General features: G+C 62.9%; 46 protein-coding genes and 2 pseudogenes. 6 read left to right on the forward strand and 42 right to left on the reverse strand.

Annotated features, from left to right (window positions below; genetic code table 11):
- Nucleotides 1-547: 547 nt before the first annotated feature.
- From PMI12_RS27150 to PMI12_RS27210, 13 genes are all read right to left on the reverse strand, one after another.
- On the reverse strand, nucleotides 548-967 hold the full coding sequence (locus PMI12_RS27150; protein ID WP_143696830.1) for a hypothetical protein: 420 nt from the start codon (nucleotides 965-967) through the stop codon (nucleotides 548-550).
- A 318-nt stretch (nucleotides 968-1285) separates the two neighbouring features.
- Nucleotides 1286-2470, reverse strand: coding sequence for a pyridoxal phosphate-dependent aminotransferase (locus PMI12_RS27155; protein WP_007839168.1), 1185 nt, complete (start codon nucleotides 2468-2470; stop codon nucleotides 1286-1288).
- A 70-nt stretch (nucleotides 2471-2540) separates the two neighbouring features.
- Entirely contained in the window at nucleotides 2541-3398 is an 858-nt protein-coding gene (locus tag PMI12_RS27160) for a 3-hydroxybutyryl-CoA dehydrogenase (RefSeq protein ID WP_007839169.1), read from the reverse strand.
- A gap of 89 nt (nucleotides 3399-3487) precedes the next feature.
- On the reverse strand, nucleotides 3488-3775 hold the full coding sequence (locus tag PMI12_RS27165; protein WP_007839170.1) for an alpha/beta fold hydrolase: 288 nt from the start codon (nucleotides 3773-3775) through the stop codon (nucleotides 3488-3490).
- Nucleotides 3776-3885: 110 nt separating this feature from the next.
- Nucleotides 3886-5070, reverse strand: coding sequence for an acetyl-CoA C-acyltransferase family protein (locus tag PMI12_RS27170; RefSeq protein ID WP_007839171.1), 1185 nt, complete (start codon nucleotides 5068-5070; stop codon nucleotides 3886-3888).
- Between the two features lie 391 nt (nucleotides 5071-5461).
- Nucleotides 5462-7156, reverse strand: a complete 1695-nt coding sequence (locus PMI12_RS27175) for an AMP-binding protein (protein WP_007839172.1) — start codon at nucleotides 7154-7156, stop codon at nucleotides 5462-5464.
- 230 nt (nucleotides 7157-7386) lie between these two features.
- Nucleotides 7387-8769 carry an MFS transporter gene (locus PMI12_RS27180; protein ID WP_007839173.1) on the reverse strand — a complete coding sequence of 461 codons (1383 nt, stop codon included), beginning with the start codon at nucleotides 8767-8769 and terminating at the stop codon, nucleotides 7387-7389.
- 158 nt (nucleotides 8770-8927) lie between these two features.
- Entirely contained in the window at nucleotides 8928-9704 is a 777-nt protein-coding gene (locus tag PMI12_RS27185) for an enoyl-CoA hydratase/isomerase family protein (protein ID WP_007839174.1), read from the reverse strand.
- Between the two features lie 45 nt (nucleotides 9705-9749).
- On the reverse strand, nucleotides 9750-10583 hold the full coding sequence (locus tag PMI12_RS27190) for an amidohydrolase family protein (RefSeq protein WP_007839175.1): 834 nt from the start codon (nucleotides 10581-10583) through the stop codon (nucleotides 9750-9752).
- 15 nt (nucleotides 10584-10598) lie between these two features.
- Nucleotides 10599-11321 (reverse strand): NAD(P)H-dependent oxidoreductase, encoded by a 723-nt coding sequence (locus PMI12_RS27195; RefSeq protein WP_007839176.1) that lies wholly within the window; start codon nucleotides 11319-11321, stop codon nucleotides 10599-10601.
- Nucleotides 11318-12046: an enoyl-CoA hydratase-related protein gene (locus tag PMI12_RS27200; protein ID WP_042674581.1), complete on the reverse strand. Its 729-nt coding sequence runs from the start codon at nucleotides 12044-12046 to the stop codon at nucleotides 11318-11320. Before PMI12_RS27200 ends, PMI12_RS27195 begins: the two co-directional genes overlap by 4 nt.
- A gap of 2 nt (nucleotides 12047-12048) precedes the next feature.
- A complete protein-coding gene (locus tag PMI12_RS27205) occupies nucleotides 12049-15591 on the reverse strand; it encodes an indolepyruvate ferredoxin oxidoreductase family protein (RefSeq protein WP_007839178.1) in 3543 nt (1180 codons plus the stop codon).
- Between the two features lie 229 nt (nucleotides 15592-15820).
- Nucleotides 15821-16108, reverse strand: a complete 288-nt coding sequence (locus PMI12_RS27210) for a hypothetical protein (protein ID WP_007839180.1) — start codon at nucleotides 16106-16108, stop codon at nucleotides 15821-15823.
- Between the two features lie 114 nt (nucleotides 16109-16222).
- Between PMI12_RS27210 and PMI12_RS27215 the strand changes: the two genes are divergently transcribed.
- Both PMI12_RS27215 and PMI12_RS27220 read left to right on the forward strand, forming a co-directional pair.
- On the forward strand, nucleotides 16223-17215 hold the full coding sequence (locus tag PMI12_RS27215; protein ID WP_007839181.1) for a GlxA family transcriptional regulator: 993 nt from the start codon (nucleotides 16223-16225) through the stop codon (nucleotides 17213-17215).
- A gap of 76 nt (nucleotides 17216-17291) precedes the next feature.
- Nucleotides 17292-17981 carry a Crp/Fnr family transcriptional regulator gene (locus PMI12_RS27220; RefSeq protein WP_237726187.1) on the forward strand — a complete coding sequence of 230 codons (690 nt, stop codon included), beginning with the start codon at nucleotides 17292-17294 and terminating at the stop codon, nucleotides 17979-17981.
- A 42-nt stretch (nucleotides 17982-18023) separates the two neighbouring features.
- On the opposite strand, the gene PMI12_RS27225 is transcribed toward PMI12_RS27220, so the two are convergent.
- From PMI12_RS27225 to PMI12_RS27265, 10 genes are all read right to left on the reverse strand, one after another.
- The gene (locus PMI12_RS27225; protein WP_007839183.1) at nucleotides 18024-18635 is read right to left on the reverse strand and encodes a 2-hydroxychromene-2-carboxylate isomerase; all 612 of its coding nucleotides are present in this window, start codon (nucleotides 18633-18635) and stop codon (nucleotides 18024-18026) included.
- Between the two features lie 2 nt (nucleotides 18636-18637).
- A complete protein-coding gene (locus tag PMI12_RS27230) occupies nucleotides 18638-19321 on the reverse strand; it encodes a glutathione S-transferase N-terminal domain-containing protein (RefSeq protein ID WP_007839184.1) in 684 nt (227 codons plus the stop codon).
- Between the two features lie 394 nt (nucleotides 19322-19715).
- Entirely contained in the window at nucleotides 19716-19847 is a 132-nt protein-coding gene (locus PMI12_RS29645; RefSeq protein WP_337459825.1) for a hypothetical protein, read from the reverse strand.
- Between the two features lie 119 nt (nucleotides 19848-19966).
- Nucleotides 19967-21052 (reverse strand): lactonase family protein, encoded by a 1086-nt coding sequence (locus tag PMI12_RS27235; RefSeq protein ID WP_007839186.1) that lies wholly within the window; start codon nucleotides 21050-21052, stop codon nucleotides 19967-19969.
- An 11-nt stretch (nucleotides 21053-21063) separates the two neighbouring features.
- Nucleotides 21064-21930: a methylglyoxal synthase gene (locus tag PMI12_RS27240; protein ID WP_042674586.1), complete on the reverse strand. Its 867-nt coding sequence runs from the start codon at nucleotides 21928-21930 to the stop codon at nucleotides 21064-21066.
- Nucleotides 21927-22613, reverse strand: a complete 687-nt coding sequence (locus PMI12_RS27245) for a class II aldolase/adducin family protein (RefSeq protein WP_007839188.1) — start codon at nucleotides 22611-22613, stop codon at nucleotides 21927-21929. The genes PMI12_RS27240 and PMI12_RS27245 overlap by 4 nt, the downstream gene beginning before the upstream one ends.
- Entirely contained in the window at nucleotides 22610-23530 is a 921-nt protein-coding gene (locus tag PMI12_RS27250; protein WP_007839189.1) for a GntR family transcriptional regulator, read from the reverse strand. Before PMI12_RS27250 ends, PMI12_RS27245 begins: the two co-directional genes overlap by 4 nt.
- Before the next feature lie 64 nt (nucleotides 23531-23594).
- Nucleotides 23595-24866 carry a 3-oxo-tetronate kinase gene (otnK, locus tag PMI12_RS27255; RefSeq protein ID WP_007839190.1) on the reverse strand — a complete coding sequence of 424 codons (1272 nt, stop codon included), beginning with the start codon at nucleotides 24864-24866 and terminating at the stop codon, nucleotides 23595-23597.
- 18 nt (nucleotides 24867-24884) lie between these two features.
- Nucleotides 24885-25958, reverse strand: a complete 1074-nt coding sequence (locus PMI12_RS27260) for an isocitrate/isopropylmalate dehydrogenase family protein (RefSeq protein WP_007839191.1) — start codon at nucleotides 25956-25958, stop codon at nucleotides 24885-24887.
- Nucleotides 25959-25999: 41 nt separating this feature from the next.
- Entirely contained in the window at nucleotides 26000-26584 is a 585-nt protein-coding gene (locus tag PMI12_RS27265) for an aspartate/glutamate racemase family protein (RefSeq protein WP_007839192.1), read from the reverse strand.
- Nucleotides 26585-26858: 274 nt separating this feature from the next.
- Between PMI12_RS27265 and PMI12_RS27270 the strand changes: the two genes are divergently transcribed.
- The 4 genes and pseudogenes from PMI12_RS27270 to PMI12_RS27285 all read left to right on the forward strand — a co-directional run.
- Nucleotides 26859-27809, forward strand: coding sequence for a Bug family tripartite tricarboxylate transporter substrate binding protein (locus tag PMI12_RS27270; protein WP_237726188.1), 951 nt, complete (start codon nucleotides 26859-26861; stop codon nucleotides 27807-27809).
- 40 nt (nucleotides 27810-27849) lie between these two features.
- Nucleotides 27850-28839 carry a Bug family tripartite tricarboxylate transporter substrate binding protein gene (locus PMI12_RS27275; RefSeq protein ID WP_007839194.1) on the forward strand — a complete coding sequence of 330 codons (990 nt, stop codon included), beginning with the start codon at nucleotides 27850-27852 and terminating at the stop codon, nucleotides 28837-28839.
- 55 nt (nucleotides 28840-28894) lie between these two features.
- Entirely contained in the window at nucleotides 28895-29767 is an 873-nt protein-coding gene (locus PMI12_RS27280; protein WP_157632302.1) for an amidohydrolase family protein, read from the forward strand.
- Nucleotides 29768-29839: 72 nt separating this feature from the next.
- Nucleotides 29840-30025, forward strand: a pseudogene (locus PMI12_RS27285) (hypothetical protein); the annotation flags it as partial.
- Between the two features lie 41 nt (nucleotides 30026-30066).
- Here PMI12_RS27285 and PMI12_RS27290 read toward each other — a convergent pair.
- The 19 genes and pseudogenes from PMI12_RS27290 to PMI12_RS29070 all read right to left on the reverse strand — a co-directional run.
- Entirely contained in the window at nucleotides 30067-31035 is a 969-nt protein-coding gene (locus PMI12_RS27290) for a Bug family tripartite tricarboxylate transporter substrate binding protein (RefSeq protein ID WP_007839197.1), read from the reverse strand.
- A 14-nt stretch (nucleotides 31036-31049) separates the two neighbouring features.
- The gene (locus PMI12_RS27295; RefSeq protein WP_007839198.1) at nucleotides 31050-31823 is read right to left on the reverse strand and encodes a class II aldolase/adducin family protein; all 774 of its coding nucleotides are present in this window, start codon (nucleotides 31821-31823) and stop codon (nucleotides 31050-31052) included.
- On the reverse strand, nucleotides 31820-32605 hold the full coding sequence (locus PMI12_RS27300) for an enoyl-CoA hydratase (RefSeq protein ID WP_007839199.1): 786 nt from the start codon (nucleotides 32603-32605) through the stop codon (nucleotides 31820-31822). The genes PMI12_RS27295 and PMI12_RS27300 overlap by 4 nt, the downstream gene beginning before the upstream one ends.
- Complete coding sequence (locus PMI12_RS27305; RefSeq protein WP_007839200.1) at nucleotides 32602-33807, reverse strand: CaiB/BaiF CoA transferase family protein; 1206 nt, start codon at nucleotides 33805-33807, stop codon at nucleotides 32602-32604. Before PMI12_RS27305 ends, PMI12_RS27300 begins: the two co-directional genes overlap by 4 nt.
- Nucleotides 33801-34256 carry a PaaI family thioesterase gene (locus PMI12_RS27310; RefSeq protein WP_007839201.1) on the reverse strand — a complete coding sequence of 152 codons (456 nt, stop codon included), beginning with the start codon at nucleotides 34254-34256 and terminating at the stop codon, nucleotides 33801-33803. The genes PMI12_RS27305 and PMI12_RS27310 overlap by 7 nt, the downstream gene beginning before the upstream one ends.
- A complete protein-coding gene (locus PMI12_RS27315) occupies nucleotides 34253-36355 on the reverse strand; it encodes a 3-hydroxyacyl-CoA dehydrogenase NAD-binding domain-containing protein (protein ID WP_007839202.1) in 2103 nt (700 codons plus the stop codon). Before PMI12_RS27315 ends, PMI12_RS27310 begins: the two co-directional genes overlap by 4 nt.
- A 20-nt stretch (nucleotides 36356-36375) precedes the next feature.
- Nucleotides 36376-37530, reverse strand: a complete 1155-nt coding sequence (locus PMI12_RS27320; RefSeq protein ID WP_007839203.1) for an acyl-CoA dehydrogenase family protein — start codon at nucleotides 37528-37530, stop codon at nucleotides 36376-36378.
- Nucleotides 37531-37570: 40 nt separating this feature from the next.
- Complete coding sequence (locus PMI12_RS27325; protein ID WP_007839204.1) at nucleotides 37571-39127, reverse strand: acetolactate synthase large subunit; 1557 nt, start codon at nucleotides 39125-39127, stop codon at nucleotides 37571-37573.
- Nucleotides 39128-39173: 46 nt separating this feature from the next.
- On the reverse strand, nucleotides 39174-40361 hold the full coding sequence (locus PMI12_RS27330) for an acyl-CoA dehydrogenase family protein (protein WP_007839205.1): 1188 nt from the start codon (nucleotides 40359-40361) through the stop codon (nucleotides 39174-39176).
- 14 nt (nucleotides 40362-40375) lie between these two features.
- Nucleotides 40376-41017: a 3-oxoacid CoA-transferase subunit B gene (locus tag PMI12_RS27335; protein WP_007839206.1), complete on the reverse strand. Its 642-nt coding sequence runs from the start codon at nucleotides 41015-41017 to the stop codon at nucleotides 40376-40378.
- Nucleotides 41014-41706 (reverse strand): 3-oxoacid CoA-transferase subunit A, encoded by a 693-nt coding sequence (locus PMI12_RS27340; RefSeq protein ID WP_007839207.1) that lies wholly within the window; start codon nucleotides 41704-41706, stop codon nucleotides 41014-41016. Before PMI12_RS27340 ends, PMI12_RS27335 begins: the two co-directional genes overlap by 4 nt.
- 22 nt (nucleotides 41707-41728) lie before the next feature.
- On the reverse strand, nucleotides 41729-42880 hold the full coding sequence (locus PMI12_RS27345) for a thiolase (protein WP_007839208.1): 1152 nt from the start codon (nucleotides 42878-42880) through the stop codon (nucleotides 41729-41731).
- The gene (locus PMI12_RS27350) at nucleotides 42877-43290 is read right to left on the reverse strand and encodes a Zn-ribbon domain-containing OB-fold protein (RefSeq protein WP_007839210.1); all 414 of its coding nucleotides are present in this window, start codon (nucleotides 43288-43290) and stop codon (nucleotides 42877-42879) included. Before PMI12_RS27350 ends, PMI12_RS27345 begins: the two co-directional genes overlap by 4 nt.
- 4 nt (nucleotides 43291-43294) lie before the next feature.
- A complete protein-coding gene (locus tag PMI12_RS27355; protein WP_007839212.1) occupies nucleotides 43295-44287 on the reverse strand; it encodes a Bug family tripartite tricarboxylate transporter substrate binding protein in 993 nt (330 codons plus the stop codon).
- A gap of 187 nt (nucleotides 44288-44474) precedes the next feature.
- Entirely contained in the window at nucleotides 44475-45389 is a 915-nt protein-coding gene (locus PMI12_RS27360; protein ID WP_007839213.1) for a LysR substrate-binding domain-containing protein, read from the reverse strand.
- A gap of 537 nt (nucleotides 45390-45926) precedes the next feature.
- Nucleotides 45927-46103: a hypothetical protein gene (locus PMI12_RS29065; protein ID WP_157632303.1), complete on the reverse strand. Its 177-nt coding sequence runs from the start codon at nucleotides 46101-46103 to the stop codon at nucleotides 45927-45929.
- Nucleotides 46104-46332: 229 nt separating this feature from the next.
- A complete protein-coding gene (locus PMI12_RS27365; protein WP_007839214.1) occupies nucleotides 46333-47967 on the reverse strand; it encodes an AMP-binding protein in 1635 nt (544 codons plus the stop codon).
- Between the two features lie 71 nt (nucleotides 47968-48038).
- Complete coding sequence (locus PMI12_RS27370) at nucleotides 48039-48932, reverse strand: SDR family NAD(P)-dependent oxidoreductase (protein WP_007839215.1); 894 nt, start codon at nucleotides 48930-48932, stop codon at nucleotides 48039-48041.
- A gap of 96 nt (nucleotides 48933-49028) precedes the next feature.
- Nucleotides 49029-49161 (reverse strand): annotated as a pseudogene (locus tag PMI12_RS29070) (3-hydroxyacyl-CoA dehydrogenase); the annotation flags it as partial.

Genomic DNA, 49161 nt, shown 5'->3' on the forward strand with positions numbered 1-49161 from the left:
AAGGTGTGATTGCCGTACGCTTACTGGGTAGTGCCACCAGTCTCCCCTCAAGCGCGCGCCCAGGCCCCGATAGCTCGCAGGCGCCTCGCCTCCTTGCCCAGCGAAAGAATCGGCCTGTCGCGTTGCCAGCGGTTGTGGGCGATCGCTTGCGCAGGTCGCCAATGGTTTTCGCTCTCCCGAATCACGTCACCCGCGAAAGACAGGGACCCCGCCACCAGGATGTGCGCACGCGTGTCGCGAGGATCCAGATCGGCACATGCGTGGAGCATCGCGATAGCCGCAATACAGCGCTGGCACCACGTCGTCGGCCAGCCCCCGGACTGGGCCTCTGCGAACAGATACGCCAAGACGCTTCCCGTCGCGAAGATGTCCTCCAGCACTCGGAATAGCTTGGCATGTTCGGCATACCCATCGCCAGGTACCAACTGCTCAGGCGTCAAGCGAACCGTGTCGAAGCGGACTTCTGAGTGAGCGAGTTCGGGCACAACGGCCTGTTGGCGCGAATGCCCCCGGCTGACACCCATGGCACTGGATGGAAGACGCACCATCACGTACTGTCTGGCCCCTTCTGAGGGCCATCGCTGCTGGCAAGCGCCAACAGAGTCAGGTTTTCGATGCTGGTCAAGGCCCATGACTTCTTCCCGTGCAAGCACGGGATGCGGTCGCAGAATTCCACGCTCGTCGTGACCTCAGTCATCTTCCGGCCAGTCTCGTGGACACAAAGCGCGCCGACGTGTCCGCCCTCTACCGAATCGGGAAAAGCCGATTGCAGCGCTCCCTGGTATCCACTGAAGAACGCCCAGGCATGCCGATCGGCCTTGAGCGCGGCGATCACGCTTGCAACGAACGGATCACGATTCGCAGATGCCGCCTGCATCGTTCGCCAGACTGGCAGCCATTGCGCCAACTCCGGGTACGGCGCACGTTCGCCAATGAAACCCAGCAACGTGGCAAGGAGCGCGCGCATGGGCATCAGTTCCTTGCAGCGCCGAATTCGGCGCCGGCCGCGGCGTGGTATGCAGGTTGCTCGAACAGAGCAGGCTCGTCGGCAAACTGTTGCGGTTCGCCAGGATCGCGATGCATCGAATCGCGCCCTGCTTTGGGGAAGACACAGAAAGGCCGGTCTTCGATACCTGCCCAGATGCATGCACGTATGCATGCAATGACAATCCGAGAATCCTGTTCCGAAGGCACGCTCCGCAAGGTTATCAACATGACCATTCCATAGCTGACGTTGTGAAACAGCAGGACCCGTGTGGCGTGCTCGAAGCTAGTGCCTGTCCTTTCACGGACGCAGAACGGCGAGCCTTGCCGCGGCCTCCCGCAACTGCTCCATCGAGTTGGCCGTCGAAAAGCGCACGAACCTCGCCGACTCGGCTGTTCCGAAATCGCGGCCAGGCGAGATCGCGACGTGGGCTCTCTTCATGGCCTCGAACGCAAAATCCCAGCTGTTCGAAACGTTCCAGGCGTCGAACCACGGCGAGCAATCCGCCCAGGCGTAGAACGCGCCGTCGGGCACCACCGGAACCTTGAACCCGATCTTCTCCAGCTCCGGGATGAACCAGTCGCGGCGCGCCTTGAACTGCGCGCGGCGGCGCTCGTACTCAGCGATGCTGTCGGGTTCGAAGCAAGCCAGCGCGGCGTGCTGGGCGACGGTACTGGGGCAAAGGAAGAAGTTCTGCGCGAGACGCTCGATCACCGGGATCAGAGGTTCTGGAGCCACCACCCAGCCCAGGCGCCACCCGGTCATGCAGAAGTACTTTGAGAAGCTGTTGATGCTGATCACGTTCTCGTCAATGGCCAGGCCGGTTTGACCGAAAGCGTCGTCGTGGCTCAGCCCGAGGTAGATCTCATCGAGCAACGTGACGCCTCCCTTGGCCTGGACACAGGCGTGGATGCGGCGCAGTTCGTCCGGATGGATGGACGTTCCCGTGGGGTTGGACGGCGAGGCGAGCAGCACGCCACGCGTCTTGCTGCCCCAGTGGGCCTCGACCTTTTCCGCGCTCAGCTGATACCGCTCGGCTGCCGTGGTGGGCACCATGACCGGCTGGCCTTCGGCGGCAATCACGAAATGCCGGTTGCACGGATAGCTCGGGTCGGGCATCAGGACTTCATCGCCCGCCTCGATCAAGGCCTGGCAAACGAGTTGCAGCGCCGCCGAGGCACCTGCGGTCACCGCGATCCGGCGTACCGGGATGTTCACGCCGAAACGTTGCTTGTACCAGTCGCTGATGCGCTCGCGCAAGGGCTCCAGCCCGATGGCCGGTGTGTACTGCGTTGTGCCGTCTCGCACAGCGCGCACGGCGGCCTCTTGCACCAGAGGCGGTGCGGTGAAGTCCGGCTCTCCAATGGTCAGGTAGACCATTGGCTTGTCGCCATGAGCGACCTCACGCGCCAACTGCGAGGCAGCCTTGGCCACCTCCATCACGTAGAACGGCTCGATGCGCTCTGCGCGCTTGGAAATTCTCATGGCTCGGCCTCGATCAAAAAGCTCTGAAAAAGGACCGAGACGCTGTACCGCCCCTCAATCCTCCAATCTGTCAACGACTGCTGTAGGTGTAGAAGCCCTGGCCAGTCTTGCGGCCCAGGCGACCAGCATCCACCATCTCCTTGAGCAAGGGCGCAGGCCGGTACTTCGGGTCGCCGAAGCCTTCATGGAACACCTGCATCACGGCCAGCATGGTGTCCAGCCCGATCAGGTCACTCAATGCCAGAGGCCCGATCGGATGATTGCAGCCGAGCTTCATGCCGACATCGATCTCCTCGGCGCTGGCGAGCCCTTCCTGCAGGACGTAGATGGCCTCGTTGATCATCGGACAGAGAATGCGGTTCACCACGAACCCGGGACTGTTCCTGACCGTGATCGCGCTCTTGCCGATCGCCCGTGCAAAGACCAAGGCCTGTTCGTGTGCCAGATCCGAGGTTTGCAATCCGCGAATCAGCTCCAGCAGTTCCATCACGGGAACCGGGTTGAAGAAGTGCATGCCAATGCAACGATCCGGCCGATTCAGGACGGCAGCCAGCTGCGTGATGGAGATGGACGAGGTGTTGGTCGCAATCACCGCCTCGTCGCTGGCCACTGCCTCGATGTCGCGGAGGATGCGCAGCTTGATGTCGAGCCTCTCCGTCGCCGCCTCTACCACCAGGCCGGCGCCGCGCAGATCCTGATAGGAGACCGTCGGACGGATCCTGGCAAGCGCCAGATCCTTGTCCTCCGCGCGCAGCTTTTCTTTCTTCACCAACCGGTCCAGGCTGGCCGTGATGGTCGAGATACCGCGGCCCAGCGCCTCGTCGGAGACGTCGAGCATCGTGACATCGAGTCCGGCAAGTGCGCACACCTGTGCAATGCCGTTGCCCATGGTTCCGGCGCCGATCACGCCAACGTGCTGTCTGTTCATGATGAATTCGGAGGAGTAGGAACCATCAGTGTCCAGTTACTCAGTCCCGGCTGCCATTGGCAAATATGACACATTTCATGCCATATCCGTCACACGAAGCGCGATTCCAGTAAGTCACGGCTCCGGTGGTACAGCTCGATCCGGTTCAGTTCCAACACCATCGAGTGTGTACCGCGCGCAAGCACTTCCAGCCGTTTGTAGGGTGCCTGCTCCAGCTTGGAAAACAATTCCTGCGCCATGTACACCGGCGTATCCACGTCCCATTCGCCCAGCAGCAATTGCGTAGGCACGCGAATCCGCTCGGGCTCATAAGTAGGCCGGCCGGCAGACCACAACTCCATCAAATCGGCAATCACGCCGTTCGGCGCCAGTGCCACCTGGCTTGCATCGCCGGGCTTCCTTTGGATGAAGCGGCATCGAACTCGGTGCCTGGATTTCAGAGAGTTCCCGCCGCGGCAAGACACCGCGTGCGAGAAGTGACAAACGGTCAGACACGTTCGAAGATGGCGGCGATGCCCTGCCCTCCACCGATGCACAGCGTCACCAGCGCATAACGTCCACCAGTGCGGTGCAATTCAGCGATCGCCTTCGTCGTGATGATCGCGCCCGTCGCGCCGACGGGGTGACCCAGCGAGATGCCGGAGCCGTTCGGATTCACCTTGTCCGGATCAAAGCCAAGCTCCTGAATCACCGCGCAGGCCTGCGCCGCGAACGCCTCGTTCGACTCGATCACATCGAGGTCCTGGACTTTCAGGCCCGTGCGCGCCAACACCTTGCGCGTAGCCGGGATGGGGCCGATACCCATATAGGCAGGCTCCACACCCGCATGCGCATAGCCCACCAAGCGGGCCAGCGGCTTGAGGCCCAGCGCATTCACACGGCCTCCCTCCGCCAGCACCACGGCACCCGCGCCATCGTTGATACCCGATGCGTTGCCGGCAGTGACCAGACCGTCCTTCTTGAAAGCGGGCTTCATCGCGGAAAGGGATTCGAGCGTCGTGTCGCCCCGCACGTGCTCGTCGGTATCGAACAGCACCACGCCCTTGCGGGTCTTCACCTCCACCGGAACGATCTGTTCCTTGAAACGGCCCGTCGCAATGGCCGCTGCCGCGCGTTGCTGGCTGAGAACCGCCAGTTCATCCTGCTGCTTGCGCGAGATCTTGAAGCGCGCCGCCACGTTCTCAGCGGTGATACCCATGTGGATCTTCTCCCACGGGTCATGCAGGATGCCGAGCATGTAGTCGACCAGCGTCGCATCGCCCATGCGTGCGCCATAGCGCGCCGAAGTGTCGATGTATGGCCCGCGGCTCATCGACTCCGAGCCTCCTCCGATGGCGATCTCGCAGTCGCCCTGCGCAATGGCCTGCGCAGCCGAGACAATGGCCTGGAGCCCAGATCCGCACAGGCGATTGACGTTGAACGCCGGGGTCTCGATCGAGATGCCCGCATCAATGGCGGCAACGCGGCTGAGATATGCATCCTTCGGATCCGTCGGGATCACATTCCCCATGACGACATGCCCGATGGCGTCGGGCGCAACGCCGCTGCGCTCCAGCGCAGCCTTGACCGCTGTGGTTGCCAGCTGCGTGTTCGGAACATCCTTCAGCGCACCACCGAAGGTGCCGATGGCTGTGCGAGCGGTGGCGATGACGAAGATTTCGCGAGCATTCATATAGGGCCTGCCAGAAGCTGAAGAAATGGTCGAACTCATTGAACCAATGCCCCTGTCTCCAAGCTCCACCCGTAAAGGAAGACTTGCGACTCAAGGCGCTGTGCAGATGCCTAGACAAGGCATGGCACCCGTTTGCACCTACTTTAGAAATTTCAGCGCTCGGCGCACAGTGGCTAAATCGACTATTCTTATGCGTAATCCGCCAATCCGACCCAACAACGGATACGTGCCCCAAACCAACTTCGCGGCCCACAAGCAGACCTGCTCTTGCACGCCGTGACGCCTCGTCACGCCATGAGTCCGTGAAGCAGCAGACTCGAGCTCTGCTCAAACTTGGAACCAAGGAGGCTGCTCTGAACGATGCCGGTGCGGCCCCTCATCTTGGACAGGCTCACGCAGACACCGCCTCGGCGAGATTGAGTTCCTTCTTCATCATCTCCCGCATCACGAACTTCTGAATCTTCCCGGTGACTGTCATCGGAAATCCGTTTACGAAACGGATGTATCGCGGAACCTTGAAGTGCGCGATCTGCCCTTGACAGAACGCTCTCAGGTCCTCCTCGCTGAGCGAGGCGCCATTGCGAAGGACGACCCATGCGCAAAGCTCCTCGCCGTACTTCTGATCCGGGACTCCAATCACCTGCACGTCCTGAATGGCGGGGTGACGGTACAGAAACTCTTCTATCTCGCGCGGGTAGACGTTTTCACCGCCTCGAATCACCATGTCCTTGATGCGACCGGCGATGTTGACGTATCCGTCCTCGTCTATGACGGCCAGGTCACCCGAATGCATCCAGGCGTCTGCATCGATGGCCTCGGCGGTCTTGGCCGCATCTGCCCAATATCCACGCATCACGGAGTAACCGCGCGTGCAAAGCTCGCCCACCTTGCCAGCCGGCAGAATCTCCCCGGAAATAGGGTCTATGACCTTTAACTCCAGGTGAGGAAGCACCTTCCCGATGGTGGAGACGCGCTTCTCCAGGGGCGTGTCGGTCGTGCTCTGACAACTTGCGGGGCTCGTTTCCGTCATGCCGTATGCGATCGTCACCTCGCTCATGTGCATCTCGCTCACGACACGCTTCATCACTTCGATAGGGCACGGCGAACCGGCCATGACCCCTGTGCGTAGCGTTGACAGATCGAACTCCTTGAAGCGTGGATGGTCGAGTTCGGCAATGAACATGGTCGGCACGCCATGAAGCGCCGTACATCGCTCGTCCTGCACGGACTGCAGCACCGACACGGGCTCGAATGCATCGTTCGGATACACGATGGTCGTTCCGTGCGTCAGAGCAGCCAGGTTTCCGACCACCATGCCGAAGCAGTGATACAGCGGCACCGGAATGCACAGGCGATCCTCCGGGGACAACCGCATCGCTTCGCCGATGAAGAATCCGTTGTTCAGTACATTGCGATGGGTAAGGGTCGCCCCCTTTGGGGAGCCCGTCGTGCCGCTCGTGAACTGGATGTTGATCGGATCCGTGTTGCGCAATCGCGCGCCGACGATTTCGACGGCCTGGTCTGCCGGGTCGCCCATCACCAACAGATCCGAAAAGCGCAGAAACCCAGGAGCTGTATCGCGGCCAATCTGGACGACGGTCTTCAACGAGGGCAGCCGTGCTGACTCAAGGCGTCCAAGCACTGCACCGTCCAATTCGGGCGCGAGACTTCTGACCATTTCCAGGTAGTTGGTCGTCTTGAAGGATGGCATCGTGATCAATGCCTTGCATTCGACCTTGTTTAGCGCGTACTCAAGCTCGGACAGCCGATACGCCGGATTGATGTTGACGAGGATGAGCCCAGCTTTGGCAGTTGCGAACTGGGTAACGAGCCATTCGGCGTTGTTGTGGGACCAGATGCCGATCCTGTCGCCCGGCTCCAGGCCGATTCGAAGCAATGCACTCGCCATCCGATTGACTTCGCGCTGCAACTCGACATAGGTATGCCGGATGCCCTGGTGGCAGGAGACCACCGCTTCCTTGTCGGGAAACTTCCCGACCATCTCGTCGAAGAAGGCGCCAATGGTCTGCTCGATCAATGGCCTATCCGCCGCGCCACGCGAATAGCTCGTCGTGAGTTCAGTCATACCAACTTAGTCTCCATTGAAAAGATACGCGCAAGCGTCGCGGAAATACATGCCCGCCTAGGAAATCCGGCCCGCTAAGCAGGGCTAGCGCCGGCCCTGCCTGGCAAAGCGGCCAGCGCCCATGGGCCATTGAGCGAGATCGCGCCGACATCTTCATCGGGTGCGATGGACCTGAGTCAGACCTGCCGCGACGAACCCCCTTGGAATTCACCACCAGCCCGCGCTGGTGGTCAGGGGCTAGCAGCAGCCGCCCGACCGGTGACCGCCTCTGCTTCCCGGGCATCCAACCCCTTCGAGGCGTCAATCGCGTGAGCGGATGCTGACCGGCGATGATCGATCAAGGCCACCGCGATAGCGCCAACAAGCCCCGCCATCGCGATCGAAATGAAGTTCTGCTCGAGCGGCAGCTTCATCGACATCAGCACGCCAATACCGATCGGTGCCGAAATACCGCCGGCACGTCCTACGCTCGATGCAAAGCCGACTCCAGTCGAACGGATTGGCGCCGGATAGAACTGGGCGGCATACGCATGGAGCACGATCCCGGTGCCGAGCGTGGAGGCCCCGACGACCGCGACGATCAGGGACAGCGGTTGCACTCCATGGCCCAGCAGTGTCAGAGATACCACTGACACGGCGAAGAAGATGCACAGAACCCACTTGATCTTCAGCTTATCGCTAAGCCAGCCGCCAAATACAGCTCCGACGATCGCACCGCCGTTGTAGAGCAACAGGAAGTTCAGCGCGGAACCCACACTATGCCCAGCCATCGCCATCAGTTTGACAAGCCAAGTGCTCAGTGCGTACATCATGAACAGCACAGAGAAGAACGCGGCCGCGAACATGACCGTACTGAAGCCGCGGCCATCCCGAAACAGCCTGCCAATCGGCACTCCCTCAGCCTTGTTGTCGATCGGCGCGAGAAAACGCGCACCTGCATCAAGCGGGTGGCTTGGCGCAAGACGAGCAACGATCGCTCGAATGCGCGAATTGTCATTCCGCTTTATCAAGAATGGCAACGATTCAGGCATGTACTTCAGGATGAACGGGATTAGCACGATTGGTGCGCCAGCTGCAAAGAACACCGATTGCCATCCATATTTTTCGAGGAATTGCTTGCCGACCAACGTCGCAAGCACACTACCTACCGCATAGCCACAAAGCATCGCTGTCGCCAGCAAGCCTCGCAACTTCTTGGGCGCAAACTCCGTCACATGCGCAGTCGAACAAGGCAACGCACCACCGATTCCGAGCCCCGCGATGAAGCGCAGCACGCTGAAGGCGATGGGATCGTGCGCCAAACCTGCTGCAGCTGTGAAGACGCTGAAAAGGAGCACCGAGATCGAAAGCGCCCAGCGCCGGCCAATAATGTCGGCGAGCATGCCCATCCCCACCGCACCAAACATCATTCCGAACAGTGCCGAGCTCGCCATGAAGCCAGCCGTTGTCGGATTGACATTCATGTCGCTCATGATGGCCGGGAGTGCGATCCCAGCGACGGCCAGGTCGTAGCCGTCGGCGACGATGATCACTGCACACAGAATGAGGACGACCGCATGAAAGCGGTTGAATCTGGCTTCGTCTACAAGCTTGTGAAGGTCAATAGATTGCATATAGTCTCCTCCAATGAACATGGAGTTTGTAAAGCTTCAAGAACTGTTTTTTGAAAGTTGCTGCCATATGGCAGTTCCCCCGCCAAGCCACGGCAATGCAGGCATCTCTGCTGACACGAGATGCCTACAAGGGGTATAGCGCGCTTCGCGCGCCGGCTCTATTTGCGCTTGTGCATGATCTCTTGCCGGCGTCGGTCCTGAGCCTTTCGGTTTCCAGGGTCGCTCATGCCATTCGACAGCAGGGCATCCAGGGACACGGTGCGCTCGTCGATCTGCTTGTTCGTCGCATCCTGCAGCGCCTTCTTGGACATCGCATAGGCGACGTTGCAGTCGGGAGTGATGCAGCGCGCATAGCGAATGGCCGTGGACAACAGCTGGTCCGGCTCAACCACCTCATGGAAGAACCCCAGTCGCTCGGCCTCTTCCAGACCGTACAACTCGCCCCGCAAGGTGGTCAGCGCACCCACCTTGTCGCCCAAGGCGTACTTGATGATCTCCACATAGGCGGCAGGCATGGGAATGCCGATGGGGACTTCGTTGAGTCCGAACTTCGCGCTCTTGCGGGCCGCGATGCGGAAATCGCAATCCAGGGCAGTGATCAGGCCACCCGCGATGGCATGGCCGTTGATGGCCGCCACCGTGGGCCGGGGGTACCGGAAGATGCGCAGATTGGTTTCGCGGTAGGCCTTGTACCAGTCGCGGATCTTGTCGAGGCTGCCGCTCCCGAAGATCTCGAAGCTGTACTGGAAATCGATACCCGCCGAGAACGCATCGCCCTGGCCCGTCAGGACGACGGGCAGTTCGCTGAACTCGCGTTCGAGGCGATCGAATGCTGCGTGCAGGTCGGCGAAGAACTGGTCGTTCTGGACGTTGACCTTGTTGGTGTTCATGCGCACGACGGCGCACTCATCAATGACTTCGATATCCCATGCCATGTGGCGTCTCCTTTAGTTGAAAAATCGAAACAGCGGCCGGTGGATTCACTCTTCCAGCTTGAACGCGTGACGTGCGTTACCCGCGAGGAACCGGGGGAGCACATCGTCTCCGAGCTCCAGCGCCTGGATGTGCTTCAAGCATTCTGCGGGGGTCAGCATCGGAAAGTTGGTGCCGAACATCACCTTGTTCTTTCCCGGGCCGCGCATGTAGGCCACCAGCTCCGGTGGAAACCGGGAAGCCTTGTAGGCAGAGGTGTCGACGTAGACATTCGGGTGTTTCATCATGAGCGAGATCATCTCGCTCACCCAGGGGAAGCCGATGTGCCCGCCGACGATGCGCAGTTCTGGAAACTCGTGCGCGACGTTGTCCAGGTAGGGGATTGGCCGCCCAGGCTCCGAAGGCCGCATCGGGCCGGCATGGCCCACCTGCAGGCAGAACGTGATGTCGAGCTCGACGCATTCGGCATAGAGGGGGTAGTACCTGCGGTCGTCGGGAGGGAGCCCCCACAGCCAGGGCAGGACCCGCAGGCCCTTGAAGCCGAACTCCTTCACGCATCGGCGCAGTTCCCTCACCGCGTCCATTGGCCTGTTGATGTCGACGGACGCAACGCCGACCACATATCCGCCGTGCGCCTTGACCGCGGCGGCCACTTCGTCGTTCGTGATCATCGGCCCCGCGGGCCCCCACCACGCGCTCGCGATCGTCCGCGAGACACCTTGCTCGCGGAATGTCTTGAGCGCCTCGTCGTGCGAGATGTCCGGGTTGTCCTGCGCCAACGTCCGCCAAGCCGTCGGCCATCGACGCAAAGAATCGAACATAGGGTCCAGCAAGTACGCCTTGTTCGGAAGCTGCATCCATGCATCGATGATTTCGGTCATCTCACTGCTCTTGAGTCAGGTTGATGAAGTCTGCGCCACCTTGGGCCGGAACTGGTCGTCGAAATCATCCAGGCTGGGCATGGGCAGTACCGGCCGGCTGTCGATGTTCTCCACGGCGTGGAAAAGCTTCATGAGCATGCCGGTACGCTCCGTGTTGTCCACGTAGGGGACGTGGTACGCAAAGAACGGCTCATGGACGGAATAGCCTACATACCCCAACGTGCCTTGCAGGAGGTGCTTGAGCATGTCCTTCAGGTCACCATGGATCGAGTCAGGGCCAAACATGTAGTCCCGCCCACCCAGAGACGCTACGACCATCGCGCGTTTGCCGCGCATGCCGCCTTGGTCGTAAACCCGCGTTCCACCGTAAAAGACACCGGACAGGAACACCCGGTCGATCCAACCCTTGAGTTGGGCCGGTACCGAGTACCAGAAGATGGGGAATACCAGCACGAGCAGATCAGCATTGCGCACGGCCTCGACCTCGGCGGCAATCTGCGGGTCGATGGTCTGGTTTTGCCAGGCATGACGCTGCTCTAGTGGGTAGACCAGGTAGTCCTCGCGTGACCTGACACCAAAATCAGCTGCACTGGCCACAGCACTGAAGTTGATGGCCTGCAGATCGGTCACGCTCGTCTGCCAGCCATCTTTCTCCAAGGCCTCCTTGGTCATGTCGCGCATGGCTGCGACGAACGAATTCGGTTCAGGGTGCGCGTAAACGATATGTGCGCGTTTCATTGCGTGCTCTCCATTGCCTTTCGACGGCGGCCGACGGCCGCGTTGATTTCGATCACCTCTTCGTCTATGCGTTGGTGATACTCGCTGCTGGGATGCAGCCAGTCCTTGATGCGCCGAAGAATCGTGGGATCCTTCGAAGCGAGAAGCTTTGCACGCTCCCAGCCTCTTGCATGAATCTCCGCCGCGGGCGAGACCTCTGCGACAAGTCCCCACTCGCATGCCTCGGCGCCCGTGAACTTCTCGCCGCCGAGGAGCAGGCGCTTGGCCCGCGGCAGGCCAACGGCCCGCTGCAACAGCAGCGTGCTGGCCGCCTCCGGAGCAATGCCCAGGTCGACGAAAGGAAGCCGGAAGACCGTGTCGGCACTCGTCACCACCCAGTCGGCATGCAGCAGCCAAGTCACGCCGATCCCGGTGGCGGAGCCATGCACCGCGATCACGACAGGTTTTCTCACGTCGGCGATGGCGTGCAGGAAGGTTGGCACGGCATCCTGCGGCTGCTGAGGCCATTCGTCGAAGGCCTTCAAGTCATGCCCGGCGCAGAACACGTCGCCCGCCCCCGTCACCAGAATGCAGCGCACGTCGTCTCTTTCGTCGGCAGCTCTCAGGGCCTCGGCGATGGCCGCGAACATGGGCATGGTGAGCGCGTTGCGTTTTTCAGGCCGGGCTATGCAGAGGTGCCATACCCCGTCCTGCACACTGCACTGGATGGATTCAATGCTTTCCATACTCACGACGAGGCTCCTTGCAAACGGTGTCCGTGGGTCATCGGCGGAATGTCCTTGCCGGTAATCTCGCCCAGCAAGGCACGCTGGCGTTCACGCGCCTCCTCGATGGCTTTCAATTTCACGTGTCCGAACCCACGGATCTGCTCAGGAATGCGTGCCAGCTCCAGACACTTCTTCGGCTGGGCTGCGATGAAAGGCAGCGTGGCCTGGATCCCCTGCTTGTATTCGTCGATGAGCGCGCGCTCCGTCCTGCGCTCGTGCGTGTACCCGAACGGATCGAACAGCGTGCCCCGCAGGAACTTCAGCTTCGCAAGGACCGTGAACGCCGACGCCATCCAGCCGCCGTACAGCCGCTTGCGCGGCAAGCCGTCCGAGCCGCGCCGGGCGAAGAGTGGCGGCGCCAGGGAGAACCCAACTTTGTATTCGCCATCGAACTGGCTTTCGATCAGCTTGCGCAGCTCCGCGGACGAATGCAGGCGCGCCACCTCGTACTCGTCCTTGTAAGCCATCAGCTTGAAGAGATTCCTGGCGACGGACTGTTCGTAGCCGTCGGGCATCGCAGCACCGGACGAACGTACCTTCCGCAGAAAGCCTTCGTACTGCTGGGCATAGCTGCTGCCCTGGTAGGCCACCAGCCGGTCGCGGCGGTCTTGCACCAGTTGCGGCACGTCTTCCTTGCCGGCCCTGGGGATCCATTGCACGACCGCAGCGGGCTTCGCCACCAGCCGCTCCGGCGACGCCACGTACTGCCGGCCGATCTTGAACGCGCGCAAGTTGGCATCCACCGCCTGCCCGTTCAGCTCGATCGCGCGGCGCAGCGCATCGTGCGACAGTGGCACCTGCCCAGCCTGCCAGGCCGCACCCAGCAAGATCATGTTGGCGTAGACGCTATCTCCGCAGTAGCGCACCGCGATGTCATGGGCCGGGATCTTGGCCAGTCTTTTCTCTGCGCACGCCTGCTCGATGGTGGCCCACAGCGCCTCGTTCGGCATGCTGAAGTCGCGGTTGCGCTGGAAGTCGGAGGTGGGCGATACATTGGTGTTCACCATCGCGCGGCAATCGGACTTCAGCCGGCTGACGGAGTCCGGATGCGCACTTACCACCAGATCGCCCCCGATGAGCGCATCGGCGGCAGCGTCCGGTATGCGGGGCGCGTGGATGTCGTCGGCCGTTGCCGCGATGCGCACATGGCTCCACACCGCGCCGCCCTTCTGGGCCAGGCCGGCCATGTCCATCACGGAGCAATGCAGCCCCTGCAGGTGCGCCGCCATGCCCAGGATGTTGCCGATCGTCAGCACGCCCGTGCCGCCGATGCCGTTAACCAGCACAGCGTAGCTGGTGTCCAGCGCGGGCAACTGGGGATGGGCCGGCTCGGGCCAGGCTGCCGGATCGCCTTCGGAGCCGGCACCGGAGTCGACCGGCTTCTTGCGCAAGGCCCCGCCCTCCACGGCCACGAAGCTCGGGCAAAAGCCGTCGGCACAGGAGTAGTCCTTGTTGCAGGAGGACTGGTTGATCTGGCGCTTGCGACCCAGCGGCGTCTCCAGCGGCTCGATGGAGACGCAGTTGCTCTTGACGGTGCAGTCGCCGCAGCCTTCGCACACTTCCGGATTGATGACGTAGCGGACCGGAGGATCCGGGTACTTGTTGCGCTTGCGCCGGCGGCGCTTTTCGGCGGCACAGGTCTGGTCGTAGACCAAGGCGGTCACGAAAGGCAATTCGCGCAGTTCGCGCTGGACGGCGTCCAGATCGCGCCGGTGATGGAAGGTCGTGCCAGGCGCAAACGCGGATTCGTGCCCCTTGTATTTCTCGACGTCGTCACTGACGACCACGACGCGTGCCACGCCTTCGGCATGCAGCAGTTGCGTCAGCATCGGTGCTGTGAGCGGTCCGTCGTGCGGCTGCCCACCTGTAAGCGCCGTAGCGTCGTTGAACAGGACCTTGAACGTCATCGGCGTCTTGGCCGCCACGGCCTGACGGATGGAGAGCGAGCCCGAATGGAAGAACGTGCCGTCGCCCATGTTGGCGAACATGTGCGGCCGCTTGGAGAAGCGGCTTTGCCCCACCCACGGAGCACCCTCGCCGCCCATGTGCGTATAGCTTTCGGTACGGCGATCCATCCAGTTGGCCATGTAGTGACAGCCGATCCCGGCCGTGGCGCGCGAACCCTCCGGTACCTTGGTAGAGCTGTTGTGCGGGCAGCCAGAACAGAAGTACGGCGTGCGCATGAGGGGCGCCAGGAGCTTTCCCTTTTCTGGCGTGTAGGGGAGCGCCTGGCATGCGTCCATGCCTGCGGCATGCAGCCGCGCCTGCAACGCCGCCGCGATGTCCACGGGCCCGAGTTCGGCATCTCCGCGCAAGAGGCGCTGCCCATGCGGAATCTCGAATTCCGCGCATTGGAGGCCGCCACTGGACTTGCCCACGACCTGGGGCGCTTTCTCTCCACTTGCGGCAAGCGGGTAAAGGATGTCCTTGACCTGCTGCTCGATCAGCGCCCTCTTCTCTTCGACCACGAAGATCTCGTCGAGGCCCTGTGCGAACTCGCGGATGATCTGCGGCTCCAGGGGCCAGACCATGCCGAGCTTCAAAAGGGCAATACCCCTCGCGGCCAGATCCTGCTCGCCGATGTCGAGCAGCCTGAGTGCTTCGCGCACGTCGTTGTAGGGCTTGCCGCCCGCAATGATGCCGATGCGGGAACCTGCGCCCTTGGCCACGATGCGGTTCAACGCGTTCGCACGACAGTAGGACAGCGCCAGGGGCAGCTTGGTGCGCACGATCCGCGGCTCCTGCGTCGCCCACACGTCGGGCCAACGGATGTGGACGTCTTCCGTCGCCTTGAAATCCTCGGGCGGCCGGCATTCGACCCGGAACGGATCAACGTCCGCGATCGATGTAGTCTCGACGATATCCCCCACGCACTTGAGCCCCACCCACAGGCCCGACGCGCGGCTCATTGCCCAGCCATGAATCCCGTAGTCGAGGTATTCCTGCACGTTGCTCGGGTACAGAATGGGGATGAACGACGCAACCAGCAACTGTTCGCTCTGATGCGCGAACGAGGATGACTTGGCCGTGTGGTCGTCGGCGGCCAGCACGAGCGCACCGCCATGCGGTGAAGTTCCAGCCGCATTGGCATGCTTGAGGGCGTCCGCGCTTCTGTCGACGCCAGGCCCCTTGCCGTACCACATGGCGAACACACCATCGACCGTGGCCTCCTCCGGGTGCTGCATCAACTGCTGGGTTCCCCAGCAGGCGGTCGCTGCCAAGTCTTCGTTGAGGCCCGGGATGAACTCGATCTGCTTTTCCTTGAGCAGTTTCTGGATCCCCCACAGCACCTGATCCAGGCCCGACAGCGGCGACCCGCGGTAGCCACTGACGAACCCGGCGGTATTCAACCCTGCCGCACGGTCGCGGGCGCTCTGGTTGAGCAGCAGCCGGACCAGCGCCTGCGAACCACTGATATAGGCGGGGCCGCGGTCCAGCTGATAGCGGTCCTCGAGCTTCGCGGGACGCAGCAGCGCTCCAGGCAGCGGCGCGACCTCAGACATGCCGCACCTCCCCATGTTGGGCGCAGCCGGCGACAACGGCACGGGGGTGTGCTTCGCGCGAGGCGGCTGCACTCGATGACAGGCTCATGGGGAACTCCTTGTATTTGTTGCTCGGGCGGGATGCTGTCCCTCTATTAACCGGCACCACGCTCCATTCGTACATTGGCGAAATTGACTTTGTTTGTGCTACTTTCGCCATCGTCCATCGAGCTCCGCACGGAGGGGGCGCTCAGAACGACAGCCCAAACACGAAATAGGCGATGCCGGCCACGGCTGCCATCGCGATGGCGGGAACGGCCACCAACGCATAACCACGATAGAAATCCTGCACCTGGCTGGCGGGGACGACAGCGAATCCGTGGCAGCTTCCCAGTGCGGCAATTCGGTCGCCGCATTCACAAGCGGGATAGGGTTCTCCGTCGACGACTTGGCGAGAGTTCGCCTGTATCTGGGGCTGCAAGGCTTGATCGCAGCCAGAGACGTCGCTGCGCAATGACGCAAGGGGTATGTCGCTCATCTCCGTGCTCCTTTTTGTAGTCGCCGGTCTAGAGGCCAGCAAGGCTCATTAGGCGGATTTCCACGTCTTGGTGTAAATTGTCGAAACTGACATGTTCTATGCCATTTACGACCAATGCCACGTGCCGCCATCCTCACCTTCGACGGCTGCTACGCTTCCAGCGTGGCCGGGTTTGCCGACATCCTTCAGATCGCGAACTCGCATCTGAGGCTCGAACAAGCGCCGGCGAAAGCACTATTCGAGTGGCGTTTCGTGTCGCCGTCGGGCGAAGCGGCGATTGCCAGCAACGGCCTGCCTCTGCAAACCCACAAGTTGGGGCCACGAGAACGGTATGACTTGGTGTTTGTTCCCAGCTTTCACTATGGCGGGCACCGACAGTTCGACCAGTTCCTCGACCGGCAGGCCGATGCCTGTGCCTGGCTGACGGCGCAATGGCGCGCAGGATCATGGGTCGCCGCGAACTGCACGGGCACCTTCATCCTGGCCCAGACGGGCTTGCTCGATGAGCGCGTTGCGACGACCACGTGGTGGCTTGAACGGCAGTTCAGGGAGAAGTTTCCACGTGTCGACCTGCAACTTCGTCCTGTGATCACCGAGATGGACCGGCTGATGTGCGCGGGCGCGTCAGCGTCGTATCTGATTCAGACCATTCGTGTCATTGAGCGCTTCTCGGGGCCGGTCATTGCGTCGCAGTGCGCGAAGGCCATGCTGATTGACGTGAGTCAAACCAGCCAGATTCCCTATCTTCCATTGCTTGCCCAAAAGAACCACTCCGACGCGCTGGTGCATCGAGCCCAGCGCTGGCTGCAGGGCAACATGACCAAGGATCTGAGGATCAGCGAGCTCGCCGATACGCTCGCGGTCAGCGACAGAACCCTCATCCGCCGCTTCCGCAGCGTGCTGGACCAAACGCCGCTGGCCTATCTTCAGGATCTTCGGCTGGAAGCTGCGCGTGCGCTGCTCGAGACCAGTTCGCACAGCGTCGAAGAAGTGGCGAGCCAGGTCGGATACAGCGACACCAGTTCCTTTTCCAGACTCTTCCGTCAACGCATCGGGATGAGTCCGGGGGCCTACCGCGGCCGCTTCCAGATGGACTCCTCGCTCTAGTCCGGGCCAACACAATCACCAATGGCTGAGGCTTTGGAAGCGAATGATGGAACAAAGAATCACCCAAGCACCCGCCGTGGACGAAACATCCACGGCAAGCTTGGCCGAATTCCTCGGGAAGTGGCCATGGTTCCACGCGCTCTCCACCGAACTTCGGGCCCTGACGCTAGGAACGTCAGTGGAGATGAAGGTGGCCGCCGGCCAGTATGTCGCCCGCGCTGGCGAGCCCAGCGCATACTGGTACGGCGTCGTGAGCGGCCAACTGCAGATGTGCATCGTCGGTCCGGAAGGGGACGAGACGACGCTGTACTACCTTCGGGAAGGAGAATGGTGCGGCGACGGATCCTTGTTGAAAAGGGAATTGATGCAGTACGACCTGCGCTCGCTGACCTCCGCACGTCTCTGCCTCGTTCCTGCAAATACCTTCCACGTGCTGCGCAGTTCGTCTCTTGAGTTCAGCAACTTTCTTTGCGATGTCATGAACGCCCGAATGGGTGAGTTCGTCGGGATGCTCGTGGCGTCGCGCCTGCTGGGGCCCGAGAAGCGGGTTGCGAAGGCGCTCCTGATGCTCGCCAAGAACGGACACGAAGATGCGCTCAGGCTATCGATCCATCAGCGTGATCTGGCGTTGATCTGCGGCCTCTCGCGCCAGCGAGTGAACATGGCACTGGCATCGTTCAAACAGGATGGAATTGTCCGAACCGAAGGCCCCAAGGGATTCCTGATCGTCCACACGCAGCGCCTGCGCGACTACATTGGGAATTGATAGTCCACCGGGCGCTAAGAATGGGCTACCCCGAGACGATAGCTATCTTTGCGAAGCCGCGCCCCGGATCGCGGATTCAAGCAGATCCATCCTGTCTCCACCCCAGAACATCTCCCCCTTATAGATGAAAGTCGGAGCGCCAAATACGCCCAGCCTCTCGGCATGTGCGAGCGCCCCTGTCAAAGCTCCCTTGGCTTCTCCTTGCAGGAACTTGTTCCACTCCGAAGACGACAGCCCCGCGTTGACGAGAGCCGCCTCCACCTCCACTGGGGACTCCAAGTCGAACTCGCGCCGCCAGAATGCCGCGAGCAGCGGGTCACAGAACTCCCAAAGCCGGTTCCTGGCCTTGGCAAAAAGGACGGCCTGACTCGCGAGCGTCGGATCCCAGAGCTTCGTCGTAGACCGCACCGTCAACCCCTGCAGCTTTGCGAGCCGCCGGCAATCCATGTAGAGGTACTTCAGCTTCGCGACATCGCGGCTCGATCGCTGCTCCACTTCCCCGCCGTATGCGGACTGGAAGTCGGTCACGTAAGGCCACCAATCGAAGGCGACGCCGCTGCGCTGAGCGAGCGCACGGGCCGGGCCGAGCGCGAGGTAGGAGTATGGGCTTCGCAGATCGAAGAACGCTTCCACCCGGGCCGTGTCGATCGACATGGTCAGCGGTTCTTCTGGAAAAGGTTGAGCTTCGCTTCATCGGACTTCGTCACGTCCACCCATTGGTTTCTCAGAAGATCCAGACCGCGGCCGACGCCGGGGCGGCTGCGTACCCGGCCATACCAATCCTGCACACGAGGGAACTCATCCAGTGGGACACCGGTCATCTTGTGGATCCGGATCCAGGCGAAGCTGGCCATGTCGGCAATCGAGTACTCATCGCAGATGAACTCGCGACCATCAAGACGGTCATCCAGAACCTTCAAGAGACGTCTTGTTTCCGCCTGGTAGCGTGCGATGGCGTAAGGTACTTTTTCGGACGCATAGCGGAAGAAGTGCTGGGCCTGACCCATCATCGGACCGATCCCGCCGACCTGCCAGAACAGCCATTGAAGTACTTCGCTGCGCTGGCGCAGTTCGGTGGGGAGAAAGCGTTTCTCCTTCTCGGCCAGGTAGACCATGATGGCTCCGGTCTCGAAGACCGTGAACGGCCCGCCACCGTCGGCCGGCGCGTGATCCACGATGGCTGGGATTTTTCCATTCGGATTGATCACGCGATAGGTGTACGTGTGCTGGTCGCCCGCAGTGATGTTGATCGGGATGACCCGGTAGGGAATCTCCAGTTCCTCGATCAGGATCTGCACTTTGTGCCCGTTCGGTGCCGCCCAGCTGTATAGATCGATCATCCTGTCTCCTTTTGTACGAAGCTGATCCACACGGGGTCCGTGGATTCCTAACTCAACTCCGTTTCAGGTTAGCAGGGACAACTGGATCGCGATGTCTTTTCAACGACAGATCGACTCCGGCGTACTGGATGTATTTCAGTCACAAAGGTTGATGTAACCGACAGGCTGAATTCTCCTTGCCGACTACTCCTGATGGCCTGACCGTCGAGCACCTCTTGGGGCGTGGCGCCAAGACATTGAAGGCAGCCGCCGGCAAGGCCCTCGACGGAGGCAAAGCAGTACGCAAGGGTACGGGCTTTCCGAAGTACAGCCACCCCCAAGACGGGCAAAACCTGGAAGGGCTTCGGAAAGGCTCTCGACTGGATTTCCACGGTTCGTAACCGTGACAAGTTCCTCATCCCATCGCGATGATGTTACCTAGCAGCGCGCAACGCGTACTGCCACCACCGTCGACGACCAGCGCGCGACCGCCGCCTTGGGTCAGGCTCAGTTCCTTGACCCGTGAACTGTCCTCGAAGCAGGACACGGTCAGCGCGAGTCCTTTGAACTGAAGGCGCCCGCCGAAGTCGCGAAGATCGGGGGTAGCGTGGGCGCCTCAGGGTACCGGTCGTCCAGGTCTATCGTCTTGTTCATGGGTGGCGTCCTTCAAAGTTTCAAGTTAGCGGAAGCTGCAAGCGGGTCCCGACCGAAAACCAAGCATACGGGGCTGCCACATGCCGTTGGAGTTCCGGCGTGCCCGAGACTTCCGGTCTCGGCATCGATGCCGAAGGCGATGATCGAGTCGCTGTCCTCGTTGAGAGCGAACAGGGTCCGCCCATTGGGCGAGATAGCGAAAAAACGCGGAGTCTTTCCTTGCGATGGAACAGCTTCGATAAAGCGCAGTCGGCCGGACTGACCCTCAATGGCAAAGATCGCGATGCTGTCGAAGCCGCGGTTCGATGCGTAGACGAAGCGATTGGATGCATCGACGGCGATTTCGGAGGCCCGACTGTTTCCAGTGAAGCAGTCGGGCAACGTCGAGAGAACCTGAATGGCCCTGAGCGTGCCTTCGCTCCGGTTCATCTCATAGGCCACCACGGTCGAATCCAGTTCGTTGACTGCGTACGCGTAGCTTCCCGCTCCGTGGAATGCGATGTGGCGCGGGCCGGATCCTTCGCGTGCCATGACGAAGGGCGGGTTTGTCGGCAGCAAACGGCCGTCCTCGAACCGGAACGTGAACACACGGTCCAACCCTTTGTCCGGCAACGCGACAAAGCGTCCGCTGGGATCGAACGGGTTGAAGTGCGGTTTCGAGAATGGCTGCTCCACGCGGTGGGGACCTCGCTCGCCTGTCAATGCAACAAGCTCCGACACTGCGCCGACCGCGCCATCATCCAGCAGCGGCATGACGGCAGCCGTCCCGCTCAAATGGTTCGAAACGATCAGGTATCTTCCACTCGGATCGATGGCCAGATGTACGGGATTGCGCCCGCCGCAGTCCTCACTATTCAGAAACGTCAAAGTCCCTTGAAGGCGATCGACGCGGAACGCGCTCACCTCCTGCGCATCGCCGTGCACTGTGTAGAGCACGTCCCCCATAGCGTTCAACGCGAGGAACGACGGGTTCACGAGACCTTCGACGACCTGGACTTCGGTCAATTCGCGCTGAGCTTCGTCGAGCCAGTACACACTGATGCCTCGGCCCCGCGCATTGCGCTCGCGCGTCGTTCGTGAACCTACGTAGGCGTACATCGGAAGGGGCCTCAGTGGGATGACCGGGTCACAGCCACGGCCCAGCGCTCGGCCATCGAGGGCGAGTTGAAGCAGGTGGTGTCCTTGGAGGCGGTGCACACCGCGCGCTCCAGCAACTGGATGTCGGCTTCGTGTTGCCGTGCCACGTGCGGATCCTCGAAGAAGATCACTTTGCTACACGCGCGATTCAGCACAAGCTCTGCTATTTGCGCATCCCCGCCCATGGGGCCGCTCAGCTGCGGCTTGACCCAGGGGGTGTCCGCTGGCCAACCGCGGCTCCACGCCATCTCGTTCAAGAGGCCGCCCGTCGTACCAGTGCCCACGCGCGTCGCAAAGGCCGACAGCAGATCAAAATACTTCGCTGCGAACGCCACCATGCGCTGCTTCAGGGCATCGTGGGCGATCAACGCCACCGTCTGTCCGGCCAAAGGCGCTGCGGGCATGGGTCTTCCGACACCGGCGTGAAACAGTTCGACCGCCATCCATTCGACCGCGCCGGCCTCTGTCGACACGAAGGGCTTGCCGTGAATGACACATTGCCGCTTGAGCGCCTGAGCCTCCGGGTAAAGGGAAGACGGGTCGACCGGATCGATCAGGTAGATGACACCGTCGAGTTCATCGACAGGGTCCAGCCCGCCCGTGACGCGAGAGGCCAGCCTCATCACACCGCCGTCGACGCCCGAGGGAAGCCGGAAGAGTCCGCTGTGACCCGACAGCCGATGCGCACCCGCCAACGCATCGTACGCGCCGCCCACGGCATACAGTTGAAGATCGAGCATGCGAATGGATTCATCGCAGGCGCGAGCCCAGGCCAGGAGCGCGCCTTCCGCCCGTCGGTGCAGCCTGTTGGCAACCAGCCCGAACCGCAGCGCGCTCACCAGTGGGCTCCGAAAGCCAGCCGAAGATCCGCGATGTGCGGATCCGACAGAGCCCGTGCGCGCCTGCCACTCAAGATCCAGAGGCGCGAGGTCTCTTCGAGCTCTTCCAGAGTCGCCATGGCGGCCGACAGGGTGTCGTGCCAGACATTCGGGCCAAGGCGAGAGAGCATGACCGCACGGATGGGCGACCCCTTCGTGGCATAGGTGCGGATGGCAAATTCGACCCGGTCGGCCGCTCCGGAATGGCCCGGGCGCGTGTAGTCGATCAGCGGCACGCGGCCCACCTTCATCACGAAATAGGGCGTCAGTGCGGGAAGAAGTTCCTTGCAGTCTCCCTCGACGGCATCGACGTCCTCGTCGAGGGTCAATGCGACGCAATGGGTGCTGTGGGTATGGATCACGCATCGCGCGGGCAGCGCCGTGCCTGCGCTCGCGGCATAGATGCGCCGATGCAAGGTGATCGTCTTGCTCGCTCGATCGCCGCTCGACTGAGTGCCGCTCGCGTCGAGCCTGGCGAGGCGGTCGGGGCTCAGGAAACCCAGGCATGCGTCCGTCGGTGTGATCAGGTAGCCGCCATCGTCGAGGCGAACGCTGATGTTGCCCGCGGTTGCATGCACGAAGCCTCTTTCGAAGAGGCTGCGCCCGATGCGGCAGATCTCTTCCCTGGCCAAGCCTTCGTTCAACCTGCGTCTCCCAGCTTCGTGATTCGCGCCGTGTTCAGGTGCTGGCGCAGGAACTGCGAAGCCTCCATGCGTTCGCCCTTCACGAGCAGATCGATCATCACCAGATGCTCTTCGCACTGACGATGCAGACGCGCCCGGTCGAGCCGGGTTCCGTATTCCACGACACGCCGCATCTGGTTGAGCGTCCGCAGCGAGTCCAGCAAGAACCGGTTGTTCGCCCCGGCAATCACCGTTTCGTGGAAATGCACGCCGGCGCGGAACAACTCGGTCGGAGTGCAACGCTCGATGCCGCCTTGCAGCAGTTCGATCTGCTCGCGCCTGCATTTCTCCAACTCAGGGATGTCGACCACATAGCCGGGCTCGAGAATCGCCGCGGGCTCGATGATCATGCGGAATCGATAGCTCTCGCGATGGGACTCGACGTTGCTCAACAACGGCCGGAACATCCAGCCTCGCCCGGGCTTGCGATCGATCATGCTTTCGCGCGACATGCGGTTGAGCACCCGCTGGACCTGGAGTCGGCCCAGATCGTACCGGCTCATGAGATCGGCCTCGGCAATCTCGTCCGGCAGCAGCCCGCGGATACGGTCATTGGCGATCCGCATGTAGACCGTCTCTTCGGACGATGGGTCCGGTGAAAACTCCAGTTCGCCGAGTTCCGAAGCGCCCTTGGCCACCTGATAGCCGCGATTCGGCTCCGATGTGACGGCCCCGGCCGCCTGCAGGTACTGGAGGGCCTTGCGCACCGGCGACCGGGACACTGCGAGTTCGTCGCACAGCGCCTGTTCGGTCAACCTTTGGCCGATCGGATAACCCTCGCGCCGAATCATCTCGATGATCCGGCGCGCGAGGGTCGGGATCAGGGCACTTACACTGGAAGCCGGATTGACCTTGGGGACTGCACTGAGCGCGGGCATGGCGGTGGAAGTGTCGTGGTGCGAAGGGAAACTCTACTGTAGCTGGGTGGAAGGCATCGAGGCGTTACGAGAGCAACTCGAACGCGCGCGTGAAGAAGTCCGTCGCACCGAAATTGCCCGATTTGAGGGCCAGATGCATCGCGCCCTCCCTGGCATGGGGCGATCCCGCATGGCACCAGGGCACACCCGGGGCGATCTGGGGACCGATACGCATGCTTTGAATGCCCAACGCCTGCACGCAGGCGCCGGAGGTCTCCCCCCCCGCGACGATCAGCTGACCCACGCCTCGTTCGGCGAGTCCGCGCGCGATCGATGCCAGCGCGTGTTCAACCATCTCGCCGGCTTGCGCCACGCCCAACCGCGCCTGCACTGCGCTCACCGCCTCGGGTCGGGCCGTGGCATAGATGAGCACCGGGGCCGACGCGATCCGCTGCTGGGCCCATTCGAGCGCGTCCGAGACGACGTTCTGGCCATTGGCCATTTGCAAGGGATCGACGGCAAACGCCGCGCCACCTCCTTCGACAAAGTCGGCGACCTGTGCGTTGGTCGCTGTCGAGCAGCTGCCGGACACGATGGCCCTGAAGCCCAGAGCCTGGGGAAGCTGGCCCGCGGCCGCTGCCGGCACGAGACCGACGTTTTGCGGCAGTCCGATGGCGACGCCGGAACCAGCGGTCACCAGCGGAAGGGACTTCAGTGCCGGCCCCAGGGCCATCAAGTCGGCGTTGCTGGTGGCGTCGACCACCGCCATCGACACCCCCTCGGTCCTGAGGGCGCGGATCCGTTCGGAAATTGCCGCCGGACCGGCGGCCACTGTTCGATAGTCGATCAGGCCCACGCGCCTTTTCGTCTGCGATTGCAGCACGCGGACCAGGTTGGAATCCGTCATCGGCGTCAGTGGATGGTTGCGCATCCCGGACTCGTGCAGCAGTTCGTCACCCACGAACAGGTAGCCCTTGAACACCGTTCGGCCGTTCTCCGGAAACGCCGGACAGGCGATCGTGAAGTCGGTGTCGAGGGCCTCCATCAGCGCGTCTGTCACGGGCCCGATGTTGCCGGCGGGCGTGGAATCGAAGGTCGAGCAGTACTTGAAATAGATCTGCTGGGCGCCGACCGACCGAAGCCAACGAAGCGAGTCCAGAGATTGGGCGACAGCGTCGGCGACGGGAATCGTGCGCGACTTGAGCGCAACCACCACCGCGTCCGCATCCACGGTCACGCTCGCGTCCGGCACACCGATGGTCTGCACCACCCGCATGCCCGCGCGCACCAGGTTGTTGGCCAGGTCGGTGGCACCCGTGAAGTCGTCGGCAATGCAGCCGAGCAGGACTTGTGTCATGGTGAGGGCTCGATCGAATCAGGCCGAAGCCATCGCCTTGACTACCGCGGCGGTGAAATCCTTGCAGCCCATGGCGCCACCAATGTCGCGGGTACGGGTCTTCGGGTCTTCCAGCGCCTTGTCGACGGCGCGCACCATGGCGTCGCCGGCGTCCTGCATGGCCTTGTTCTTCTGCTTGTCGCCGACCCAGCGCACCATCATCGCCACCGAAAGGATCATGGACACAGGGTTGGCCAGGTCCTTGCCGGCAATCGTGGGGGCCGATCCGTGCTGTGCCTGGGCGCAGCAGACATCGTCGCTCGCCATCACCGAGCCCGCGAGCCCGAGGCTGCCGGAAAGTTCGCTGGCCAGGTCCGAGATGATGTCGCCGTAAAAGTTGGTCGCGACCAGGACATCGAAGCGTTCCGGCTCCTTGACCAGATGGGCGGTGGAAGCATCGACCAACAGGTCGTCGAGCGCCACCTCGGGAAAATCCTTGGCCACGTGGCGCACGGCTTCGAGGAACAGGCCGTCGGTCATGTGGAAGCTGTTGGCCTTGTGGATCGCCGTGACCTTCTTGCGCCGCGTCATCGCCAGTTCGAAGGCCCGGCGTGCGATGCGCTCGCTGCAATGGCGCGTGATCTTTCGAATGGACAGCGCCATGTCCGGGCTAGGCATGACCTCTCCCCAGCCCTTCGACATGTTGCGGTCGGGATAGAAACCCTCGGTGGCTTCGCGCATGATGACCAAGTCCATGGTGCGGCCTTCGCGCATGTTGGACTGCAGATACGGCCGCGTGCGCGCGGGCCGGACGTTGGCGTAAAGGTCAAGGCCGATGCGGAACCCTGCCGACACGTTGCGTCCGCCTTTCTCAGGCACTGGATAGTCGGCATGCGACTGCGTGCCCAGGATGATGCCGTCGTACGTCTTCGCCTTGTCGAGCACTTCCTGGCGCAAGGTGGTTCCGTGCTTTTCCAGACTCGTGAAGCCCACGTCCTCGTAATCGTAGGAGATGTCGAGCTTGAAGCGGCTGTCAGCCGCCTTGAGGACTTCGACGGAGGCGGCGACGATCTCGGGGCCAATGCCGTCGCAGGGCAGAACGATGAATTTCATGGGATCTCCTGGGTGTTGATGAGGGGTGGGTGGAATGAGGGTCAGACGGGCGAGAGGATCTTCTGCAGCAGGCGCACGGCGCTGTCAGGACTGGTGAGAACCGGCCTTTGAAGCCGCGCTGCCACGACTTCATGCGACCGAGCCATCGAAAACTGGCCCAGCATCACGATGTCGCAGTTCTCTAGACTTGCAGCCTCCTCCACGACCAGACAGTCGTGGGTCGCGGGGTCGCCGGCACTCAATGCTTCCAGGGCGCCTTTCGCGCAGACTGACTGGAGTTCGACCGCCACTTCCCCGGCGCGCGCCAGTTGCAGAAATTCTTCGCGCATCGAGGGAATCGAGGGGGCGAACGTCGACAACAGCCCAATCTGCACGCGTCCGCGGCGCGCCCGAGCGATTTCCAACGCCTCCAGAAACATGGCTTCGTTGGGCTTGTAAGCGGGGACGGCGACGGCTTGCGCTGCTGCGTCGATTGCAACCCCGAACGCCGAGCACGTGAAGAGGATGCCGTGCGCACCGGTGCGTTCGGCGTACTGCGCCAGGTCCACGAAGCGCTGGGTCAACGCACCATCGATCGAACCACGCGCGGCGAGGTCCGATGACAGGCTGTCGTCCAGCAGGTTCATCAGGCTCGCCTCAGGCCAAAACCTGCGGAAGGAGTCCGCGACCGGCTGCACCGCGACTGCCGTAGCATGTATCAAAGCAACTCTTCGTGCAAAACTCATTGGATATAACAACGGTTAGGGTTCAACCTAATTGTACTATACATCATATAGATACAATCAGGGAAAACCCAACATCGCACTGAGAAGTGCCCTCCTCGACCTACCGGAGACCCTGATGAGACTGTCTTTCCTTCGTTCGCCCCGTGTCAGCGCCGCCATCCTTTGCGGTGGTGCCTTGGCCTTCGCAAGCCCGTCGTTTGCGCAGTCGGCCGCAGCCGCCGACTACCCCACCAAGACGATCACCTTCGTTGTGCCTTACGCGGCAGGCGGCAGTTCCGACATACGTTCGAGGCAGATCGCCCAGAAGCTTTCGATCTATTTCGGCAAGCCCGTGATCGTCGAGAACCGCCCCGGCGCCGGCGGCAACATCGGCACGGACTACATCGCCAAGGCCGCTCCCGACGGCCACGTCATCGGCTTGGGCAATTTCGCGCCGCTCGCGGTTAACAAGGCGCTCTTTGCCAAGCTTCCATTCGATCCCGCCACAGACCTGTTGCCAGTGGCCATGATCGAACGAGGGCCGCTCGTCATGTCGGTCAGCATCAATTCCCCGGCCAAGTCGGCCCAGGTTCTCATCAGAAACATCAAGGCGAAGCCCGGGACCATGAGCTACGCCTCGGGCGGGCTCGGTGGTTCGCACCATCTGGCCGGTGAACTGTTCGAACAGAACGCGCAGCTCGACCTCGTCCACGTGGCGTACAAGGGTGGAGCCCCGGCGACCAACGACCTGATCGCCGGCAACGTCGACCTGATGTTCGAGTGGATCTACGCGGTGATGCCGTACCTGAAGGGCGACTCGCCGAAGCTGCGCCCACTCGCCATCACCAGCGAAAAGCGATCGCCGCTTCTGCCGGACGTGCCAACCTTCAAGGAACTCGGCGTGCCGGGAATGGAGATGTCCAACTGGTTCGGCGTCGTGGCGCCGAAGGGCACCCCTCCCGCCGTCATCGCGAAGCTCAATCAGGCGATCAACAAGGCGATTCGGGAACCGGAAGTGACCGAGAAGATCACCTCACAGGGCAATGAGGTCGCTGGCGGAACGCCAGAGGAGTTCGGAACCTTCATTCGCGCTGAATCGGACCGCTGGTCGAAGCTGGTCAAGACGCACAACATCAAGCCCGAGTAGGCCCAAGCGACGAGCCAGACCCATCCAGCCAGGTATCGATATGATTCAACTCCTCCACTCTCGCCGCTTCGGCGCACTGGCCCTCGCGGCCGCGCTCGCCGCACCGGTCTGCCATGCGCAGTCGAGCGCTGCCTCCTACCCCACGCAACCCATCCGGATGATCGTGCCGTTCGCGGTCGGCGGGCCCAACGATGTCATGGCGCGGGTCCTCGGACAGCGCCTCACCCAGGAGACAGGACAACCTGTGGTCATCGACAACAAGGCGGGTGCCGGTGGCGTGATCGGCACGGATGCCGTCGCCAAGTCCAAGCCGGACGGCTACACGATCGGCTTCGTCAGCGCTCCGTTCGCGATGGTTCCCGCGTTGCAGGCCAAGATGCCCTACGACACCATGAAGGACCTCGTGCCCGTGTCCAAGGTGGCCGATTCGCCGATGCTCATGATGGTGCCCTCGGATTCGCGCTTCAAGACCGCAGGCGAACTCATCGAGTTCGCGCGCAAGAATCCGGGCAAGCTCACCTACGGCTCGGGCGGAGCGGGGAGTACCCCGCACCTGACGACCGAATTGCTCGCAGAGGTGACGGGCGCCAAGTTCATGCATGTGCCCTACAAGGGTGGCGGCGAGTCCATCCGCGCATTGATGGGTGGGGAAGTCGACCTGCTCATCGACAGCATCACCAGCACGGCGACGCCGTTGGCGTCCGGCCGGGTCAGGCCGCTCGCGATCGGACAGGCGACACGATCGACCCGCTTGCCGAACGTCCCCACCTTCGAGGAGGCCGGCATCAAGAACTTCTCGGTGACGCATTGGGTGGGTGTCGTCGCGCCGGCCAAGACGCCGCCGGCGGTCCTGGCGACGTTGAACGCCCAGATCGTCAAGTCGCTTCGTGCGCCCGAAGTTGTGCAGAAGCTGGCAGAGCTCGGCGCGACACCGGTTGGGAGCTCGACTGAGGAGTTCCAGAAGTTCGTCGCCGACGAACTGAAGAAGTGGCGGACGGTCGTGAAAACCTCCAACATTCAGACGCAGTAGAAGCCACCAAGAAATGTCTGCCAGGTCATCGGAGCGTGTATCGATGTCTCCTCATATGCGCAACGCTCCGGCGCGCTCGACTGATTGTCATGTCCACGTCTTCGATCCTGGGCGGTTCCCTTACGCGGCTGCGCGGCGCTATACGCCTCCACCAGCCACTGTTTCGCAGCTGAAGGAGATGCATGCAAGCCTTGGAATCGATCAAGTCGTTCTGGTGCAACCCAGCGTGTATGGGACCGACAACGATTGCATGCTGGACGCTCTGAAGCGCTTGGGTGATCGTGCCCGGGGTGTCGCCGTCATTGACCAGACGTTTGGTCGCGATCAGCTCGACGACATGTTCGCTGCCGGCGTGCGAGGCGTCCGCATGAATATCGAGGTGTCGAAGGGCGCCGATGCGACAGACGCCTTGAGACGGCTCAGCGCGACCGCTGAGGCGCTTGGCGGCTCTCCGCTTCTGATCCAGGTCTACGCTGCTATGCCGGTGCTTCTGGCCTGCGCGCCAACGCTTCGGACTCTGCATCACACGGTGCTGATCGATCATTTCGGCTTGGCGAGAACTGGAAGCGATCCGGAGAAGGCGGGCTTCTCTGCACTGCTGGAACTCATCGCAAGCCCTAACATCTGGATGAAACTGTCTGGGCCCTATCAGATCTCGAGTGCCTCGCCTGACTATGCCGACGTCACGGCGATTGCAAAAGCCATGATCGCCACCTCGCCGGATCGGATCGTGTGGGGCAGCGATTGGCCGCATACCGGAGGCTCCGCCCGGCCCGCAAACTACCGTTCGACCGACTTGGAGCCATTCCGTACGGAAGACGATCTCCGAAACTTCGGCCTTGTGGGGAAGTGGGCCCCCGAGGAATCATTGCGCCATCGTGTGCTGGTCGACAACCCCGCTCGCTTGTTCGGATTTCGCTCCGACTAAGATCCGATATCCCCATCCGCCACCAAGACCGCGATTGACGCGTGGTGAGTTGGTTTCGATGACGAGGCCGAGACGGCCTTGCCGAAGATCGTCGACTGGTACATGGAGAACAAGATCAACATCGACGACCTGACCACGCACACCATGCCGCTGGAAGACATCGACAAGAGCTTCGATCTCACTAAGCGCGGCGAATCGGTCGGCGGCGTGGTTCTGTTCTATCGACGTGGCGCCAACTGGCCTTGCGTATCGAGCTAAAACGCCGTGGATTGGAGGAGAACGCCTCCTGGCCTGCTGCCTCACATCTTTTCGAACCGAAGGTCGGCAACGATCTTGGCCCAACGTAGATTCTCCGCTGCCACGAACGCAGCGAATTCCTTGCGCGGCGTCGGGCTGGGAACGGCACCTTGCTTTTCGATTGCGGAGACCACGGCAGGATCACTCAAGGCCTGATTCAGAGCGCGATTGAGCTGATCCAGAATCTCAGTCGGTATGCCTGCAGGCCCGCCGAGCCCGAACCAGGATGGATTGTTCATGGCCGGCAGCCCCGTTTCGGCATAAGTCGGCACTTGCGGCAGCAACTTCAGGCGGCTCTTGGCGGCAACGACCAGCGGCTTGACACGCTTCGCCTGAATCAGCTCCATGGACGACGGGATGTTGTCGAACACGACATTGATCTGTCCGGCGAGCAGATCGGACAGGGCCGGTCCCAGCCCCTTGTAGGGCACGTGAAGCATGTCGGTGCCGGTGACATGTTTGAAGAGTTCGCCGTTGATGTGACTCAACCCACCGTTGCCGGAGGAGCCGAACGAGTATTTGCTCGGTTGCTCCTTGAGCATCTTGACCAAGCTCTGCACTGACTCGGCCCCAAGGGCGGGATTGGTGACGAGGACATTCGGCACATCCGCGATGTTTCCAATGGGTGCGAAGTCCTTGACAGGGTCATACAGGCTCTTCGCATACACGTTGGGGTTCACGGCGTGCGAGCTCTCCACCACCATCACGAGCGTGTATCCGTCCGCCGGCTGCTTGGCCGCCGCAGCCGAGCCCACCGAGCCCCCGGCTCCGGGTCGGTTGTCGACGACGACTGGTTGCCCGAGGATCGTCGACAGCTTCGTCGCCACGATGCGGGCCAGCAGATCCGTGGTCCCGCCTGGCGCATAGGGCACGATCAGCTTCACGGGTTTGGAGGGATAGGCCTGCGGGGAGGCAAGCGCGTTCAAGGCCGCGCCCGCCAACCCGCCGAGCACCAAGTGTCTTCGATTCATCGATATGCCCTGGTTCAGGTGTCGTAACCCGGATTCACCCGGTCGAGTTTGCGCAGCAAGGCAGGCCAGGCCAGGCGCCCCAGGCTGGTCTGGCCCTGCATCCGCGCCAATGCATCTTTGACGCCGGCGAGTACCTGCGGTGCGACCATGATGAGTTCACCGCCGGCCTGTGCTGTGACCTGGATCTGGCAGGCCGACTCCAGCGTGTACATGCGCTTGAACGTATCCGCCACGGTGCCGCCGACCGTCAGAAGGCCGTGATTGCGCAGCATCAAGTGATCGTGATGGCCGAGGTCGCGTTGCAGGCGCACCTGCTCGTCCTCGTGCACGGCGAGGCCCTCGTAGTCGTGGTAGCCAAGCGACCCCAGAACGAGGGTGGCTTGCTGCGAGATCGGCAGCAGGCCGCAGCGTTGCGCGCTCACGGCAACGCCCGAGCGCGTGTGAGTGTGCAGCACGCAGGCTACGTCTTCCCTTCCCATGTGCACGGCCGAGTGAATGACGAAGCCGGCCCGGTTCACGTCGAAGGGCGACTCGCTCAGCTTGTGACCATCGACGTCGATCTTGACGAGCGACGAGGCAGTGATCTCCTCGAACATCAGGCCGTACGGGTTGATGAGGAACTGATGCGCGTGCGTTGCGCCCGGCGATTGAGGAACGCGGGCGCTGATGTGGGTGGCAATCATGTCGCTCCAGCCATGCAGAGCCACCAACCGGTAGCACGCGGCCAGGTCCACGCGAACGGCCCATTCGTCCGCGCTGACGACTTCCTTGAGAGATGGAATCTTCATTTGCGTGCTCCCCTTTCCTTGCGTTGTGCGAATTCCGCCATGAAGCGCTGCGGCTCGCCGGTATCGAAGGCCTTCGCGAATTCCTCCACGCCTTCGAGAATCGCGGTGTCCAGTGGCTGTTGCTGCCATTGGCGCAGAAGGCGCTTCTGCTGGCGCATCACCTGGGGCCCATGGCCTGCGAGGCGGGCGGCCATGCGCGCGACCTCTGCATCGAGCGCGTCCAGTGGAACCATGGTGTCGACCAAGCCCCATTCCTTCGCCTTCGCGCAGTCGATGTTCTCTCCGGTCAGGAGCATCCAGCCGGCGCGCGCTTCCCCGATCAGCCGCGGAAGCAATGCCGCATGGATGATCGAGGGAATGCCGACCACCACTTCAGGCATACCCAGGAATGCAGAGTCGGCAGCGATCCGGAGGTCGCAGGAGAGTGCGAGTTCGAGGCCTCCTCCAAGCGTCCACCCCGGAATGCGTGCGATCACCGGCGTGGGGCACTGCCGAACGGCTTCGCAAAGGCGGCGCAGGCCGTCGATGAAGCGCCGCGCGGAAGCGCGATCGAGCGCGCCCATCTCCTTGATGTCGGCGCCGGCGACGAAGGCCTTGTCGCTGGTGCCACGCAAGACCACCACACGGACGGACTCGTCGGCAGCGAGGGACTCGAAGGCCTGGCGAAGGTCATCGATCACTGGCGTGCCGAGAATATTCAGCGAGCCGGCGTTCCTGATGGTGAGTGTGGCCACGCCGTGTGCGTCGAGTTCGACACGGGCGTGCGGCAGATCGAGTTTCATGATTCAGTCCTGAAGGCCGGAGGCGGCATGTTCGACATGGGAGTCACCGGCGAAGCCGGCAGCGGCAACGATGGCGGTGCGCCGACCGCGCCGAGTTCGGCCACGCAATTCCAGAGCATCGGATTGCGCACGGTTCGCAAAGCGCCGAACTCGGGATGGTCCAGCGTTTGCACGATGCGGCGATGCTGCACCTGGGCGTCGGCAAACACCTCTTCCATGGTGTTGATGGGGCCCCAGGGCACGCCGGCCGCATCGAAAGCCGTGGACCAACTCGAACGGCTGCGTTTCGGAAACAGTTCCGTGAGCAGGACGCGCAAGGCCGGCAGATTCTCGATCCGCGCCGAGTTCGTCACGAAGCGTACGTCGTCGGCGAGCGCCGGTTGCTCCGCCACTTCGCAAAATCGGCGGAACTGCGGGTCGTTTCCGATGGCCAGGATCAGGTGGCCATCCGCGCACGCAAACACCTCGTACGGCGCGCAGTTGGGATGGGCGTTGCCGCTGCGTTGAGGGTTGCGGCCCGACGCCAGGTAGTTGGCGGCCTGGTTGGCATTGAGGGCCACGGCCACGTCGAGCAGCGCGATGTCGATGTACTGGCCTTGTCCCGTGCGTTCGCGCTGGAACAGCGCCGCGAGGACGGCCGAGGTCGCATACATCCCGGTGCTGAGGTCGACCACGGCGACGCCGGTGCGCAGTGGCCCTGCGCCTGGCATCCCGTCAGGCTGACCTGTGTAGCTCATCAGGCCGCCCATGCCCTGGAACACATAGTCGTAGCCGGGCTTGGAAGCCATCGGGCCGCTTTGTCCGAAGCCGGTGATCGACACATAGACCAGGCGCGGGTTCAGCTCCCGCAGGCTGGCGTAGTCCAGGCCTTGCCGCGCCAGCGATCCGGCCTTGTAGTTCTCCACCAGCACGTCGGCGTCGCGGATCATGGTCTTGAGGGCCTCGCGGCCTTCGGGCTGTGCGAAATCGATCGCGACCGAGGCCTTTCCCCGGTTGCAGCAGATGAAGTAGGCCGACAGCCGCTCGCCGTCGGCGGACTCCACATAGGGCGGTCCCCATCCGCGGGTGTCGTCGCCGCCGCGTGGATGCTCGATCTTGGTGACCTCGGCGCCGAGGTCGGCGAGGTTCTGCGTGCACCACGGGCCGGCGAGGATTCTCGACAGGTCGAGCACCTTGATGCCCTGCAGCGACTGGTTCAGCATTCGGACTCTCCTTTTCGGGCCTGAGGCCGCTCGGGCAGGACCGCGAAAATGCCGCGGGCCTTGAAGATGACACGCTCTGCCACATGGCCGCTGCATTCCGCGAACACCATGCGGCGGCCGATCTTGTCGATGCGGGTGACGACTTCCACCCACTCGCCCACGCTCGCACGAGCAAGGTAGTCGACTGACAGATTGGCCGTGGCCACGCGCTTTCCCAAGCGCCGTGCCACATTGACTCCCAATGCGTTGTCCGAGAGCGTGGCCACGAAGCCACCGTGCGCGGCCTCCTGGTGGTTCATGTGGGCGGGCAGCAAATGAAGGCCGAGCCTCAGCTGGCCGCCCTCTTCTTCTCTAGCGTGCATCGGGCCCAGCAGCGCCATGAAGGCGCTCACCGGCGGGTAAGGCCCGAAACCCGTTGGCACCTGCAGGTCGACGGAAGCGCCGATCATCGATGGACTCGCGCGTCGAAGCGCTGGAGGCCTCGTTCCACGCGCTCGACAAGGCCCGGCGCCGGTGTCCAGTGCGCCCCGTGCGTGGCTTGCAATGCCCGGATGCGTTCGAGTGTCTGCGCGAGGCCGAGGGTTTCGGCCCAGAACATCGGGCCGCCACGCGACGCCGGAAACCCGTAGCCGTGCACGTAGACCACGTCGATGTCGCTGGCGCGTTGCGCTACGCCTTCGTCGAGGATTCGCACACCTTCGTTCACTAGCGCCAGTACGCATCGTTCGACGATGTCTTCGTCTCGCACCGTATGGCGCACGATGCCCGCTTCCGCGGCACAAGACTCGATGATCATGTCGACCAACGGGTCCGGGATCGGCGTGCGGCTGCCGGCCTCGTAGCGGTAGTAACCTGCCGAAGTTTTCTGTCCGTAGCGACCGGCCTCGCAGATGCGGTCGGCCACCTTGGAATAGCGCAGGTGAGCAGGCCGGGTGGGCGCGAGGCGCTTTCGGGTCGCCCAATTGATGTCCATGCCGGCCAGGTCAGCCATCGCGAGCGGGCCCATGGCCATGCCGAAACCCGTCATCGCGCGGTCGACTTGCTGGGGGGATGCACCTTCCTCCAGCAAAAAGCCGGCTTCGCGCCAGTAACCCGTCAGCATCCGGTTGCCGACGAAGCCCTCGCACACCCGAACGAGCACGGGGATCTTGCCGATGTCCTGCGCCATCTTCATGCAGGCCGCAATCACGGCAGGCAACGTGCCTTCACCTCGCACGACCTCGAGCAGTCGCATGACATTGGCAGGGCTGAAGAAGTGAAGCCCGATCACATCCTGCGGCCGGGAGGTGGACCGCGCGATCTCGTCGATCGAAAGGCGCGAGGTGTTGGTGGCGAGGATCGCGCCGGGCTTGCAGTGCGCATCCAGTTGTTCGAACACCTCCTTCTTCACTGCCATGTCTTCGAAGACGGCCTCGATCACCAGATCCACGTCATGAAGAGCGGCGAAATCGAGCGCGGGCTCGATCAGCGCCATGCGGCCCGCCATGGCGGCTTCGCTCAACTTTCCTTTGGCGACGGTGACGCCGTAGTTGCGGCGCACGAGGTCGAGGCCACGATCGATAGCTGCCTGCTCGCGTTCGAGCAGCACGACCGGGATGCCCGCATTGGCGAACGCCATCGCGATGCCACCGCCCATGGTGCCGGCGCCAAGCACGGCGACCTTGCGCACGACGCGAAGCTCGGTGGGTGCGAGAGTCTCCGAGAGTTTGGGAGCTTCGCGTTCAGCAAAAAAGAGATGGCGAAGGGCCTTCGATTCAGGCCCGGCGACGAGTTCATCGAACAAGGCGCGCTCGCGCGTGAGGCCGTCTTCGAGAGCAAGCTGCGTCGATGCCTGGACCGCATCGACCGCGGCGCGCTGTGCGGTGGCATTGCGTGCCCGGGCCGGGACCGCACGGCGTCGCTCGGCGAAGTCAACACCCGCAGGCTCCAGTGCTCGCTGCGCCACGAGTGGCAGTGCGGCGCCCTCGGCGACGACGCGTCGGGCGAACGCCCGGGCACCAGCCAACAGCTCGCCCATGATCACCGCATTGACGAGCCCAAGCTCGTGCGCACGCGGCGCCTTGATCGGTGCACCCGAGAGAATGATGTCCAGGGCGGCGTTCACGCCGACCAGACGTGGTAGGCGCTGCGTTCCGCCGCCCCCTGGAATCAGGCCGAGATTGACTTCAGGCAGCCCAAGCTTGGCATCGGCAGAGGCCACGCGGTAGTGGCAGCCCAGCGCAAGCTCGAGGCCGCCTCCCAGCGCCACGCCGTGAATGGCGGCGATGACCGGTTTCGTGGATCGTGCAATGAGCGTCAGCACGTCGCGCGTCAGCGGCTTCTGTGTGGCCGCTGGCGTGTTGAATTGGCGGATGTCAGCGCCGCCGCAGAACTGCCGTCCCGCGCCGATGAGCAGCACGGCGTCGATGTCGGTATCGGCCATGGCACGCTCGATACCCGCATAAAGGCCCTGGCGAACAGTGTTGCCGATGCCGTTGACCGGCGGGTTGTCGAGGGTCAGCACGGCAACGCGTTGCTGCTCGGTGTAGTGAACGGTGGAAGAGGACATGGGTGATCGATCGTTGTGAGTCAGGCCACGGCTGCAAGCGACAATGATTGCGAGCCAGGCGCCGGTGCGGTCATGGTCGGGGTGGCGCGCATGAGGTCGACGAGGCGCCCGACATGGTGGCGCGCATCACCCCAACTGTGGGCGATCGCCAGCAGTCGCTTGACACATCTGCCGACGGGCAGTTCGTCGGTCATCCCCATGCCGCCGTGCAGGTGGATGCTCTGCAGGCCGATGAAGCGACCGCTTTCGGCACATCGGACCTTGGCTGCGGCGACCGAGCGGGTCCGGATCGTTGCGTCGTCGTCCAGGCTGCGGGCAGCCAGCCAGGACAGGGACTTTGACTGCTCCACCGCCACGAGCATTTCGGCCAGCCGATGCTGGATGGCCTGGAGGCTGCCCAGGGCCACGCCGAACTGGCGCCGTGTCTTGACATAGTCCAGGGTCATGTCGAACAGGGTCGACTGCAGACCCGCGGATTCGGCGCACAGCCCTGCGGTCGCCGCGTCGGTCGCCGCGGCGATGGCCGTCGTCACGTTCATGCCAGTCGAGCCGATCCACGCGGCCGCCGGCAGTCGAAGTTCATCGAACCACAGATCGGCGCCGGTGCTCCCATCGATGCAGGGATAGCGCTCGACGCGAAGGCCGGTGGCGGCAGCGTCCACCCAGAAGAGTGCCGTCTCGTTCGATCCCACGCGTGCCGAAACCAGCCAGGCGGTCGATTCGCCGCCATGCGGCACCACGGTCTTGCGGCCGCTCAGTATCCAGTCGTCGCCCTCGCGACGCGCGTGCGTCGACAGATGGCGAGGCAGGTGCTCGCCCTGCGGCTCCCCGTGGGCGAATGCCAATACGTGTTCCCCGGATGAGAGCGCTGGCAGCCAACGGGCTTGTTGTCCCTCATCTGCGAGCTCGAGCAGCAGCCGGGTGCAAAGGACCGCCGACACGACGAAGGGCGTGGTGAGGCGATTGCGTCCCAGGCTCTCCATGACCGCGTGCATGCTGCCGCCGTCGAGCCCGAGGCCGCCGAGCGCCTCGGGAACGAGCAGGCCGGGAAGGCCCATGGCGACCAGTTCCGGCCAGGGATCCGTGGCGGCATGGTCGCGCCGCTGGGCAAAGCTGGTGATCGCCTCGGCCAGGCTGCGCTGGTCTTCGTCGTGTTCCGTTTGTTGGGGATTCATGTGTTCGTTCCTGTGCCAAGTTCGGCACCCATGTCTCGATTCAGAGGATGGCCTCGATCAGGGTCGGGCCGGAGGTCGCGTAGGAGCGTGCCAGCGCGCCGTGCAAGGCCTCGGCATCACCGACGCGGATCGCAGCCACGCCCATGCCCTTGGCGAGACAGGACCAGTCGAGGTCCGGCCGGTCCAGCGACAGCATGTCGGTCGCCCGGACACCGGGCGCGCCCGCGCCCACCGCCGCGAGTTCGCGCCGGAGGATGCTGTAGGCGCGGTTCACGAAGATCAGCACGGTGACGTCGAGGTTCTCCCGCGCCATGGTCCAGAGCGCCTGCAGCGAGTACATGCCGCTTCCGTCCCCTTCCAGGGCCAGCACGCGTCGTCCGGGCGCTGCGATCGCGGCACCCACGGCCGTGGGCAGGGCAAAGCCGATGGATCCACCGCAACCGGTCAGCCAGTCATGCGGGGCGGCGGTAGCGGTGAGCCCGTCGAAGCCCCAACCGGTGGTCACGGCTTCGTCGACGACGATCGCGTTCTCCGGCAGCGTCGCGGCGATCGTCCGGCCGATGGTCTCGGAGGTCAGCGCGCCGCTGACCGGCGCATGCGCCTCGGCCCGGGCAATTCCCGCCGGTGCGGCGGCGGTCGCCCCCAGCGCTTCGCAGAGCGCCGAGAGCGCCAGACGCGGATCGTCCTCGACGGTGGACAGCGTGAGGAACTCGCACCCCGGCGCCGTCAGCCGCCCGGGCTTGTCCGGATAGGCAAAGAACGCGACCGGCGCCTTCGCGTTGACGAGCACGATGCGCTTGAAGCGCTGGAGCAGTGCCATGGCGGGATCGATCGCGTACGGGATGCGCGGGATAACGAGGCGACCGGCACCGCGCTCCAGGCGCGCAAAGTAGAACTCCGCGCGGACTTCGGCCCCCGTCGCGGCGGCGATCCGACCGGCCAACTCGGTCGATGCGGCGCGCAGCGCCCGGTCGCCGAGCAGCAGCAGCGTCGGCTGAGGGTCGTCGCGCATCGCCTTCACGATACGGTCGAAATCATGCTGCGCATGGCCGGAGGAAGCCGTGGGCAACTGCTTGCCCGAACCCTTCCCCTCAGGGACTACGGTCCATGCGACGTTGGCGGGCAGCACGAGCGTGGAAATTCGGCCGGGGCGCGCATTCGCCTGCCTGATCGCTTCCTTGCCATCGGCCGCGACCTCCCCGACGCTGGGCGTGCTGCGCACCCAATGAGACATCGATCCTGCGATGGCGTCGATGTCCGAAGTCAGCGGCGCATCGAGCTTCAGGTGTTCTACCGCGTGATCCCCGACGATGTTGACGATGCCGGAGCGGGCCTTGCGCGCGTTGTGCAGATTCGCCAGACCGTTGGCGAGGCCCGGTCCCAGGTGGAGCAGCGTGGCGGCCGGCTTGTCGGCGATACGGTAGTAGCCATCGGCCGCACCGGTGACGACGGTCTCGTGCAGGCCCAGCACGCAGCGCATGCCCTCGATGCGATCGAGGGCCGCCACGAAATGCATCTCCGAGGTGCCTGGGTTGGTGAAGCACACATCGACATTGCCGTCGATGAGCGTATGGACGAGCGTCTCGGCACCGTTCATTGGAAGTCTCCCTGTCGATGAGAAGTTTGGATGGGTGGTGACGCGGCTAGAGGCCCAGCGCGACCTTCGCGATGATGTTTTTCTGAACCTCGTCGGTGCCGCCGTAGATGGAGATCTTGCGCAGGTTCAGGTGGAAGCCCGCCACCGGAGCGGCCCAGTCGTCGTGGGCCAGGACGTCGTCGGTTCGCAGCGCGTCATAGCTGCCGTCCCGGCACGGCAGCGCGAGCACGCCGGCGCATTCGACCGTCTTTTCGACGATCGCCTGCGCCACGGTCGTGCCCATCAGCTTGAGCACCGAGGCCTCCGCACCGTGGCCCTCACCCGCCGCCATTCGAGCCAGCAGGCGCAGATTGGTCTGCTCGAGGGCCAGCAGGTCGACATCGAGCCTTGCGATGTCCGCCGCCACCGAGGCGTCGTCGATGAGGCGCAGACCATCCACCCTCCGCTGCGCCGCGATGTCCTTGAGGAAAGCCATCTCCCGCTTGGCCCGACCGACCCGTGCGGCGCCGGTGCGCTCATGCGAAAGAAGGTACTTGGCGCAGGTCCAACCTTCATTCAGGACACCCACGAGGTTCTCGCGTGGCACCTTGACGTTTTCGAGGAAGACCTCGTTGATTTCGCAGTCGCCGTCGAGCGTTCGGATCGGCCTCACGGTGACCCCCGGGGAGCGCATGTCGATGAGCAGGAAAGAGATTCCCTTTTGCGCCTTGGCGGTAGGATCGGTCCTGACCAGGCAGAACATCATGTCGGCGTACTGGGCGTAGGTGGTCCAGGTCTTCTGGCCGTTGACGATGAAGCCATCATCAACGATCTGCGCCTTCGTCTTCAGCGAGGCCAGGTCGGAGCCTGCGCCCGGCTCCGAATAGCCCTGGCACCACCAGTCCTCGCCCTGCAGGATGCGCGGCAGGTACCGGGCGCATTGTTCCGGAGTGCCGTAGCGAATGAGAACCGGGCCGATCATCCGGACGCCGAAGGGCGGCACCTCGGGTGCTCCGGCAATGGCGCATTCTTCTTCGAAGACGTGGCGCTCGAGCACGTTCCAGCCGGGGCCGCCATGTTCCTTCGGCCAGGTCGGCGCCACCTTGCCGGCGGCGGCCAGGATCCGGTGCCAGCGCAGGTAGTCGTCCTTGCCGAGGCGGCGGTGTTGGAGAATCGATTGCCGAAGATCCTCCGGCAGGGATTGGCGCAGGAATTCGCGAGTCTGCGCACGGAAAGTTTCGATGTCGATGCTCATGTCCGAAGCCTTCTTCACAGGAAGCGCAGCGGCGCATCGGTCGCCGCCTGCAGTTGGGTCGCCGTCAAGCCTGGGACCATGTCGCGAACGACGAAAGCGCCGTCTGCGACGTCCAGCGTCGCCAGGTCGGTGTAGACGCGCTTGACGCATCCCAGCCCCGTCAGAGGCAGCGTGCACGAGCGCAGCAGCCGCGATTGCCCTTCGCGCGTCTGGTGCTCCATCAGCACATACACCTGCTTCGCGCCGACGGCCAAATCCATGGCACCGCCGACGGCTGCCGCCACGCCCGGCTGGCCCAGTGACCAGTTGGCGAGGTCACCGCTCGCGGACACCTGGTAGCCGCCGAGCACGCAATAGTCGAGGTGGCCGCCGCGCATCATCGCGAAGGAGTCGGCGTGGTGAAAGTAGGCGCCCCCCGATTCGAGGGCCACCGGCTGCTTGGCCGCATTCACGACGTCGGGATCGGCGGCTTCGCCGTCCGCCAGTGCGCGCATGCCCAGGATGCCGTTCTCGCTGTGCACGATGATTTCCTGCTTGGCATTCCAGTAGGGCAGCACCAGCACCGGCATGCCGATTCCGAGATTGACGGTCGAGCCATCGGGGATGTCGCGTGCCACGCACTGCGCCATCTGTTCGCGTGTTCGGCGAATTGTCATGCGGCCTTCCTTTCGGCGATGGAGGCGCTGTTCACTACGACCACGCGCTGCACGAAGATCGAAGGCGTCACAATGTGCTCCGGATCCAGTTCGCCCAGCGCCACCGAGTGAGCCACCTGGACGATGGCCGTGCGCGCCGCCGTGCACATGGGCGGACCGAAGTTGCGACCTGCCTTGCGGTACACCAGGTTGCCCCAGCGGTCGGCGGCTTGCGCTTTCACGAGGGCGAAATCTCCGTGCAAGGGCGCCTCGAACACGTAGCCGCGCCCATCGATGACCCGGGTTTCTTTGCCCTCGGCCAGTGCCGTGCCATAGCCGGTCGGCGTGAAGAAGCCGCCCAGCCCTGCGCCGGCCGCATGCAGGCGCTCGGCAAGAGTGCCCTGGGGCACGCATTCGTACTCCAGTGCATTGCGTGCGTAGGCTTCCTCGAACGCCATGGCCTCGGCGCCGCGCGGAAACGAGGCGATCAGACGGCGCACTCGGCCGAGGCGGATGAGTCGCGCCAGCCCTTCGTCGCCGCTGCCGCTGTTGTTGCAGACCACGGTCAGGTCGCGTGCACCCTGGGCGGCGAGCGCATCCAGTAGTTCGATGGGCTGGCCAGCGAGGCCGAAGCCGCTCACCAGCACCGTGGCGCCGTCGAAGATGTCAGCCACTGCCTCTTCAGCGGTGGCCACGAATTTGTCGGTCATAAGAGTTGTCAGTCGTCGTGCGTCAAAGGGCGTTCGCGAGAATGGCGGTGGCTTGGCTGGACAGGACGCCGCCGTTGCCGTGCACCATGGCCACCTCGGCATCAATCACCTGGCGATCGCCAGCTTCGCGACGCAGTTGAGCCACGGCCTCGATAACGAGGAAGATGCTGTACATGCCCGGGTGCGTGCAGGACAGGCCGCCGCCGTTCGTATTCATGGGGAAGCTGCCGCCTGGCGCGACGCGGCCGCCTTCGACGAAAGCGCCGCCTTCACCCTTCTTGCAGAAGCCCAGGTCCTCGAGAAAGAGGATCGGGTTGATGGTGAAGGCGTCGTAGCACTCGAGCACGTCGATGTCCTTGGGCGACAGCCCTGCCTGCGCATAGGCCAAGCGGCCCGATTCGAGCGCTGGCGTCACGGTCAGGTCTTCCATGCACGAGATCTGACGATGCCAGTGCGCATGGCCGCAACCCAGCACGTAGATCGGGTTGGCGTGCAGCGACTTGGCGCGCTCGGATGAACTGACGACGAAGGCGCCGGCGCCATCGGTCACCAGGCAGCAGTCGCGCACCGTGAGCGGATCCGAGATCATCTTGGCGCCCAGTACGTCGTCGATGCTCAACGGACCGCGCGCGAATGCATCGGGATTGCGCTGAGCCCACTGCCGTGCCGCCACGGCCACTTCGGCAAGCTGGCGCCGCGTGGTGCCGAATTCGTGCATGTGCCGCGCCGCGGCCAGCGCGTAGCTGGACACCGGATTGAACGGCTTGTACGGATGCTCGTAAGGCTGGGGGTCGAGCGCCGCGCGCATCTGGTTTTGCTGCGAGCTGCTGGGAATGCTGCGCGGCGTACTGCCGTAGCAAACGAGGACGTTCTCGCATTCGCCTGCCTCGATGGCCATCGCCGCGATCCGCAGATCGGCGATGAAGGACGATCCGCCGAACATGGTGCTGTCCGAGAAGCGCGGCCGGATGCCCAGGTACTCGGCCATCCGCATCACCCACCAGGGCGAAGTCAGGCTCGAGGTGACGATCCCGTCGATGTCCGACATGCGCAGCTGGCTGCCGGCGACCGCCTGGCTGGCCGCTTGCGCAATGATTTCCTGCTCGGTGCGTCCACCGGCATGGCCGAGACCCGCCAGACCGGTGCCGAGGATGGCGATGTCGCCGCGTTTCATGCCAGATCCTCCAGCGGTTTGAAGACCAGCAGTGGCCCGGCTTCCAGCATGTCGATGCGCGCCTGGACGGCCATGCCGATATGAACCGCGTCGGGTGCGATCTCGACGACGCGACTCATCAGGCGCGGACCTTCGGCGAGATCGATGAGGCAGACGGTGTAGTCGCCCTCGGGGCGCCGCACCACCGTGGTCGAGTACACGGTGCCGCGGCCGCTCGGGACCGTCCAGTTGAGGACTTCCGAGCCGCAATGCGGGCAGACCACCCGCGGGAAGAAGTGGTGACGTCCGCAGGTGTCGCACTGTGGAATCTCGAAGCGGTTCTCGGCGAGCGCGGCGAAGTAGCGGGCATCGGCGCCAAGCGCCTGTGTCTGCTTCGCGTTTGCGCCGGGTTCGGTTGCGCTGCCAGCCATGGGATCAGTCCTCGACCTTGACACCCGTCGTGCGAACCAGGTCACGCCATTTCGTGAGCTCGCCCTCGACGAACTTGCGTGTCTGCCCAAGATCCCTCGGCGCCATCGGCTCGCTGGATTGCTTCTTCAGACTCTCGATCATCTCCGGCGATTGCATGATCTTCGTCGTTGCGGCATTGATCTTTTGCAGGACCTCAGATGGCGTGCCGGCCGGCGCAAACAGCCCGAGCCAGGTGTAGACGTCGAAGTCTGCAAAGCCGGATTCCTTCAGCGTCGGCACGTTCGGGAACAGCGGACTGCGCTGCGCGCTCGTGACCGCGATGGGCTTGAGCTTTCCCGCATTGAGGAACGTGGCGATCGTGACGGAATCCTGCACGGCCACCTGGACCTGGCCGCTGACGGTATCTGCCACGGCGGGTGCGGCACCGCGATAGGGCACGTGGGTGAACGGCGCGCCGCTGACCTTGCGCAGCAGTTCGCCCGCCAAGTGGGTGGAGCCGCCGGCGCCCGAAGTGGCATAGGGCACGCTGGGCTCCTTGCGGGCCCAGGCGAGGAATTCCGGGACGGTGTTGGCCTTGACCGAGGGGTTGACCACGATCATGTTGGGCGTCTGGACCAGCGCGGCGAGCGGAATCAGATCCTTCAGTGGGTCGTAGTTGACCTTCGGGCGGGTGAACGGGGCGATCACATAGCCGGTGGCAGTCACCAGCAGCGTGTAGCCGTCGGCTGGGCGATGGGCGACGTATTCGGTGCCCACCTGGCCAGCGGCGCCGGCCTTGTTGTCGATGATGAAGGGCTGGTTGAACGTCGCCGTCAGCTCCTTGGCGAGCAGCCGAGTGACGATGTCCGTCATGCCGCCGGGCGGATAGGCCACCACGATGGTCACGGGCTTCGTCGGCCAGGCAGGAGACTGTGCGAACGCAGCGCCCGCAATCAGAAGGGAGGGCAAGAGGCACAGCGCGGCACAGGCGCGACGCTGCGACGAGAAATTGAACATTCTGTCTCCTTCGGCCTCTGGCAAGAGGCGATTGATGAGACGGTCGGCAGCAAGGCTTCCCGTCCTCCGCCGGTGATCAGCAAGAGTGGGAGAAGTCTAGGGACGGGGATGTTTCGAGGCCATCCGAATGATTCGAACGACGGATTCGCCGAATCTCAGCACCTGGCTCGGGTTTTCCCTATTGCCGTTAGATTTCGTCGCGGGTCGACGCGGCCAGGGGATCGTCGAGCAGAAACTGTATGAATGCCTGCGTGAACCCTGGCAACCTCGCATCCTCTCGAACAACCAGCTTGAGTTCTCTCAGGCTCCAGTCCTCGGCCAATGGCACCATCGACAAGCCCTTCGATAGCCCGGTCGCTAGGACCACGCTGCGCGGAACCAGCGCGATCCCGACGCCCAACTCCACCAGGGCCAGCACCGCATCGAAACTGTGGGCATGAAGTCGCGCGCGCAGCGGCCGTCCCAGCTTCTGCGCCATGTCGCGCAAGAACAGAAAGTTGCTGCTGGAGCGACTCATGCAGACGAAATCGAAGTCCAGCGCATGTCCCAGCTTGGTCTCAGGCAACGTCGCGATGGAATGGTCAGGCGCCGCCACGATCACCAAGCGGTCCAGTGCATAGCGATGCACGAGCAGGCCTTCCGCCGAGGTCGCACCGGCGAAGATGCCGATGTCTGCCTCCCGCGCCAACACGGCGGCGGGGATGGTTTCACTCTGGCGTTCCTCGACCTCGGCATCGACGTCGGGGTTGAGCACCAGGAAGCGGCCCAGGCTCTGCGTGACGAATCCGTTGAGAGCGCTGCTGTTGGCCGCCAGCCTCACGTGCCCCTTGAGTCCGGCGGTGTAACGGCCGACGTCGCCGTGCATGCGCTCGACGCCCTCGAACAGCTCCCGCACGTGCCGAAGGGCGGCTTCGCCTGCCAAGGTCAATTCCATGCCGCGGGCCGTCCGGGTGAACATTGGCGTGCCCATGGCGTGCTCGAAGTTCTTGAGCCGGTAGCTGGCGGAGGACGCGGTGATGTGGACCTGGGCTGCGCCCATCGACAGGTTTCCCGCCTGCGCGATCGCCATGAAGAGGCGCAGATCCGTCAGTTCGTATCGCATGGCGCATGGTAGTTCTTTCGGAATGGACTCCTGCTGACGAGGGGCGCCTTGCAGTTGGGGGCGCCCGCTGAAGGACAGGGAATCGAATGAACTCCTGCCGGGGCGCGATCGCCAAAGCCTCCAGGATCGTGCATCCACCGCCACGACCGGATGCGAGCTATCGCGCTGCTCCACAGCAGGAGGACGATGGCCTTGGGCGGTCTGAGTGCCGCGCCGACTGGCCGGCCTGTCCCATCGAAGAACTGAGCGATGAGCGCTTGGCACTATGAGGCGACTGAACGTCCGTGGCGAATCGGAAAGGCTTTGTCCCCCGTGCCGTCGCACTACTGAATTTGAACCAGCATCCCCGGCGGCCGCTGCTAAGTGTTCGGATGCAAGACTGCACGGGACTTCGCGCCGTCAAAGGGGTGAGTATCGGATCGTCTGGGATCCGCGCAGCTATACGCTAGACGTGATCGCCTGGATTCTTGTCGCTTCCTCAAGCAAGCGGCGGCCGAGCTGGAAGCATCGCTGAGCGCATCTAACGCGGCAGCTACGTCATAACCGCCGATTGGCAAGCCCTGGGTAGAAAAAGCGCACTTCTTTGACCAGCGGCGGGTGTTGCAGGTGTAGAAACGGCTGGCTCTGCCGCATACGTCGTCGGCCGCCCTCGACCGGCTGCCCGACGTCGATCCGCCCGGTTACACCGGGCTCGAGGATGACTTCAATTGCCATTGGGACCGCATCCGCATCAGGCGCTCGCAGCAGTCGCAAAAGCCGGCGAGCAGATCTTCGTGACTCAAATCCTTGGCTCAGATGTTTAAGGTAGAGGTCAGAGCGTCAAAGCGCTCAACTGCATTGCTGCACTCAACTATCGCTCGGCACGAGGTTGAAAAATTGCACTGAGAAATCCGTTGGTACGGCAAAACCAAACGGCACGGGTTTGACATTGCGCCAATAGCAATCAGGCAGATTGACGAAGTTCGCGCCGCAAAATCTTTCCCACTGTCGACTTCGGAAGTACCTCGACGAAAACGACCTGCTTCGGCACCTTGTATGGCGCCAGTTGCTTGCGGCAATGTGCGACCAGATCGTGCATCGACAACTGAGATTCGGTCTGCCGCACTGCGTAGAGCATCAGGGCCTCCCCCGTCCTGTCATCCGGAACCCCTACACATGCGCACTCCACGACACCAGGACAGGCAGAAGCTACTGCCTCGATCTCATTGGGGTACACGTTGAAACCGGATACGAGGACCATGTCTTTCTTGCGATCGACGATTCGCAGAAATCCCCTCTCGTCAAACACACCCATGTCGCCAGTGCGAAAGTAGCCGTCTGGCGTAAACGCCAAGGCGTTTTCCTTCGGCTTCTGCCAGTAGCCTCGCATCACCTGCGGCCCCTTGACGCAAACTTCACCAGCCTCGCCGAGAGAAACCTCAAGGTCTTGGGCATCCAGGAGCTTCACTTCAGTTGAGGGCACCGGCATGCCGGTGGCCCCGGAGAACTCCAAGGTCGAAAACGGATTAACCGTAATCACCGGTGACGTTTCGGAGAGCCCGTATCCCTCCAAGATAAAGCAACCCGTAGCGGCCTTCCACCGGTCAGATGTGCTTCTCAGGACTGCCGCACCGCCGCCCACAGTCATGCGCAAAGACGACCAATCCACTTCGGCGAAGCCAGGATGGTTCATCAGGGCGGTGTAGAGCGTATTCACGCCGGTGAGCACAGTGGGGCGCGCCTCTTTCAATGTGTCGACTACACAGTCGAGATCGCGAGCGTCGGTCACGAGCCAATTCTCGGCACCGACCGAGAAATAGCTGAGAAAGTTCACCATCAGCGCGAAGATGTGGTACATCGGGATGACCGTCGCCACGACCTCTTGACCAGGACGCATGGCGCCGTGCATGAAAGCCCTGAACTGCTCGATATTCGCGATCAAATTGCGATGCGACAGGGCCGCGCCTTTCGAGGGGCCTGTAGTGCCGCCGGTGTACTGAAGGATCATCAGATCTTCACCGTCCAACGGTACTGGAGCGATGCTCATGCCGCTCCCCTGCTTTATCGCCTCCGCTAGTGCTACGGCGCCGCTCAAAATGCCGACCCTTTCCGGTTCAGACAGGTGCACGCCCGTGCAGTCCTTCAAGCAAACGCCGAGGACGACGTGGATGCAGGTGTTTTCAATCACCTCCGCTAGCCTCGGGATCGCACTGTCGATGATGACGATCACGTCCGCTCCAGAGTCATTGATCTGATGCTCCAACTCACGCGATGTATAGAGCGGGTTCACGTTGACCTGAATTGCGCCTATGCGCGTGATGGCCATGAAGGCCACTGGAAATGCCGGAATATTCGGAAGCATGACCGCAACACGATCTCCTTTCTTCACATGGGCCACGTTCTGCAAGTACGCAGCGAGATGAGAGGAAAGACGGTCGACATCGTTGAAACTGATGCTTTTGCCAAAGGAATGAAAGGCTGTCCGATCGCCGTATCGTTGAACGGCCTCATCCAGCAGTTGGGGGACGCAGGCGTAGCGATGAGAGTCGATCTCTGCCGGAATCGCGCCGTACGAAGAGAGCCAGAGTCTTTGGTTCATATAGACAGAGGTGCGGGCAATGGAATCAATGGCAGTTTCGCGCTTGATATTCAGTTACTTTGCAAAGCCATCTAGAGAGAGGCGAGCAACCCCGCTTTCGACATCTCGAGGTGGGACTGCTCCAATGCGTTTGCGGGGACAACCTCTGCGCTGCGGTCCTTGATCTCATCGAGCCTGGCAAGGACGGCCACCGCCGCACTGTCTTGCTCACCGATATGGACCCCATGTGTCATCGTGATGTGGGCGCATTCGAAACTGCCTGCTCCAGCAAGCAGGATGGTTCTTGTCGGAGCGTCTTCGCAGACGAGTGCGACGAGCCCCGGACTTACCGACTCCGGCGATAGCCTGGCGAGCGCCGCAGGTGGCCACATCTGCGCCGTCATCGCAGTTGCCGCCGTCGGAGCGAGGCAGTTCACTTTCACGTTGTTCTTCGCTCCCTCAATCGAAAGGGTTTGCATCAATCCGACCAGAGCCATCTTCGATGCGGCGTAGTTGGCTTGACCAAAATTACCGTAGAGCCCAGCCGATGAAGTAGTCATCACGATGCGCCCGTAGTTCTGAGATCGCATGTGATCCCAAACGGCCTTGGTGCAATTGACAGAGCCCATGAGATGGACTTCGACCACAAGTCGAAAATCCTCAATGGTCATCTTCGCAAAAGACTTGTCACGCAGAATGCCTGCGTTGTTGACCAGTATGTCGACGTGGCCCCACTCGGCGATGGCCTGCTCGACCATCATCGTGACTTGCCCGTGGTCGGTCACGTCTGCGCCATTGATCAGCGCCCGTCCGCCTGCCTCGCGAATTTCGTTGGCGACCGTCTCCGCCCCCGAGCCCGGACGGTCACCACCAAGGTCGTTCACTACGACGAGAGCGCCATGCTTTGCGAGCGCCAGCGCGTGTGCGCGCCCGAGGCCGCTGCCAGCTCCAGTGACTATCGCAACCTTGCCTTTGAGAGTACTCATGAAATTCCTTTGACGTTATCTGGGCGACGTACCAATGCACCTTGGATAGGCCTGCAACTGGCGATCGGAAATGTGGGATCCGGCAGGGAGTGCCAACTATCTTGGCGGCAACCGGATCGCTCCGTCGAGACGAATCACCTCGCCGTTGAGCATGTCGTTCTCGATGATGTGCTTCGCCAGCTTGGCGTAGTCCTCGGGCGTGCCCAGGCGCGACGGGAAAGGCACGCTG

Origin of the sequence: Variovorax sp. CF313, assembly GCF_000282635.1 — a bacterium.
GTDB lineage: Bacteria > Pseudomonadota > Gammaproteobacteria > Burkholderiales > Burkholderiaceae_C > Variovorax.

Excerpts from the sequence above, each read along its gene's own strand:
- PMI12_RS27155 (WP_007839168.1), bottom strand. The coding sequence starts at position 2,470 with ATGAGAATTTCCAAGCGCGCAGAGCGCATCGAGCCGTTCTACGTGATG.
- PMI12_RS27315 (WP_007839202.1), bottom strand. The coding sequence starts at position 36,355 with ATGTCCTCTTCCACCGTTCACTACACCGAGCAGCAACGCGTTGCCGTG.
- PMI12_RS27180 (WP_007839173.1), bottom strand. The coding sequence starts at position 8,769 with ATGCAATCTATTGACCTTCACAAGCTTGTAGACGAAGCCAGATTCAAC.
- PMI12_RS27265 (WP_007839192.1), bottom strand. The coding sequence starts at position 26,584 with ATGAACCTGCTGGACGACAGCCTGTCATCGGACCTCGCCGCGCGTGGT.
- PMI12_RS27200 (WP_042674581.1), bottom strand. The coding sequence starts at position 12,046 with ATGGAAAGCATTGAATCCATCCAGTGCAGTGTGCAGGACGGGGTATGG.
- PMI12_RS27345 (WP_007839208.1), bottom strand. The coding sequence starts at position 42,880 with ATGAAACGCGGCGACATCGCCATCCTCGGCACCGGTCTGGCGGGTCTC.
- PMI12_RS27370 (WP_007839215.1), bottom strand. The coding sequence starts at position 48,932 with ATGAGTACTCTCAAAGGCAAGGTTGCGATAGTCACTGGAGCTGGCAGC.
- PMI12_RS27275 (WP_007839194.1), top strand. The coding sequence starts at position 27,850 with ATGATTCAACTCCTCCACTCTCGCCGCTTCGGCGCACTGGCCCTCGCG.
- PMI12_RS27185 (WP_007839174.1), bottom strand. The coding sequence starts at position 9,704 with ATGGCATGGGATATCGAAGTCATTGATGAGTGCGCCGTCGTGCGCATG.
- PMI12_RS27205 (WP_007839178.1), bottom strand. The coding sequence starts at position 15,591 with ATGTCTGAGGTCGCGCCGCTGCCTGGAGCGCTGCTGCGTCCCGCGAAG.
- PMI12_RS27195 (WP_007839176.1), bottom strand. The coding sequence starts at position 11,321 with ATGAAACGCGCACATATCGTTTACGCGCACCCTGAACCGAATTCGTTC.
- PMI12_RS27320 (WP_007839203.1), bottom strand. The coding sequence starts at position 37,530 with ATGAATCCCCAACAAACGGAACACGACGAAGACCAGCGCAGCCTGGCC.
- PMI12_RS27230 (WP_007839184.1), bottom strand. The coding sequence starts at position 19,321 with ATGATCGATCTATACAGCTGGGCGGCACCGAACGGGCACAAAGTGCAG.
- PMI12_RS29065 (WP_157632303.1), bottom strand. The coding sequence starts at position 46,103 with ATGGCAATTGAAGTCATCCTCGAGCCCGGTGTAACCGGGCGGATCGAC.
- PMI12_RS27350 (WP_007839210.1), bottom strand. The coding sequence starts at position 43,290 with ATGGCTGGCAGCGCAACCGAACCCGGCGCAAACGCGAAGCAGACACAG.
- PMI12_RS27360 (WP_007839213.1), bottom strand. The coding sequence starts at position 45,389 with ATGCGATACGAACTGACGGATCTGCGCCTCTTCATGGCGATCGCGCAG.
- PMI12_RS27335 (WP_007839206.1), bottom strand. The coding sequence starts at position 41,017 with ATGACAATTCGCCGAACACGCGAACAGATGGCGCAGTGCGTGGCACGC.
- PMI12_RS27295 (WP_007839198.1), bottom strand. The coding sequence starts at position 31,823 with ATGAAGATTCCATCTCTCAAGGAAGTCGTCAGCGCGGACGAATGGGCC.
- PMI12_RS27190 (WP_007839175.1), bottom strand. The coding sequence starts at position 10,583 with ATGACCGAAATCATCGATGCATGGATGCAGCTTCCGAACAAGGCGTAC.
- PMI12_RS27225 (WP_007839183.1), bottom strand. The coding sequence starts at position 18,635 with ATGTCGATCGACACGGCCCGGGTGGAAGCGTTCTTCGATCTGCGAAGC.
- PMI12_RS27250 (WP_007839189.1), bottom strand. The coding sequence starts at position 23,530 with ATGCCCGCGCTCAGTGCAGTCCCCAAGGTCAATCCGGCTTCCAGTGTA.
- PMI12_RS27175 (WP_007839172.1), bottom strand. The coding sequence starts at position 7,156 with ATGACTGAACTCACGACGAGCTATTCGCGTGGCGCGGCGGATAGGCCA.
- PMI12_RS27260 (WP_007839191.1), bottom strand. The coding sequence starts at position 25,958 with ATGAAATTCATCGTTCTGCCCTGCGACGGCATTGGCCCCGAGATCGTC.
- PMI12_RS27305 (WP_007839200.1), bottom strand. The coding sequence starts at position 33,807 with ATGCTGAACCAGTCGCTGCAGGGCATCAAGGTGCTCGACCTGTCGAGA.
- PMI12_RS27325 (WP_007839204.1), bottom strand. The coding sequence starts at position 39,127 with ATGAACGGTGCCGAGACGCTCGTCCATACGCTCATCGACGGCAATGTC.
- PMI12_RS27330 (WP_007839205.1), bottom strand. The coding sequence starts at position 40,361 with ATGAGCATCGACATCGAAACTTTCCGTGCGCAGACTCGCGAATTCCTG.
- PMI12_RS27150 (WP_143696830.1), bottom strand. The coding sequence starts at position 967 with ATGCGCGCGCTCCTTGCCACGTTGCTGGGTTTCATTGGCGAACGTGCG.
- PMI12_RS27160 (WP_007839169.1), bottom strand. The coding sequence starts at position 3,398 with ATGAACAGACAGCACGTTGGCGTGATCGGCGCCGGAACCATGGGCAAC.
- PMI12_RS27280 (WP_157632302.1), top strand. The coding sequence starts at position 28,895 with ATGCGCAACGCTCCGGCGCGCTCGACTGATTGTCATGTCCACGTCTTC.
- PMI12_RS27290 (WP_007839197.1), bottom strand. The coding sequence starts at position 31,035 with ATGAATCGAAGACACTTGGTGCTCGGCGGGTTGGCGGGCGCGGCCTTG.
- PMI12_RS27340 (WP_007839207.1), bottom strand. The coding sequence starts at position 41,706 with ATGACCGACAAATTCGTGGCCACCGCTGAAGAGGCAGTGGCTGACATC.
- PMI12_RS27300 (WP_007839199.1), bottom strand. The coding sequence starts at position 32,605 with ATGAAACTCGATCTGCCGCACGCCCGTGTCGAACTCGACGCACACGGC.
- PMI12_RS27210 (WP_007839180.1), bottom strand. The coding sequence starts at position 16,108 with ATGAGCGACATACCCCTTGCGTCATTGCGCAGCGACGTCTCTGGCTGC.
- PMI12_RS27235 (WP_007839186.1), bottom strand. The coding sequence starts at position 21,052 with ATGTACGCCTACGTAGGTTCACGAACGACGCGCGAGCGCAATGCGCGG.
- PMI12_RS27365 (WP_007839214.1), bottom strand. The coding sequence starts at position 47,967 with ATGAACCAAAGACTCTGGCTCTCTTCGTACGGCGCGATTCCGGCAGAG.
- PMI12_RS27355 (WP_007839212.1), bottom strand. The coding sequence starts at position 44,287 with ATGTTCAATTTCTCGTCGCAGCGTCGCGCCTGTGCCGCGCTGTGCCTC.
- PMI12_RS27215 (WP_007839181.1), top strand. The coding sequence starts at position 16,223 with ATGCCACGTGCCGCCATCCTCACCTTCGACGGCTGCTACGCTTCCAGC.
- otnK (WP_007839190.1), bottom strand. The coding sequence starts at position 24,866 with ATGACACAAGTCCTGCTCGGCTGCATTGCCGACGACTTCACGGGTGCC.
- PMI12_RS27170 (WP_007839171.1), bottom strand. The coding sequence starts at position 5,070 with ATGAATGCTCGCGAAATCTTCGTCATCGCCACCGCTCGCACAGCCATC.
- PMI12_RS27310 (WP_007839201.1), bottom strand. The coding sequence starts at position 34,256 with ATGATCGGCGCTTCCGTCGACCTGCAGGTGCCAACGGGTTTCGGGCCT.